60 protein-coding genes and 1 tRNA gene (2 of these 61 cut by a window edge) are annotated in these 55,092 nt (G+C 61.1%); 23 read left to right on the forward strand and 38 right to left on the reverse strand.

Features of this window, described 5'->3' with window-relative positions; translation table 11 throughout:
* Together HH303_RS14920 and HH303_RS14925 are read left to right on the forward strand one after the other, a co-directional pair.
* On the forward strand, positions 1–377 hold the 3' portion of the coding sequence (locus HH303_RS14920) for a heparinase II/III family protein (RefSeq protein ID WP_169626167.1). Its footprint begins 1,297 nt before the window's first position; 377 of the gene's 1,674 nt are visible here — the last part of the coding sequence; the start codon falls outside the window, past its left edge; its stop codon occupies positions 375–377.
* A gap of 37 nt (positions 378–414) precedes the next feature.
* The gene (locus tag HH303_RS14925) at positions 415–942 is read left to right on the forward strand and encodes a GNAT family N-acetyltransferase (RefSeq protein ID WP_169626168.1); all 528 of its coding nucleotides are present in this window, start codon (positions 415–417) and stop codon (positions 940–942) included.
* Between the two features lie 30 nt (positions 943–972).
* Here HH303_RS14925 and HH303_RS14930 read toward each other — a convergent pair whose 3' ends face one another.
* From HH303_RS14930 to HH303_RS14950, 5 genes are all read right to left on the reverse strand, one after another.
* On the reverse strand, positions 973–1,362 hold the full coding sequence (locus HH303_RS14930) for a gamma-butyrobetaine hydroxylase-like domain-containing protein (protein ID WP_169626169.1): 390 nt from the start codon (positions 1,360–1,362) through the stop codon (positions 973–975).
* A 4-nt stretch (positions 1,363–1,366) separates the two neighbouring features.
* Entirely contained in the window at positions 1,367–1,594 is a 228-nt protein-coding gene (locus tag HH303_RS14935; protein ID WP_169626170.1) for a Trm112 family protein, read from the reverse strand.
* Positions 1,595–1,617: 23 nt separating this feature from the next.
* On the reverse strand, positions 1,618–2,277 hold the full coding sequence (locus HH303_RS14940) for an LON peptidase substrate-binding domain-containing protein (RefSeq protein ID WP_169626171.1): 660 nt from the start codon (positions 2,275–2,277) through the stop codon (positions 1,618–1,620).
* Positions 2,278–2,376: 99 nt separating this feature from the next.
* Positions 2,377–3,297 (reverse strand): thioredoxin family protein, encoded by a 921-nt coding sequence (locus HH303_RS14945; RefSeq protein ID WP_169626172.1) that lies wholly within the window; start codon positions 3,295–3,297, stop codon positions 2,377–2,379.
* A gap of 119 nt (positions 3,298–3,416) precedes the next feature.
* Positions 3,417–3,929, reverse strand: coding sequence for a prolyl-tRNA synthetase associated domain-containing protein (locus tag HH303_RS14950; protein ID WP_169626173.1), 513 nt, complete (start codon positions 3,927–3,929; stop codon positions 3,417–3,419).
* A gap of 209 nt (positions 3,930–4,138) precedes the next feature.
* Between HH303_RS14950 and HH303_RS14955 the strand changes: the two genes are divergently transcribed.
* Positions 4,139–4,213, forward strand: a tRNA-Gly gene (locus HH303_RS14955).
* Positions 4,214–4,264: 51 nt separating this feature from the next.
* Here the strand turns inward: HH303_RS14955 and HH303_RS14960 are convergent.
* Both HH303_RS14960 and HH303_RS14965 read right to left on the reverse strand, forming a co-directional pair.
* Positions 4,265–5,425 (reverse strand): sensor histidine kinase, encoded by a 1,161-nt coding sequence (locus HH303_RS14960; protein ID WP_169626174.1) that lies wholly within the window; start codon positions 5,423–5,425, stop codon positions 4,265–4,267.
* Between the two features lie 94 nt (positions 5,426–5,519).
* On the reverse strand, positions 5,520–6,434 hold the full coding sequence (locus HH303_RS14965) for a LysR family transcriptional regulator (RefSeq protein WP_169626175.1): 915 nt from the start codon (positions 6,432–6,434) through the stop codon (positions 5,520–5,522).
* A 121-nt stretch (positions 6,435–6,555) separates the two neighbouring features.
* Here HH303_RS14965 and HH303_RS14970 point away from each other — a divergent pair, with 121 nt between their 5' ends.
* From HH303_RS14970 to HH303_RS14985, 4 genes are all read left to right on the forward strand, one after another.
* Positions 6,556–7,101, forward strand: a complete 546-nt coding sequence (locus tag HH303_RS14970) for a carboxymuconolactone decarboxylase family protein (protein WP_169626176.1) — start codon at positions 6,556–6,558, stop codon at positions 7,099–7,101.
* A gap of 61 nt (positions 7,102–7,162) precedes the next feature.
* Positions 7,163–7,786, forward strand: a complete 624-nt coding sequence (locus HH303_RS14975) for a pyridoxamine 5'-phosphate oxidase family protein (protein ID WP_169626177.1) — start codon at positions 7,163–7,165, stop codon at positions 7,784–7,786.
* 161 nt (positions 7,787–7,947) lie between these two features.
* Positions 7,948–8,478 carry a response regulator gene (locus tag HH303_RS14980; RefSeq protein ID WP_169626178.1) on the forward strand — a complete coding sequence of 177 codons (531 nt, stop codon included), beginning with the start codon at positions 7,948–7,950 and terminating at the stop codon, positions 8,476–8,478.
* 3 nt (positions 8,479–8,481) lie between these two features.
* The gene (locus tag HH303_RS14985; protein WP_169626179.1) at positions 8,482–8,991 is read left to right on the forward strand and encodes an Hpt domain-containing protein; all 510 of its coding nucleotides are present in this window, start codon (positions 8,482–8,484) and stop codon (positions 8,989–8,991) included.
* A gap of 3 nt (positions 8,992–8,994) precedes the next feature.
* Here HH303_RS14985 and HH303_RS14990 read toward each other — a convergent pair whose 3' ends face one another.
* Positions 8,995–9,306, reverse strand: a complete 312-nt coding sequence (locus HH303_RS14990; protein ID WP_169626180.1) for a hypothetical protein — start codon at positions 9,304–9,306, stop codon at positions 8,995–8,997.
* Between the two features lie 209 nt (positions 9,307–9,515).
* On the opposite strand from HH303_RS14990, the gene HH303_RS14995 reads away from it, so the two are divergent.
* Positions 9,516–14,393, forward strand: a complete 4,878-nt coding sequence (locus HH303_RS14995) for an NAD-glutamate dehydrogenase (protein ID WP_169626181.1) — start codon at positions 9,516–9,518, stop codon at positions 14,391–14,393.
* A gap of 13 nt (positions 14,394–14,406) precedes the next feature.
* Complete coding sequence (kynU, locus tag HH303_RS15000) at positions 14,407–15,666, forward strand: kynureninase (RefSeq protein WP_169626182.1); 1,260 nt, start codon at positions 14,407–14,409, stop codon at positions 15,664–15,666.
* Positions 15,667–15,734: 68 nt separating this feature from the next.
* Here the strand turns inward: kynU and HH303_RS15005 are convergent, their stop codons facing one another.
* The 9 genes from HH303_RS15005 to HH303_RS15045 form a co-directional block, all read right to left on the reverse strand.
* Positions 15,735–16,310 (reverse strand): hypothetical protein, encoded by a 576-nt coding sequence (locus tag HH303_RS15005; protein WP_169626183.1) that lies wholly within the window; start codon positions 16,308–16,310, stop codon positions 15,735–15,737.
* A gap of 216 nt (positions 16,311–16,526) precedes the next feature.
* Positions 16,527–18,299, reverse strand: coding sequence for a phosphoenolpyruvate--protein phosphotransferase (gene ptsP, locus HH303_RS15010; RefSeq protein WP_169626184.1), 1,773 nt, complete (start codon positions 18,297–18,299; stop codon positions 16,527–16,529).
* A 6-nt stretch (positions 18,300–18,305) separates the two neighbouring features.
* On the reverse strand, positions 18,306–18,575 hold the full coding sequence (locus HH303_RS15015) for an HPr family phosphocarrier protein (protein ID WP_169626185.1): 270 nt from the start codon (positions 18,573–18,575) through the stop codon (positions 18,306–18,308).
* Between the two features lies 1 nt (position 18,576).
* Positions 18,577–18,972 (reverse strand): PTS sugar transporter subunit IIA, encoded by a 396-nt coding sequence (locus HH303_RS15020; protein ID WP_169626186.1) that lies wholly within the window; start codon positions 18,970–18,972, stop codon positions 18,577–18,579.
* Between the two features lie 45 nt (positions 18,973–19,017).
* A complete protein-coding gene (gene rapZ, locus HH303_RS15025; RefSeq protein ID WP_169626187.1) occupies positions 19,018–19,905 on the reverse strand; it encodes an RNase adapter RapZ in 888 nt (295 codons plus the stop codon).
* Positions 19,902–20,336, reverse strand: a complete 435-nt coding sequence (locus HH303_RS15030) for an HPr kinase/phosphorylase (RefSeq protein WP_169626188.1) — start codon at positions 20,334–20,336, stop codon at positions 19,902–19,904. The genes rapZ and HH303_RS15030 overlap by 4 nt, the downstream gene beginning before the upstream one ends.
* A gap of 82 nt (positions 20,337–20,418) precedes the next feature.
* The gene (locus tag HH303_RS15035) at positions 20,419–21,012 is read right to left on the reverse strand and encodes a DJ-1/PfpI family protein (RefSeq protein WP_169626189.1); all 594 of its coding nucleotides are present in this window, start codon (positions 21,010–21,012) and stop codon (positions 20,419–20,421) included.
* Positions 21,013–21,057: 45 nt separating this feature from the next.
* Positions 21,058–22,032 (reverse strand): GlxA family transcriptional regulator, encoded by a 975-nt coding sequence (locus HH303_RS15040; protein WP_169626190.1) that lies wholly within the window; start codon positions 22,030–22,032, stop codon positions 21,058–21,060.
* Between the two features lie 304 nt (positions 22,033–22,336).
* Positions 22,337–22,969 carry a LysE family translocator gene (locus tag HH303_RS15045; protein WP_169626191.1) on the reverse strand — a complete coding sequence of 211 codons (633 nt, stop codon included), beginning with the start codon at positions 22,967–22,969 and terminating at the stop codon, positions 22,337–22,339.
* A gap of 190 nt (positions 22,970–23,159) precedes the next feature.
* On the opposite strand from HH303_RS15045, the gene HH303_RS20130 reads away from it, so the two are divergent.
* The 3 genes from HH303_RS20130 to HH303_RS15055 are packed head-to-tail and all read left to right on the forward strand — an operon-like array spanning position 23,160 to position 24,103.
* Complete coding sequence (locus tag HH303_RS20130) at positions 23,160–23,339, forward strand: hypothetical protein (protein WP_227421840.1); 180 nt, start codon at positions 23,160–23,162, stop codon at positions 23,337–23,339.
* Positions 23,309–23,761, forward strand: a complete 453-nt coding sequence (locus HH303_RS15050; protein ID WP_319637425.1) for a PadR family transcriptional regulator — start codon at positions 23,309–23,311, stop codon at positions 23,759–23,761. Before HH303_RS20130 ends, HH303_RS15050 begins: the two co-directional genes overlap by 31 nt.
* Before the next feature lie 18 nt (positions 23,762–23,779).
* The gene (locus HH303_RS15055) at positions 23,780–24,103 is read left to right on the forward strand and encodes a DUF2218 domain-containing protein (protein ID WP_169626193.1); all 324 of its coding nucleotides are present in this window, start codon (positions 23,780–23,782) and stop codon (positions 24,101–24,103) included.
* A gap of 3 nt (positions 24,104–24,106) precedes the next feature.
* Here HH303_RS15055 and HH303_RS15060 read toward each other — a convergent pair whose 3' ends face one another.
* The 7 genes from HH303_RS15060 to HH303_RS15090 form a co-directional block, all read right to left on the reverse strand.
* Positions 24,107–25,339 (reverse strand): phenylacetate--CoA ligase family protein, encoded by a 1,233-nt coding sequence (locus tag HH303_RS15060; RefSeq protein ID WP_169626194.1) that lies wholly within the window; start codon positions 25,337–25,339, stop codon positions 24,107–24,109.
* 11 nt (positions 25,340–25,350) lie between these two features.
* Positions 25,351–26,190, reverse strand: a complete 840-nt coding sequence (locus HH303_RS15065) for an ABC transporter ATP-binding protein (protein WP_169626195.1) — start codon at positions 26,188–26,190, stop codon at positions 25,351–25,353.
* 44 nt (positions 26,191–26,234) lie between these two features.
* Positions 26,235–27,605: an ABC transporter substrate-binding protein gene (locus HH303_RS15070; protein ID WP_227421841.1), complete on the reverse strand. Its 1,371-nt coding sequence runs from the start codon at positions 27,603–27,605 to the stop codon at positions 26,235–26,237.
* A 52-nt stretch (positions 27,606–27,657) separates the two neighbouring features.
* Entirely contained in the window at positions 27,658–28,737 is a 1,080-nt protein-coding gene (locus tag HH303_RS15075) for a branched-chain amino acid ABC transporter permease (RefSeq protein WP_169626196.1), read from the reverse strand.
* 14 nt (positions 28,738–28,751) lie between these two features.
* Positions 28,752–29,696, reverse strand: a complete 945-nt coding sequence (locus HH303_RS15080) for a branched-chain amino acid ABC transporter permease (protein ID WP_227421842.1) — start codon at positions 29,694–29,696, stop codon at positions 28,752–28,754.
* A gap of 18 nt (positions 29,697–29,714) precedes the next feature.
* A complete protein-coding gene (locus tag HH303_RS15085) occupies positions 29,715–30,557 on the reverse strand; it encodes an ABC transporter ATP-binding protein (RefSeq protein WP_227421843.1) in 843 nt (280 codons plus the stop codon).
* Between the two features lie 81 nt (positions 30,558–30,638).
* A complete protein-coding gene (locus HH303_RS15090; protein ID WP_169626197.1) occupies positions 30,639–32,654 on the reverse strand; it encodes an AMP-binding protein in 2,016 nt (671 codons plus the stop codon).
* A 298-nt stretch (positions 32,655–32,952) separates the two neighbouring features.
* Here HH303_RS15090 and HH303_RS15095 point away from each other — a divergent pair, with 298 nt between their 5' ends.
* Positions 32,953–33,582, forward strand: coding sequence for a TetR/AcrR family transcriptional regulator (locus HH303_RS15095; protein ID WP_169626198.1), 630 nt, complete (start codon positions 32,953–32,955; stop codon positions 33,580–33,582).
* A gap of 9 nt (positions 33,583–33,591) precedes the next feature.
* On the opposite strand, the gene glcF is transcribed toward HH303_RS15095, so the two are convergent.
* From glcF to HH303_RS15115, 4 genes are read right to left on the reverse strand one after another with little or no spacing between them, the layout of a single operon-like run.
* Positions 33,592–34,887: a glycolate oxidase subunit GlcF gene (gene glcF, locus HH303_RS15100; protein WP_169626199.1), complete on the reverse strand. Its 1,296-nt coding sequence runs from the start codon at positions 34,885–34,887 to the stop codon at positions 33,592–33,594.
* Positions 34,888–34,892: 5 nt separating this feature from the next.
* Positions 34,893–36,110: a glycolate oxidase subunit GlcE gene (gene glcE / locus HH303_RS15105; protein ID WP_169626200.1), complete on the reverse strand. Its 1,218-nt coding sequence runs from the start codon at positions 36,108–36,110 to the stop codon at positions 34,893–34,895.
* 14 nt (positions 36,111–36,124) lie between these two features.
* A complete protein-coding gene (locus tag HH303_RS15110) occupies positions 36,125–37,612 on the reverse strand; it encodes an FAD-linked oxidase C-terminal domain-containing protein (protein ID WP_169626201.1) in 1,488 nt (495 codons plus the stop codon).
* 58 nt (positions 37,613–37,670) lie between these two features.
* Positions 37,671–38,582, reverse strand: coding sequence for a DUF2817 domain-containing protein (locus HH303_RS15115; RefSeq protein WP_169626202.1), 912 nt, complete (start codon positions 38,580–38,582; stop codon positions 37,671–37,673).
* A 116-nt stretch (positions 38,583–38,698) separates the two neighbouring features.
* On the opposite strand from HH303_RS15115, the gene HH303_RS15120 reads away from it, so the two are divergent.
* Entirely contained in the window at positions 38,699–39,286 is a 588-nt protein-coding gene (locus tag HH303_RS15120; RefSeq protein WP_169626203.1) for a tetratricopeptide repeat protein, read from the forward strand.
* 60 nt (positions 39,287–39,346) lie between these two features.
* Here HH303_RS15120 and HH303_RS15125 read toward each other — a convergent pair whose 3' ends face one another.
* The 3 genes from HH303_RS15125 to nth all read right to left on the reverse strand — a co-directional run bounded on the left by HH303_RS15125 (position 39,347) and on the right by nth (position 41,636).
* Complete coding sequence (locus tag HH303_RS15125; protein WP_169626204.1) at positions 39,347–40,444, reverse strand: 3-hydroxyacyl-CoA dehydrogenase family protein; 1,098 nt, start codon at positions 40,442–40,444, stop codon at positions 39,347–39,349.
* Positions 40,445–40,563: 119 nt separating this feature from the next.
* Positions 40,564–40,986, reverse strand: a complete 423-nt coding sequence (locus HH303_RS15130) for a PaaI family thioesterase (protein WP_169626205.1) — start codon at positions 40,984–40,986, stop codon at positions 40,564–40,566.
* Positions 40,987–40,997: 11 nt separating this feature from the next.
* Positions 40,998–41,636: an endonuclease III gene (nth, locus tag HH303_RS15135; protein ID WP_169626206.1), complete on the reverse strand. Its 639-nt coding sequence runs from the start codon at positions 41,634–41,636 to the stop codon at positions 40,998–41,000.
* A 144-nt stretch (positions 41,637–41,780) separates the two neighbouring features.
* Here nth and HH303_RS15140 point away from each other — a divergent pair, with 144 nt between their 5' ends.
* Together HH303_RS15140 and HH303_RS15145 are read left to right on the forward strand one after the other, a co-directional pair.
* The gene (locus tag HH303_RS15140) at positions 41,781–42,269 is read left to right on the forward strand and encodes a DUF2244 domain-containing protein (protein WP_169626207.1); all 489 of its coding nucleotides are present in this window, start codon (positions 41,781–41,783) and stop codon (positions 42,267–42,269) included.
* Positions 42,270–42,400: 131 nt separating this feature from the next.
* The gene (locus HH303_RS15145) at positions 42,401–42,604 is read left to right on the forward strand and encodes a hypothetical protein (RefSeq protein ID WP_169626208.1); all 204 of its coding nucleotides are present in this window, start codon (positions 42,401–42,403) and stop codon (positions 42,602–42,604) included.
* 3 nt (positions 42,605–42,607) lie between these two features.
* On the opposite strand, the gene HH303_RS15150 is transcribed toward HH303_RS15145, so the two are convergent.
* The gene (locus tag HH303_RS15150) at positions 42,608–42,880 is read right to left on the reverse strand and encodes a DUF3572 domain-containing protein (protein WP_169626209.1); all 273 of its coding nucleotides are present in this window, start codon (positions 42,878–42,880) and stop codon (positions 42,608–42,610) included.
* Between the two features lie 109 nt (positions 42,881–42,989).
* Between HH303_RS15150 and HH303_RS15155 the strand changes: the two genes are divergently transcribed.
* The 4 genes from HH303_RS15155 (at position 42,990) to HH303_RS15170 (ending at position 48,277) form a co-directional block, all read left to right on the forward strand.
* Positions 42,990–44,276 carry an AmpG family muropeptide MFS transporter gene (locus HH303_RS15155; protein ID WP_169626210.1) on the forward strand — a complete coding sequence of 429 codons (1,287 nt, stop codon included), beginning with the start codon at positions 42,990–42,992 and terminating at the stop codon, positions 44,274–44,276.
* A gap of 142 nt (positions 44,277–44,418) precedes the next feature.
* A complete protein-coding gene (ppa, locus tag HH303_RS15160) occupies positions 44,419–44,967 on the forward strand; it encodes an inorganic diphosphatase (RefSeq protein ID WP_169626211.1) in 549 nt (182 codons plus the stop codon).
* Positions 44,968–44,977: 10 nt separating this feature from the next.
* On the forward strand, positions 44,978–45,502 hold the full coding sequence (locus HH303_RS15165; RefSeq protein ID WP_169626212.1) for an O-acetyl-ADP-ribose deacetylase: 525 nt from the start codon (positions 44,978–44,980) through the stop codon (positions 45,500–45,502).
* A gap of 54 nt (positions 45,503–45,556) precedes the next feature.
* Entirely contained in the window at positions 45,557–48,277 is a 2,721-nt protein-coding gene (locus HH303_RS15170; protein WP_169626213.1) for a bifunctional acetate--CoA ligase family protein/GNAT family N-acetyltransferase, read from the forward strand.
* On the opposite strand, the gene HH303_RS15175 is transcribed toward HH303_RS15170, so the two are convergent.
* The 4 genes from HH303_RS15175 to HH303_RS15190 all read right to left on the reverse strand — a co-directional run bounded on the left by HH303_RS15175 (position 48,261) and on the right by HH303_RS15190 (position 51,404).
* Positions 48,261–48,671, reverse strand: a complete 411-nt coding sequence (locus HH303_RS15175) for a MarR family transcriptional regulator (RefSeq protein WP_455011042.1) — start codon at positions 48,669–48,671, stop codon at positions 48,261–48,263. The genes HH303_RS15170 and HH303_RS15175 overlap by 17 nt on opposite strands.
* A 197-nt stretch (positions 48,672–48,868) precedes the next feature.
* On the reverse strand, positions 48,869–50,245 hold the full coding sequence (locus HH303_RS15180) for a leucyl aminopeptidase family protein (protein WP_169626214.1): 1,377 nt from the start codon (positions 50,243–50,245) through the stop codon (positions 48,869–48,871).
* Between the two features lie 47 nt (positions 50,246–50,292).
* Positions 50,293–51,108 carry an EipB family protein gene (locus HH303_RS15185; protein ID WP_169626215.1) on the reverse strand — a complete coding sequence of 272 codons (816 nt, stop codon included), beginning with the start codon at positions 51,106–51,108 and terminating at the stop codon, positions 50,293–50,295.
* 2 nt (positions 51,109–51,110) lie between these two features.
* The gene (locus tag HH303_RS15190) at positions 51,111–51,404 is read right to left on the reverse strand and encodes a hypothetical protein (protein WP_169626216.1); all 294 of its coding nucleotides are present in this window, start codon (positions 51,402–51,404) and stop codon (positions 51,111–51,113) included.
* 120 nt (positions 51,405–51,524) lie between these two features.
* Between HH303_RS15190 and HH303_RS15195 the strand changes: the two genes are divergently transcribed.
* Positions 51,525–52,472 carry an AEC family transporter gene (locus HH303_RS15195; RefSeq protein ID WP_169626217.1) on the forward strand — a complete coding sequence of 316 codons (948 nt, stop codon included), beginning with the start codon at positions 51,525–51,527 and terminating at the stop codon, positions 52,470–52,472.
* 3 nt (positions 52,473–52,475) lie between these two features.
* On the forward strand, positions 52,476–53,336 hold the full coding sequence (locus HH303_RS15200; protein ID WP_169626218.1) for an NUDIX hydrolase: 861 nt from the start codon (positions 52,476–52,478) through the stop codon (positions 53,334–53,336).
* A 1-nt stretch (position 53,337) separates the two neighbouring features.
* Here the strand turns inward: HH303_RS15200 and HH303_RS15205 are convergent, their stop codons facing one another.
* Entirely contained in the window at positions 53,338–53,613 is a 276-nt protein-coding gene (locus HH303_RS15205; RefSeq protein ID WP_169626219.1) for a hypothetical protein, read from the reverse strand.
* Between the two features lie 374 nt (positions 53,614–53,987).
* A complete protein-coding gene (gluQRS, locus tag HH303_RS15210; RefSeq protein ID WP_406611414.1) occupies positions 53,988–54,833 on the reverse strand; it encodes a tRNA glutamyl-Q(34) synthetase GluQRS in 846 nt (281 codons plus the stop codon).
* Between the two features lie 50 nt (positions 54,834–54,883).
* Between gluQRS and HH303_RS15215 the strand changes: the two genes are divergently transcribed.
* On the forward strand, positions 54,884–55,092 hold the 5' portion of the coding sequence (locus HH303_RS15215; RefSeq protein WP_169626221.1) for a DNA-3-methyladenine glycosylase family protein. The gene runs 406 nt beyond the window's last position; the window shows 209 of its 615 coding nt (coding positions 1–209); the start codon lies at positions 54,884–54,886; its stop codon lies beyond the right edge, outside the window.

Here is a 55,092-nt window from a genome sequence, read left to right on the forward strand (position 1 = left end):
AAATGTCCCATGACGGCTATAAGAAGCCGTTCGGCCTGACCCATACGCGCCGCGTCTATCTGGCGTCGGAAGGATCGGACCTGCGCGGCGAGGATCGTCTGGAAGGCGGGGAGGGGCATCCCTTCACCCTGCGTTTCCATCTGCATCCGAAGGTTCAGGTGTCGTTGCTGGCAAACCAATCGTCGGCGCTGTTGAAGACGCCGAACGGGTCGGGCTGGCGCTTCCGTGCGGCGGGCGGCAGCATGTCGCTCACCGACAGCGTTTATCTGGGCGGCCCGCAAGATTCCAAACGCACCCAGCAGATCCTGATAACGGGTGTGACCGGCCCCGACGGATCGGCGATCAAATGGGCGTTGCAACGGGAAAGCAAACGCTAGGGCCCTGTTCCCGAATGCGATTGATGGGACTTGCAAAATGGCGCGGCACGCCGTTGAAACCGACCGCCTCCTGCTGCGGCGGTGGCTTGATAAGGATTACGCGCCCTTCGCGGAAATTTGCGCCGATCCCGCGGTGATGCGGTATATCGGCAACGGTTCAACGCGCACCGCGGAACAGGCATCAAAAGCGATCATCAAGTTCGAAACGGAGTGGGCTGAAAAAGGGTACGGCTTGTTCGCCGTTGAGCAAAAACAAACGGGTGAGTTTATCGGATTTACGGGCTTCTCTTGGCCCGGTTTCTTGCCCGAAGTCCTACCTTCCGTCGAAATCGGCTGGCGGTTTTCAAAGCACTGTTGGGGAAACGGATATGCGAGCGAAGCTGCATCGGCCGCCCTGTCCTATGGAACGAGCGCCTTACACCTGACCGATATCGTCAGCATCTATCAGATCGGAAACGCGGCATCGGAACGCATCATGCAAAAGCTCGGCATGGTCTTCGATTGCAAGACCGTTGATCCGACATGCGGGCGTGACGTGGCCGTTTACCGCCTGCCGCAGGGATAACGTGAACCGCTGCGTTCGGCGGAACGGATGTCACGGATCGCGGCTCAATCCCTTGGCGTCCAGATTGTTCAGATAGGCCTCCCAGCGGGCATCCTGGTTCTTCCCCAGTTCGTACAGATACTGCCAACTGAAGATGCCGGTATCGTGCATGTCGTCGAAATGGATGCGAACGGCATAGTTGCCGACAGGCTCCAGTTTCATGATGCCGACATGGCGGCGTCCGGAGACGGTCTGTTTCTGGCTGGGCGCATGACCTTGAACTTCCGCCGACGGGCTTTCGACGCGCAGAAGTTCGGCGGGATAGGAAAAGGTCGTGCCGTCGTCGAAGGCGATCTCCAGACGCTTTTCGTCCTTTTTATGCCGGACTTCGACGGGCCAGACCTTCGTCGAATAGGTGTCGCCGTTTCCCGTGGCGGCCATCGGATCAGTCCGCCTTCAGTTCCCGGGCTTCTTCCGGCAGCATGATCGGAATGCCGTCGCGGATCGGATAGGCCAGACCAGCGGCGTCGCTGATCAGTTCCTGCGCCTCCGCGTCATAACGCAGCGTCGCATGCGTTACCGGGCAGACGAGGAATTCCAGCAGCTTCCGGTCCACGCCGGGACGTTTCGCATCGGTGGAATCTTGTCCGGTCTGCTGCGTATCCTCGGCCATGGCGGGTGTCCTCGCGGTTGGAGTTATTGCTTGGGTTTGTCGCCGCCGTCGCAGCATGTGTCAAGAACAGCCATTTCGATCAGCGCGGTCAGAACCTTCGCGCGGTCAGCCAGGCTAGGCGCTTCCAGCAGGGCCTGCTTCTCTGATGCGGTAAACGGGCAGATCATGGACAGGGAATTGATCAGCCGTTCATTCGGCGTTTCGCGCAACGCCAACCAGCTTGCTTCAATCCCCTGGTTGGCGAAATAAGGCTGAAGGCATTTGAACAGGGCTTCGCGCGGGATGGTCTCGTCTTCCGGCGGATCGATATCGTTCTTGAACGTGGCCCAGTCCGGCGTGACCCGTCGGTAGCCATGCTCCGTCGGCAATTCCTCAACGATCTTGAAACGACCAATGCCTTTCAGGCTGATCAGGAAACGCCCGTCTTCCGTTTCCTCAAAGCACGTGATGCGGCCCGCGCAGCCGGTCTTGTAAACGGCGGGTTCGCAACCCGCCGCCGTTGGGCAGGGCTGGATCATGCCGATCATCCGGTCGGATGCCAGTGCATCCTGGATCATGTTCAGATAGCGCGGTTCGAAGACGTTCAGCGGCAAGATCCCGCGCGGCAGAAGCAGCACACCGGCCAGCGGGAAAATCGGAATCGTCGCCGGCAGATCTTCGAAACGGGGATCGAACTGACTCATATCTAACGTTACACCCTTCGCGCACGGTTTCCCGACGGATCGGCCCGACAGCAACGCCCGGCGGACCGGTTCGAAGGTGTCGGGTGCTGCTGCTCGCTCTTAGCTGAACAACAGCGACGAAAGCCGACGTCGGCCGGACACGACAACCGGGTCGGTCGGGCCCAGTGCTTCGAACACTTTCAGTAATTGTAGGCGCGCGGCGTCGTCATTCCAGCCCCGATCCGTCTGAACGATGGTCAGAAGGTTGTCGACGGCTTCTTCACTGCGACCCGTCGCGGCCTGGGCGTCGGCCAGATCGAAGCGCGCCTGATGGTCTTTCGGATTGGCGGCGAGTTTGGCTTCCAGCGCGGCCAGTTCGGCTTCCGCCTCGCCGGATTTGGACGCCAGTTCCAGGGCGGCGCGGGCGGAGGCCACATCCGGGTCCTGCTGTTTCGCTTCCGGAATTTCCGCCAGCACGGCGGCGGCGGCTTCCAATTCGCCCAGTTTGATATAGGCCTGGACCAACTTGGCCGCGGCCTTCGTATGTTCGTGGTCGTGTTCCAGCACTTGGCCGTAGATCCCGGCGGCGGTCGCGTAATCGCCCGCCTCTACCGCTGCCGCAGCCTGTTCCATCGCGTCTTCGATCGGGTCGCCGCCCTCGCCGCCGCCCATTTGGATCAGGCGGTTGACGAACTCCTTGATCTGGCTTTCCGGCAGGGCGCCCGCGAAACCGTCGACCGGACGGCCGCCGACAAAGCCGAAAACGGCCGGAATGGACTGAACGCGCAACTGACCGGCGATGCCCGGGTTCTCGTCGATATTGATCTTGACCAGCCGGGCCTTGCCGCCCGAATTTCGGATGACCTTTTCAAGCGCCGGGCCCAATTGCTTGCACGGGCCGCACCAGGGGGCCCAGAAATCGACGATGACCGGAACTTCCATACTGGCGTCCATGACATCGGCGCGGAAAGTCGCGTCGGTACCGTCGATGATCGCGGCACTGCCCGCCTGTGCGTCAGCCTGTCCGATGAGGGGTTCCATGATCTTTAGCTCCCTTAAGTCGTCAATGCGCCCGGACCCGACCGGAGCGTCAGTGATCTAGTTCTTTTCCTGCCCGGACTCAAGGTCCGGCCCGGAAAAATAGGCGGCGCAGCGCGCCCTTATGCGTCTGTCAGAGGTTCGGTGAAATCGATCAGCAAGGGATCATATCCCTGATCCTTCAGGAAGGCCATCAGCCCGGCACCGGAAACGGCTGTCGTCCGATCGTTGCGCAGGGGATGGCAATTCACCGTTTCCGCCGTCGGGATGTCCGCGTCCAGAACCATGGTCACTTGCCGGTCCGTATCGTTGATGACGCCGAACGGCGTGACCGCGCCGGGAATGACCCCTAGGACTTCCATCAGCAATTCCGGATTGCCGAAGCTCAAATTCCCCTGCGCGCCCAGCCGTTGTTTCAACGCCTTCAGGTCGACGATGCGGTCTTCCTCCACCGTGCACAGCCACAGGCGCTTTTTCTTGTCGCGCAGAAACAGGTTTTTGATATGCAGTCCGTCCAATTCGCCGCGCAGACGCTGGCTGTCCTCGACGGTATAGAGCGGCGCGTGGTCGACCGTTCGATGGTCGATTCCCAGCGCGTCCAATGTGGCGAAAAGGTCGGCTTCCGTCTTCGGCATAATGGGGTCCCGTGTGCAATCATCTTCGTCGATAGGAGGGGTAGCCTATTCCCAAGTCGCGGAAAACCCGCATCGGCCCAAGAAATTTCAATCCTGCCATTTTTCTTTCGAAAACGGGCTTGCTATGCCGACGAAGTTAAGTATATATCCCCCCGCCTCCGCAGTGAGGCGCGGCCAGCGGCGCCACGGCGCGGTTCGGCCACATGGATGCGGGCGTAGCTCAGGGGTAGAGCACAACCTTGCCAAGGTTGGGGTCGGGCGTTCGAATCGCCTCGCCCGCTCCAGTTTCTCTCAAAACAATCGAAACTGGTGCGGATCCGCCGCTTGAAGCGGTGTTACGACCGTCGAATTCTGCCTTTGGGAAGTCTGATATCGACGGTGGTGCCTTTGCCGCGCGCGCTGTCGATGCTGATCGCGCCGCCATGTAATTCCACCAGACGCTTTGCGATCGGAAGCCCCAAACCGGCGCCGTCCGGGGCATCTCTTTGCGTCGCGGCCAAACGTCCAAAAGGTTCGAAGACGCGCCCGACATCGTCAAGATCGATACCTATTCCCTGATCCTGAACGCGAATGAGAATGCTGTCGTGATCGACTTTCGTGACAATCTGAACGTCGGTCCCGGTTGGGGAATACTTTATGGCGTTGGCGAGAATGTTCAGCACCGCCTGTTTCAGCTTTCTGTAATCGGCACAGATGCTGCACGGAATGCCGGACATTTGCGTCGTCAGACCTATGCTTGCCTTCACGGCGATGGGAAGCATCATATTCACGCAATCGCTGATTAAGTCGGCGACGGCGAATTCCTCATCATAAAGGTCCAACGTTCCGGCCTCGACCTTTGCCAGGTCCAGCAGATCCGAAATCAAGGCGAGTAGATGATTGCCGGAGTCTTGGATGTCGGTGATATATTCCCGGTGCTTCTCGTTTTCGATTGGACCGAAGACGCCTGAAATCAAGGCTTCCGATAGGCCGATGATCGCGTTCAACGGTGTCCGTAGCTCATGGCTCATATTCGCAAGGAAGGCGGATTTCGCGGTGTTGGCCGCATCCGCTGCCGCGCGGGCCTGTTCCAGCTCCGCCGTCTTCTCCTTCAACTCGGTAATATTCGTCGCAAAACCGACAACGGCGCCGCTGGGTGTACGAACCTTGATGATGCGGAACCATCCGCGATTGGGATAGAACCGGTCCGTCGGCTGGCCGGTGGCATCACGCTGCGCCTTCACCCGGTCCGCGATATGCGCCTCCAGATCATCCGCGTCGACGACACTTTTCGCGGATTCTCTAACAAGGTCTTCATAGCGAATGGGGGAATTGCCGCTGCGCTCTCGAACGGTGTCGAAAGCGGCGCCATGGACCCATTTATAAAGCTCGTTACAGGCGATGAGATTGTCGTCGTGGTCATAGACGGCGACGGGGCCGGGGAATTCCTGAATGGATTCCCTTAAAATCAGCGCGTCCGCTGCATTCCGCGCGGCTTGTTTCGAATCTAGAACCATTGACGAATCTCAGTCTTCCGACTTTGTCGGGACCGTCGCTGAATCAGTGACGGCGTATCAAGAGAGACTTTAGTGGGAAATAGTTAAGAAAATCTCAGTTCTTCGAAAATCGGCTTAGGGCCCGGCGCAGGCGCGGGGCCGCATAGTCCAGGAAACTGCGCAGTTTTAAAGGCATCTGCCCGCGAGATGCATGAATCAGATGAATCGGCAAAGGGGCCGGTTCGAAGGTTTCCAGCACAATTTGCAACTGACCGGCATCGACGGCATCCGCGACCTGATAATGCAACAGCCGCGCAATGCCGGTGCCGCGAATGGCCGCGTCGGCGACCGCTTGCGTGGTCGTGACGGATAGACGGGGCGTTTGCTGGGTGACGTCGGGACCGGCCAGGGATTGACCGGGAATCGCGCCATCGAATTGCGGCAGGGGACCGTCGAATACGACGGTCGGATAGCGGGCTAGTTCGTCCGGGATCGTCGGGATGCCATGAATTTTTATCAGGTCGGGACTGGCAACGGTCACCTTGCGCATAGCGCCGATCCGTGTCGCGACCATGCCACTGTCGGGCAAGGCCCCGATCCGAACCGCCATATCGACATGATCGTCGATCAGATGGACGTTTCTGTCGGACAGCAATAGGCGGATGTTGATTTCCGGATAGGCGGCGAGGAAGTCGGTGACGACCGGAAGCACGTGAAGGCGCCCGAACAGGATCGGGGCGCTGAGCGTCAAGTCGCCCTTCGGTGTGGAAAACTCGCCGGCCGCCTCGCGCTCCGCGTCCTCCACCCTTTCCAGAATGCCGCGCGCCGCGGCGACATAGCGCAGACCGGCATCGGTCAGCGAGAGTTTCCGTGTCGTGCGGGTGAGGAGCCGCGCGCCCAATAGGGCTTCCAGGTCCGAAATCTTACGGCTGATGGTCGGGACGGGGATGTTCAAGGCCCTGCCGGCGGCTGAAAAGCTGCCGGTTTCCACCACGCGCAGCAGCAGGGACATGGCTTCCAATCGGTCCATCTATCTTTCCGGAAAATGGAAAAGAATATTACGATATGGATGTATTAATTTAAAAATCAAAAAGAGTAAATCTCTTGGCGAGCGAGCCAATTCCGGTTCGACCGAAAACAGGAGATTGCAAATGACCCGAGTTTCCCTTCCGTCCCGTGACGACGCCCCGGATGCTTCCAAGCCGACTCTGGATGCCGTGCAGAAGCAATTGGGTGCCCTGCCGAACATGTTCCGGGCGCTCGCCAACAGCCCCGCCGCGCTGAACGGGTTCGCCGCCTTCAACGGCGCGCTCGGCAAGGCGCTGGACCTCAAGACGCGCGAACGGATCGCGCTGGCGGTGGCCGAAGTCAACGGCTGCGATTATTGCCTGTCGGCCCATACCTATCTGGGCCTCAACCTGGCGAAAATCGATGCCGCCGAAATCGCACTGAACCGCAAGGGCGGTTCCGGCGATCCGAAAGCCCACGCCGCCGTCAGCTTCGCCGCCAAGATAGCGCGGGAACGCGGCCATGTCGGTGATGCGGATATCGCGGCCGTGCGCAATGCCGGTTATTCCGACGGCCAGATCGTGGAGATTGTCGCGCTGGTGGCGGAAAACACCTTCACGAACTTCCTGAACGAAGTCGTCCAGACCGACATCGACTTCCCGGTCGTTCGCCGTGCGGAAGCGGCTTAATATAGACGAAGCCGGGGCCCGATTGGCCCCGGCTTCGCCCTTTCTGTTAGGGAGACAGTTCATGCCTTACGGTTTTTTGGATATCGCGATCACGCCCGGCGTCCGGGCCGCGCAGTCTGAAATGGGGGCGGATCATCTGTGGAGCACTTTCGGCGGCGATCGCCGTTTCGACCGCTTCACGGAAAATGAGAAAGCCTTCATCGCGGAACAGGACAGCTTTTATATGGCGAGCGTGTCGGAGACCGGTTGGCCCTATGTCCAGCACCGGGGCGGCCAGCCCGGCTTCCTGAAGGTGGTCGACGACCGCACGCTGGCCTTCCCGAATTTTCGGGGCAATCGCCAATATATAAGTCAGGGCAATCTGACGACAAACGGCAGGGTCTGCCTGTTCCTGATGGATTATGCCCGGCGGGCCCGTTTAAAAATTTATGCGACCGGGCAAGCATTGACGCCGGATCAGGATCCGGAATTGACGGCGCGTTTCATCGATCCGGATTACCGGGCGAAGGTCGAACGGATATTCAAACTGCGGCTGGAGGCATTCGACTGGAATTGCAGTCAGCACATCACGCCACGCTATCCGGAACGAGAGGTCGCCACCGCGATCGTCAACCTGCGGCACCGTATTCAACAACTGGAAGCGGAGAATGCGGAACTGCGTGCGAGGCAGGCGGACCAGCATTAGCCGCAGCCCCCTCGGTATCCTGCCCGATAATGCCGCATGCCGTGTGTTTTTTGAGGGGAAGACACGCGGTTGTCGGCATTCTCATTTCCGAATTTGCGGATTATGATGCGGAAATATTTTGCGATTGGGATCGGCCCAGGGGTAGGGAGTCCGCGTCCTTTATGTCTAAACAGTACGATTTCAGTTACCTGCGCGTCCTTGTGGTCGATGACAGCCGCTTCATGACACGGGTTGTTTCGCAAATGCTGGAAGCATTCGGCGTGCGGAACATTGCGACTGCCTATTCCGGCTATGACGCGTTCCATCGGGCGAAGGAGTTCGGCCCGGATATCGTCATTTCCGATTGGGACATGGACGGCGGCGGCGGGCCGGAACTGGTCAGCCTGCTGCGCGACCGCGATGAAAGTCCCTGTCCCTATGTCGGTATCATCATGCTGACCGGCTATGCCGAACGTCGTCGCGTGTTGCAGGCGCGGAATATGGGCATCACGGAATTCCTGGCGAAGCCGGTTTCGGCCAAGGCGTTGCTGGCCCGACTGATCAACATGGTCGAACAGCCCCGCCCGTTTATCCGTGTCCGCGACAATCGGTATTTCGGGCCGGATCGGCGCCGCGTGGTCGGCGACCGGTACAAGGGGCCGGAACGGCGTACCAAGTACAAGCCGAAACCCACCCGTGTGGGGGTATCCTAAACGATGACCGATTCAGAAGACCGGAAAGACGGCCGTCCCTTCCGACGGTCGGACGTGGAAGTCCTGATGCCGCGCCCACTTTCGGAAAAGGTGCCGGTCGTCGGCGGCATCAAGACGAACGACGCCCTGCAACGGGCGGAAGAGGCTCTGGCCCGCATTGCCGATGAATTTGACGGTTTGCTGGCGGAGGAACTGGCGGCGCTGGATGAATTGATGGCGGATTACATGGTCTCCAAATCGTCGGAGACCCTGGATAAGCTGTTCCGCCGTATTCACAACCTGCGTGGCCAGGGGACGACCCTGGGCTATCCGCTGGTGACACGGATCGGATCGTCCTTCTGCGGCTACCTGATCGAACGCAACCCGGATCGCCCGTTACGCCCCGATTTGGTGGAGCAGCACCTCAAGGCGCTGCATATCGTCATGAAGGAAGGCAAGAATGCGGACGCCGATTCCACCGCCCATGCCGTTGCCGAGGCACTGGAACAAGCGGTTCAACGCGAAAAGCTCTGAGGGTCAGGCCAGGACCGAACTCATCAGCAAAAGGGCGATCCCGGCGGCGGAATAAAGAAGACACGCGCCCACGATAAACAGCAGGACGGTCAGAATGCTGCGCCGGACATTCAGCGACGCTTCTTCCTTATGCCGGGATTTCGGACGGCGCTCCCGCCCAAGAACGACCCGGATATAGATGGGGCCGCCGAACCACGGCAACCGATAGCGCGCGTCGAGGCCATGGCCGTTGCCTTGCCAGACACGCCCGCCGTTCCCCCGCGGCGATCCTCCGAACTCTACGGATTCCGATAAGTCCCCTGCGCTTGCCGACATGATAGCCCCCTTGTCATGTAACGACGGTATACCGCGTTACACGGAAACTTAAAATATGCCCGCCAAATTGCCTATGGCGACAGACATTTAGCTGAACTATTGTGACAACAACAACGGCGGCTGAAGCGTGCCCGCAGGTCGATATCATTGATCTTCACGGCGGGGCCGCGTTTTCGGCCAGCCCAGCATAATATCGGGAGAGCCTCGGGATGCCGGATCGTATCGATGCCCGTAAGAGCGAACTGCTCGAACAGGTCCACGCGCTGATTGACGCCAGGATCAAGTCGGAACAGCGGGAAGCGGCGCATGTCTTCGCCTCGCATTACTATCGCAATGCGGCGCCGGAAGACATCTGCGAGCGGGAGGCCGAAGACCTGTATGGTGCGGCGATGTCGATGTGGGGCTTCGGTATGGAGCGCACGCCCGGCAAGCCCAAGATACGCGCGTATAATCCGCGTTTCGAAAACCACGGCTGGCATTCTCCTCATACCGTGATCGAAATCGTCAACGACGACATGCCCTTCATCGTCGACAGCGTGACGATGGAACTGTCGCGGCAGATGTATACCGTGCATGTCCTCGTCCATCCGGTATTCGGCGTGGAACGCGATGCCAAGGGCAAGGCGAAGAACTTCCCGGATTCCGACGCCGATGTTTCCAAGATGCCGAAGGAAAGCTTCATCCATGTCGAAGTGGACGAACAATCCGCGCCGGAGGTTTTGAAGGCGATCGAAGACGGTCTGCACGGTGTTTTGGAGGACGTTCGATCCTGCGTCGAAGACTGGCGACCGATGCGGGAGATCAGCCTTCAGATCAAAAAGGAACTGGACAAGACCCCACCCAAAGGCATCGACAAGAACACTGTCGAGGAAACCAAGGCCTTCTTGCAATGGCTGCATGACGACCATTTTACCTTCATGGGCTATCGCGACGTCGACTATGTCGGAACCGGTAAGAAGGCGAAGCTGGAAATCGTATCCGACAGTGGGTTGGGCATTCTGCGCGACACCGAACGACAGGTGTTCGAAGGCTTGCGGAATCTGGGCGACATGCCGGTCGAAATCCAGGCCCATATGCGCCTCCCCGATCTGGTGCGCATCACCAAGGCGAACAACCGGTCGACCGTGCACCGCCGCGTTCATATGGACACGATCGCGATTAAGAAATTCGACAAGGACGGCAATGTCACGGGCGAACGTCTGTTCATCGGATTGCTGACCTCCGTCGCCTATAACCAGTCGCCGACTGAAATCCCGTTGCTGCGGCACAAGGTCAATGCCTGCGTCGCGGCCTTCGGGTTCGAACCGGGCGGTCATTCGTCCAAGGCACTGATGCATGTCCTGGAAACCTACCCGCGGGATGAGTTGTTCCAGATTTCGCTGGAAACCCTGATCGATATTTCCAGCGGTATCCTTTATCTGCAGGAACGTCAGAAGATTGCGGTCTTCATCCGCAACGACGCGTTCCAACGCTATGTCTCCGCGCTGGTCTATGTGCCGCGCGACCGCTTCTCGTCCTCCCTGCGTCATCAGATCGGCGACCGGATCGCCCGCGAATACAACGGAACGATTGCCGCCCACTATACCTTCATGACCGATGAACCGCTGACTCGCGTGCAGTTCATCGTGAAGACCCAGCCGGGCAAAGTGCCGGAGGTCGACCGCAAGGAACTGGAAACCCGTCTGGCGGAAGAAACGCGAACTTGGGAAGACCGTCTGCGCCAAACGCTGGTGGAAAAGCTGGGCGAGGAACGGGGGATCGGTCTCTATTACCGATATCGGGAAGCCTTCCCGCATGCCTATACGACGGATTTCAATACTCAGACCGCGTGCTTCGATATCGAACAGATCGAAAGGGCGCTTCGCTCCGGCACGCCCGAGGTCAATCTCTATCATCCGATCGAGGCCGGTGCGCATCAACTGCGCTTCAAGATTTACAGTCCCCACCGCTCGCTGATCCTGTCGGCGGTGATGCCCATGCTGGAAAATATGGGCGTCATGGTGATGGAAGAGCTGCTGTACGAAATTCATCCGAAATCGTCGAATACGGGCCCCGGCGCGGTCCGCGCGCAGGTCGAAGCCGCGCAAATAGATTCCGTCTACATGCACGATTTCGCCATGGAAAGCCGCGATGGCGAGGATATCGATTTCCAGGCCGTGCGGCAGGTCTTCCACGACTGCTTCATGCGCATTCTGGCCGGGGAGGTTGAAAACGACGGCTTCAATCGGCTGGTCCTGTCGGCGGGACTGTCCTGGCGCGATGTCGTGATCTGCCGGGCCTATTCGAAATATCTGCGTCAGGCCGCGATTCCCTTCTCGCAGGATTACATGGCCGATACGCTCGCCAAAAATCCGGAAATCGCGCGCTGCCTGACGAAACTGTTCGCGGTCCAGTTGGACCCCGACTACAAGGACGATCGGTCGGCCGGGGCGAAACTTTGCGTCGATAAGATCGAGACCGCGCTGGATGCGGTCAGCAACCTGGATGAAGACCGCATCCTGCGCCGGTTCCTGAACGTCATCCAATGCACCTTGCGGACCAACTTCTATCAGCCCGGCGCCGACGGACAGCCGAAGTCGTACCTGTCCCTAAAGCTGTCCAGCCGGGATATCGTGGAAATTCCGCAGCCCGCGCCATTGCGCGAAATATTCGTCTATTCCGCCCGATTCGAGGCCGTGCATTTGCGTTTCGGCCTTGTTGCGCGCGGCGGGCTGCGCTGGTCCGACCGGCGGGAGGATTTCCGCACGGAGGTTCTGGGCCTCGTGAAGGCGCAGCAGGTGAAGAACGCGGTGATCGTGCCTGTCGGGTCGAAAGGCGGCTTCGTCTTGAAGAAAGCGCCGCCGTCTTCGGACCGCAAGGCCTTCCTGGAAGAAGGTATCGCCTGCTATCAGCTGTTCATTTCCGGCATGTTGGACATCACCGACAATCTGGTATCGGGCGGTGTCGTGCCGCCGGAACGCGTGGTGCGCCGGGACGATGACGATCCCTATTTGGTTGTGGCGGCGGATAAGGGGACGGCGACCTTCTCCGACTTCGCCAACGCGATTTCCATTAAATACGGGTTCTGGCTGGGCGACGCTTTCGCATCGGGCGGTTCGGAAGGATACGACCACAAGAAGATGGGCATCACGGCCCGTGGTGGATGGGAGGCGGTGAAGCGCCATTTCCGCGAGATGGGCCGCGACATCCAGACGGAAGATTTCACCGTCGTCGGTGTCGGCGATATGGGTGGAGATGTGTTCGGCAACGGTATGTTGTTGAGCGAGCACATCCGCCTGCAGGTCGCGTTCAACCATCTGCATATCTTTATCGACCCGACCCCGGACGCCGCCGCGACCTTCAAGGAACGCAAGCGTCTGTTCGAGGCGGTGAAGGGGTGGAATGAATACGATACCTCCCTGATTTCCAAGGGCGGCGGGATTTTCGAACGGTCCGCCAAGTCGATCAAACTGACGCCGGAAATCAAGAAGCTGCTGGGCGTTACGGAAGACAGCTTGCCGCCCAGTCAGGTGATCAAGGCCGCGTTGAAAATGCCGGTCGATCTGTTGTGGTTCGGCGGGATCGGCACCTATGTGAAACATAGCGACGAAAGCCATGCGGATGTCGGCGACCGGGCGAACGAGGCCCTGCGCGTCGATGGGGCGGAACTGAATTGCAAAGTCGTGGGTGAGGGGGCCAATTTGGGCGTCACGCATCGCGCGCGGATCGAATTCGCGCGTAAGGGCGGGCGCATCAATACCGACGCGATCGACAATTCGGCCGGCGTCGATTGTTCCGACCATGAAGTGAATATCAAAATCCTTCTGGGCGATGTCGTGCAACGCGGCGACATGACGGAAAAGCAGCGCAATTCCCTGCTGGAGGAAATGACGGACGAGGTCGGCCGTCTGGTGCTGCGTGACAACTATCAGCAGACACAGTCCCTGTCTGTCGAACTGTCCCAGGCGGAATCGCTGTTGGATCGGCATCAGCGTTTGATCCGGTCGATGGAACGGTCCGGCGATTTGAACCGCCGCCTGGAATTTCTGCCGGACGATGAGGAAATCGCCGAACGCATGCAGAAGAAAGAAGGGCTGTGCCGCCCGGAACTGGCGGTCATCCTGGCCTATGCGAAGAACATTACTTACCGGGATTTGCTGGACTCCCAATTGCCGGACGATCCGATGCTGGAGCCGGACCTGTTCCGGTATTTCCCGGAACCGCTGCAAAAGAAGTTCGCGGCCAATATCCGCAGCCACCGTCTGCGCCGGGAAATCATCGCCACGGCGGTGACCAATTCGATGATCAATCGGACGGGGCCGAATTTCGTCAACGAAATGCATCAGCGTACCGGCATGGATCCGGCGGAAGTCGCCCGTGCCTATACCGTCGTGCGTGACGTGTTCGGTCTGCGCGCCCTGTGGGAAGGCATCGAGGAACTGGACAACAAGGCGGAAGCCAAGATCCAAATCCGGATGCTGCGTGAAACCGAACGGACGATTGAGCGCATGACCGAATGGTTCCTGCGCAATTCCGAACATCCGATCGATATCAAGGGCAGCATCGAAACCTTCCAGCCGGGCGTTGCGACGCTTCAGGATCAGTTGGACGATATCCTGTCCGATTTCGCGAAGGCGGATGTGCAGAAGCGGTTGGAACGGTTCTCCGGCAAGGGCGTTCCGGCGGAACTGGCCTTGCAGGTGGCACAATTGAAGGTGCTGTCGTCGGCCTGCGACGTGGTCCGGTTGGCGGGCCAGGCGGAAGCGCCGGTCGCCGATGTCGGGCGGATCTATTCCGCTGTCGGATCACGCTATGGCCTGGACTGGCTGCGGTCCGCCGCGAACCGAATTCCGTCGGACAATCAATGGCACCGCCTCGCGCTTAGCGCCATCATCGACGACCTTTGGGGGCTTCAGTTCGAAATCGCCGGGCGCGTTCTGGCCCGCGTCGGGACCGGTGCCGATGCGGTTGACGAATGGTGCGCCTTGCGGGCCGAAACCGTGGAGCGGTTGGACGGGCTGCTGGGCGAATTGCGCGCCCTGCCGCAGTTGGACCTCGCCATGCTGGCCGTCATGAACCGCGAATTGCGCAATCTTTTCGCGGCATAACACGGTAGGGCTCATGGATCAGTCGGATATCCTCCGCGCCTTGCGCGCGAAGGCGGAACAGTTGGACCTTGAAGACGGTTTGGCCGAACGGGCCTGCCTTTTCGATTTGCCGCGCGCGATGATTTATCTGGACGGCAACTCGTTGGGGCCGCCGCCGCACGGCGTCGTGGATCGTCTGACCCGCGTCGCCGGGCAGGAATGGGGCGTCGACCTCATCACCTCCTGGAACAAGAACCGGTGGATGGAGTTGAGCAGCCGGGTCGGGGCGAAGATTGCAGCGGTCGTCGGAGCTGAGTCGGCTAGTGTCCGGGCTTGCGACTCCACGTCGATCAATGTGTTCAAGGTTTTGTCGGCGGCCCTGCCGCTGCGACCCGCCCGAAGGGTTGTCGTGTCAGAACGCGGCAATTTCCCGACCGACCTGTACGTGACGCAACAGTTGCTGGCCGGGTTGGGGGATGGATACGAGCTTCGCCTGATTGATGACGCGGCAACCGATCTGGACGCGGCCTTGGACGACACAGTCGCCGCCGTGTTGCTGACCCAGGTGGATTACCGGACGGGTCGGAAACTGGATATGAAATCGGTCAGCGCGCGTATTCACGACGCCGGGGCGCTGGCCATTTGGGATTTGGCGCATAGTGCGGGTGCGTTTTCCGTCGCGCTGGACGCGGATGGTGCCGATTTTGCCGTTGGCTGCGGTTACAAATTCCTAAATGGCGGGCCGGGGGCGCCTGCCTTCCTCTATGTGGCGCGGCGGCACTGGAACGCGATGCCGATGCTGGCGGGGTGGATGGGGCATGCCGCCCCTTTCGCCTTCACCCCGGACTATCGGCCCGCCGAAGGTGTGGATCGCTTTCTCGTTGGTACACCATCCGTCCTGGCACTGTCGGCGCTGGAAACGGCGCTGGATGCCTATGGCGATATCGACATGGCGTCGGTACAGGCGAAGTCGTCCGCCCTGGGCGATTTGTTTATCGAGGCGGTGGAAACGCTGTGTGACGGGCAGGGGGTGACGCTTGCCAGCCCGTGCGATGCATCGGTTCGGGGGGCGCAGGTATCTTTCCGTCACGCGGAAGGATACGCCGTGATGCAGGCCCTGATCGCGCAGGGTGTGGTCGGTGATTTCCGGGCGCCGGACGTCATCCGATTCGGTTTCGCGCCGCTGTATCTGCAATATGCGATGATCGTGGATGCGGCGAAAATTCTATCGGATATTTTGCGAACGAAAGCCTGGGACCGCCCGGAATTCAAGGTCAGGGCTGCGGTTACCTGAAGTGGCGGGACCTGAAATGAAAAGGGCGGCCTAACGGCCGCCCTGATCGGAAACCTGTAACCCCGGATTTATTCCAGGATCGTCACGCCACCCGCGGCGACCGTGGTGCCCTGGGCCACGACATCGCAGCCGGTTTCGGCGGCGGCCAGCGTGATTTCCTGCTTCAGCGACGGCGACACGCGCATGGCATAGGCCAGCGCGATGCGCTTCAGATTCGGTTCCTTGTCGATCAGCAAGGCGCGGAAGGCGCTTTCCGCCCCGCCGCAGAAAGCATTGCGGTCCTGGGCATGCCGGACGGCGGCGTAGTTCGCGAGATCGGTCACGTAGGTGTTGATTTCGCGGGTGGCGGAAGCGCCGTGCAGTTTCTTGAAATAGGCTTTCAACTCGCCGCCGTATTTCTGCAGCTTGCCGCGATACTGAACCGCGAAGGCGTTGTACCGGTCGCGGTCGTTGCAGGACAGGGCGGCAACCATCAAATCCGATTGCAACGTCCGCACGGACAGGGCGAGCGTATGTTCCGGGGCAACCACGCCCAGGCAAGCCTGCGCGACACCGGAAATCGACACCGCCGCTGTCAAAACCATACCGACAGCACCGGCGCGCAAGGCACGCGAAACGCTTTTGGACCCTTTTCCGAAGGACATGCTGAACCGCCTCTTCTGCTGGGGCAGTGGGCGACGCACCGCGACGCGCCGACGATCACCACCCGTCCGTTGAAATGTGGCGGGAGTGTAGCGAAATCGTGCAAAGCCCCGCAAGGGCTTCCTTTCCCTCCCGCCGGATCAAGGAGTTAGCGAGAGTGAGTCCGGGGGCGCGCGAATCGGTTTTGCCGCAAAGATTCGTGGAGCAACTTTTTCGGTTCAGACCAGACCGTTCAGGTCTTCCAAAAGCATCCGGGTACGGACGGCGTCGTGACTTTCCAAAACCATGCGCGCGCGGGCGGCGGCGGAGGTGAATTCGATCTGACGCAGTCGCTGCTTCACCCGCAACAAGGCTGTCGCGGCCATCGACAGATCGCGGACGCCCAGTCCCAGCAAAAGCGCTGTAAGCGCTGGGTCGCCCGCGATTTCGCCGCAAACGGAAACGGGAATACGGGCACGCAGGGCGGCCTGTATGGTGAAATCCATCAGGCGTAGAACGCCTGGATGCAGCGGATTATAAAGATGTGCGACCTGATCGTCGCTGCGGTCGATCGCCAGTGTATATTGGGTCAGATCGTTGGTGCCCAGTGCGAAAAAGTCGCTGACCTGTGCCAAGGCGTCGGCGGCGAGGGCGGCCCCCGGCACCTCTATCATCACGCCCAGGGGCGGCGGCGTTTCCGGTAATTCGACGCCGCGTCGGCGCAGTCGGCGGATCATCCGCGTCATGATGTCGCGAACCTTTCGGACTTCCTGCGCGGTGGTGATCATCGGCAATAGGATACGGACCGGACCCAGAGCCGACGCCCGCAGAATCGCACATAATTGCGTTTCCAGAAGCTTCGGGCGTTTCAGGGACAATCGGATCGCCCGCAGTCCCAAGGCCGGATTCGCGCTGGTCCCGATATCATTGCCCAGCGCGTAGGATAGTTTCTCGCCGCCGACATCGATCGTGCGGATCGTGACCGGCCGTCCCTTCATTGCGCTGACGACGGCGGCCAGGACCTCGTATTGTTCGTCTTCCGACGGCGCGTCGTCGCGGTTCATGAACAGGAATTCGGTGCGGAACAAACCGACCCCGTCGGCGCCGTTACGCATCGCGGTTTCCGCCTCGCCCGGGAGTTCCAGGTTGGCCTCCAACCGGACGGAAACACCGTCGCGCGTCGCCGCCGGTTCGCCGATCAGGGCTTCCAGCCGCCGCCGTTCCCGTTCCTGGGCCGCCAGTTTTTCCCGATACCGGGATTCCGTGGCGGGTTCGGGATTGACGATCAACAGGCCTTCCTGACCGTCCAGGATGACCGGCGTGCCCGCCGGGATATTCATCGCATCGGCGCCGATTCCCAACACCGCCGGAATACCGAGTGAGCGTGCCAAGATGGCCGTGTGACCCTGTGCACCGCCTTGGACGGCGACAAAACCGGGAACACGGTCGGGACGCATCAGGGCCGTATCGGCGGGGGAAATGGCTTCCGCGATCAGGATCGCGCCATGGGCGGCCTCCGCGAAGGCGTTTTTGGGTTCCGCCGTCAGGTTGCGTAACACGCGGTGCGCGACCTCCCGGATATCGTCCGCACGGGCGGCGAGGTAACGGTTGTCCATGGCCTGGAACCCGTCGATCAGCGTATCGCTTTCTCGTTTCATCGCGGCGGCGGCAGTCAGGCCGTCGCTGCGGATCCGGTCGCGCGCGCCGCGCACGAGGCGTGTCTCGCCCAGCATCTGCGCATGGGCTTCCAGGATGTCGGCCAATTCGTCGGCGACCGCGTCCGACATGCGCCGCCGGATGCGTTTCAGGGCGAGAATCTGACGGCGGCTTTTCCGAACCGCCTTTTCCAGGCGTTCGACCTCATCATCGCGCTCCGCCTCTTCAACGAGGGTATCCGGGATGGAAAAGCCGCCCCGGTCGATGCGCGACGCCCGTCCGAACGCGATCCCCGGGGAGACCCCGATCCCGGTCAGGACTTCCTGATCGCGGTTCTGGTCACGTCCGGCTGTCATAATGACCTATTCTTCCTCGTGAAATCCGGCTTCCACCAGATCGGTGATTTCGCTCAGGGCGGCGTCGGCGTCCGGGCCGGAGGCGGAAACGTCGATCGTCGTTCCCTTTGCGGCGGCCAGCATCATCAATCCCATGATCGATGTGCCCGTTACGGTCTGGCCGTCGCGGCTGACCTCCACATGGGCATCGAACTTTTCCGCCGTCTGCACGAATTTCGCGGCGGCGCGCGCATGCAACCCGCGCATGTTGCAAATGGTAAGCGTCCGAACCGACATGTTACCCCAGAAGCTTGCTGGCGATATTGATATATTTCGTGCCTGCTTCCTGGGCCTGGGCCACGGCTTCGTCCAGGGGAAGAGTGCCACGCACCTTCGACAGTTTGATCAGCATGGGCAGGTTCAGCCCGGCGATGACTTCCACCTTCGCCTGATCCATGACGGATATCGCCAGATTGGACGGCGTCCCGCCGAACATATCGGTCAGAAGGACGACCCCGTCGCCGGTATCCACACCCTTGACTGCCTCCAGAATATCGACCCGCCGCCGTTCCATATCGTCATCGGGGCCGATGCAGATCGCGGTGACGCCGTCCTGCTTGCCGACAACATGTTCCATCGCGGACACGAACTCCTTGGCGAGCCCGCCATGGGTAACGAGGACCAATCCGATCATGCGCGTTTCTCTCTCCTGCCTCTCCTGGGACGGCGCGACTTCCCGTCAGGAAGTCGGTTTTGGCATGTCCCGGTGATAACGGTAAACCCGTCTGCCCGATTGCTCCAGCCAATCCGCCAATCTTTCCGCCATATAGACGGATCGATGTTTGCCGCCGGTACAGCCGAAGGCAATGGTGAAGTAGCTTTTCCCCTCCGCCGCCTGCCGGGGCAGGGTACGGTTCAACAGCGCCTGCATGTCTTCCAGAAAGCCGGTGCTGTCCGGGTCCGCGGCGATGGCCGCGCCGACCTGGGCGTCCAGGCCGGTCTTGTCGCGCAGATCCGGGTCGTAATGCGGGTTCGTCAGGAACCGCACGTCCAGGACCATATCCGCCTCTCGCGGCAACCCCTTGCGATAGGAAAAGGACATGACCGTGATCGCGGTCCCGACGACCGGGCCGCCGCTGCCGACCAGCGACGTCAAACGCTGTTTGAAGTCCCAGATGGTCATGCCGCTGGTATCCATCAGGATATCGGCGCGTTCCGATAGGGGCGCGATCGCCCGGCGTTCCAGGCGGATGCCGTCCGCAACGGGACGGTCGTCCGCCAATGGGTGCTTGCGCCGAGTTTCCGTGAACCGACGCAGCAGATCGTCGTCGCTGCAATCCAGGAACAGGGTCGTGACCTTCAGGTCGGTATCGGTCTTCAGCGTTTCGATTTCGTCCAGCAGCGGCCCGACGCCGAAATCGCGGCTGCGGATATCGACGCCGATGGCGACCGGCTTCGCACCGGGGTCGTCACGCAGGGATTGCGCCAGTCGCGGCAGGAAGCTGAGCGGCAAATTATCGACGGCTTCGAAGCCGATATCTTCCAATACCGCCAGCGCCGTCGACCGGCCCGCGCCGGACATGCCGGTGACCAAGACAAGGTCGATATCCTGACGTATCGCCGTCATCCGGTTCGAACTCCCAATCCATATGTGAGGGCGGCGCGCACCTTCGTCGGGGCTGAGGCCTCGAACGGGTTCAACCGCAAACAGGGCAGAGAGACACCGTTCAAAACCCGGCTTTGTGACTCTTCCGGTAGTCTCGGCACCGGACCGCTTGCCGGGTCCAGATCGACGACCAAGGCCACCGGGACATGGTCGCGGTGCGGCAATTGAATAAGGCCGACCCCGCGCACCTCCAGCAGCCCGACGAGCGGCGCGGGCGCGCTGGCCAGAAGAGCGCCGTTCGACTCCTCAATGCTGGTCCGATCGTCCGCGACAAGCTCGGCGCCTGCCTCGATCAAACGCAGCGCCAGATCCGATTTTCCGGATCCGGAAGGGCCAGTCAACAGCACGCCCCTATCATCTATCGCTACGGTGGTCGCATGTATCGATGGCATGCACCTTCCTCCCGTCAAGGAAGGTGCGGTGCAGCATCGATCCTGTCAATCCGATCCGAATGGGCGCCGCTGGAACGGCGGTTCAAATTTCTGCTGTATAGGGAGGTGCCGGATTGTATTCCATTTCATGCTGAACTGTGCGCGCGAAATCGGGATCATACAGTTGCCCGACGATCCACAGCGCCATGTCGATTCCGGCGGAAACGCCGGCGGCGGTGACGAGTTTTCCGTCCCGGACAAAGCGCGGCCCGGATAAAACGTCCGTCTCGCCCCAGCTTCGGATCGGATCAATGGCGGACCAATGCGTCGTCACTCTTTTACCCTTTGCCAAACCGGATTTAATCATCAGCCGTGCCCCGGTGCAGACGCTGGTTGCCCATGTCGCCGCTGCGCCTCGTTCCGCGATCCAGGACAATACTTCTTTGTCGTCAACCAATAGTTTCGACCCGTCTCCGCCAGGAACCAGCAATACGTCGAGAGGCGGACAATTGGCGAAGCTGTAATCGGGGATCACGCGTAGTCCTTTGCGCGCCCGAACAGGTTGCCCGTCTCGAGAGATGCAGATCAACCGGTCGCCGGGCTTTTCTTCGGCGGCCATGCCGAAGACTTCCCAGGGGCCGATAGCGTCCAGTTCCTCAAAATCTTCAAAAAGCAGAATGCCGTAAGTAACGCTCATGAAAGCGGTCTCCTTTCCGATGCGGGGTAACGTACTTCCGGTTGGTCAGGCAGCCGGTCGCCGGGTCGCTTGAAAACGGTCGCGGTAATCGGCCGGGGAGAGGTGCAATATGCGCAAGAAGGCGCGGCGCATATGTTCTGCGTCACCGAAACCTCTTGCGACGGCAATCCGGTCCAGGCTTCCGTCGCCCGCCTCAAGGTCGCGCCGCGCGGCGTCGATTCTGGCGCGTTCCACGAAGCGCGCGGGCGTCATACCGAAACTTTCCGTGAAATGGCGCTGGAAGCTTCGGCGGCTCATCCCGGCACGGTCGGCTAGGTTTTCCACGGTCAACCGGTCATTCAGGTTGTCGAAAATCCAGCGCTGTAGCTCGGTGAATCTTGAGGGTGCCTGTTGTTGCGCCATCAGTTCCGCGGAGAATTGAGATTGACCGCCGGGTCGTTTGAGAAAGAGCACGAGTTCGCGTGCCGTTGCCAATGCTGTGTCGCGGCCGTGATCCGTCTCGATCAGTGCCAGCGCCATGTCCATGCCCGCCGTCACGCCCGCGCTGGTCCAAATTCCCGTGTCTTCCTGAAAGATGGCGTCAGGAACAACGGAAATGTCGGGAAAGTCGCGGGCCAATCGTTCGGCGCTTTCCCAATGCGTGGTGGCGCGCCGTCCGGCTAGAAGTCCGGCTTCGGCTAGAAGGAATGCACCGGTACAGACAGAGCCGATCCGCCGTGTCCGGCCTGCCGCACGGGCCAGCCAGGCCGTGAGGGCGGTATTGCCGCGCTGATTGAACGTACCGCGCCCACCGACGGTCAGAATGGTGTCGAACCGGCCAGGATCGATATCCGCTAGCGCTCGCGCGGGGCCGACGGACAAACCATTCGACGACTGAATCAGCCCCGCCTCGGTCGAGAGCATGACGGTTTCATAGTCGCCGCCGAAGCAGTTCGCGATGCTGAACGTCTCAAGTGGGCCGGTCAGATCAAGTATCTGAAAATCGCTGAAGACGATAAAGGCAATGGTCTTGGTCGGCATGAAGCACCCTCGATCAATCAGACCGCGAGTCTGCCGTGGATGTTGCTTGGCGCAAAGGCCAATAAACCGACGAATTGCGCCAAAAACGAGAGGCCCAAAGAAGCGGCGGCCGCCGGAGGGGGAGCCGGCGGCCGCCTATCGCGGTTGCAACGACCTAGCTTGAGGTCGTCCTGGGGCCGTTGGGGGGGCGCCCCAGTGAGAGGGGAGGTCTCAGCGGTTTAGATATTGGTCTTTGAAATGTGCTTTGTAGGGGTGGAAATAAGGCAATTTCGGGGCAGTTGGTCACGGGCGCGTGACCGCATTTCTAACGCTCCGAAAAGGCCAGATGCGCCCCCAGCCCGATCAGGATCGATCCTCCGGCCCAGCGGATCAGGCGGATCGTCCGTTGCCCTTTCGATACGGCGGATAGTACCGCGCCCGTCAATAAGACCGCCACCACGTCCGCCAGGGAAAAGGCCAGATTGACGATCAGGCCCAGGATCAACATTTGCCCCCAGATCGGTAGGGCGGCCTCCGGACTGGCGAACTGCGGCAGGAAGGCGACAAAGAACAACGCCGTCTTGGGATTGAGGATTTCCACGACCATGCTTTGCAGGAAGGCGCGGCTTTCGGATCGGCGGCGCATTTCCGGCTGGGGCACGGAGGGATCGAAACGGCTGCGCAGGATGCCGAAGCCGATATAGATCAGATACAGCGCCCCGCCGATCTTCAGGACGGAATAGAGAAGCGGTACCAAGCTAAACAGCGCGGCGAGACCCAGGGCCGCGCCCCCGACATGGGCGAAGCCGCCCAGATGGATGCCCAGTGCCGCCATGAAGCCGCCGCGCCGTCCATGGGCCAGCGTTTGAGCCGCCGTGTACAACAAGGCCGGTCCGGGCAAGATGGCGAAGACCAGGGTCGCGGCAAAGAACGGCAATAGGGTTTCCCAACCGGGCATGACATTGGCTCCCAGGACTATCTCGCTAGTCGAATTGCCCGAAAACCGGGCGCTTGCAAGGTCCATTTAGAAGGGAAGGAAGTGCCGGATCGTTGTGACATATAAAAATATATCTTAAACGCTTGAATTTCTCATTTTGTAAGATATATCTTAACACATCTAAAATAGATTGGAGTTATAGAAATGAGACATGGAAGCGGCGACCCCGGACGGGGCCAGGGCCGTGGGCACGGTCGGGGACACGGCCATGGCGATCACGGCGATCATGGTGAACATGGTCATACGGGCCGTCACCGTGGCGGCAAAGGACACCAAGGGGGACGCCACGGACGCCGTCGTGTGGTCGACGGCGGGGAATTGCGCCTGCTGATCCTGAAGCTATTGTCGGATACGCCGCGTCACGGCTACGACCTGATCCGCGAGATTGAAGATCTGACCGGCGGCGCCTACGCGCCCAGTCCGGGAATGGTCTATCCGACTTTGTCGCTGATGCAGGATCTGGGCCTGATCGTGGAAACGGAATCCGAAGGCACCCGAAAGGCCTTTTCCGTTACCGAGGCCGGTGCCGCGGAACTGGAAAAAGACGCCGATACCGCCGATGCGGTTCTGGCCCGACTATCGGAAATCGGCGAGACCCAGGAACGGGTCGGCGGCGGACCTGTCAAACGGGCGATGGAAAATCTACATCAGGTTTTACGCAGCCGCATGATGCAGGACGACGCGACCAAGGACACGGCCTTCGACGCGGCGGCAATCCTGGACGAGGCCGCGCAGCGCATTGAACGTCTTTAAATGAAGGAAGAAAACGATATGGCGATTAGCAGCCGGGCCATGGTGCCGACGCAAAGCGGCAGCCGCTATCTTCAACAATTGTGCAAACACTGGTCCCATAACCTATCCGTCGACTTTACGGCCCAGGAAGGCCGGGTCGTCTTCCCGAAGGAAGGCCGTTCCGGTTCCTGGCCGGAGGATGCGGTCTTGAGCATGACGGCCCATGCCGATCATCTGGAATGCCGGTTGGACGCCAGCGCGGAAGGTCAGCGCGACACGTTGCAAGACGTGGTCGTCAAGCATCTGGACCGCTTCGCCTTCCGGGAAGCGCCGCTGACATTCGATTGGCAGATCATGGACTGACCGTCAGGACGAAAAATCGCGGGTGTCGTCGATGACCTTGCCGTCATTGGGCAGGCTGCCCGGTTCGGCCAGCACGACGGCACCCTTCAGTTTCGTCACGCTTTGCACCGTTTCCGCGATCTTCGCGGCGTCGATATCGCCGGTCGCCTCGCAATGGACGGTCATGACATCCTTCTTCGCGTCGTCGGAGGAGATGACGATGCGGGCCTTCGTGATTTCCGCGAACCGGGCGACGATTTCCGCGACCTGATTGGGGCGCACGAACATGCCTCGGATTTTCGCGGTCTGATCGGCGCGGCCCATCCACCCCTTGATGCGCGGCGCGGTCCGTCCGCAGGGGCTGACGCCCGGCAGGATGGCCGACAGATCGCCGGTCGCGAACCGGATCAGCGGATAATCGCGGTTGGTCAGCAGGGTAACCACGACCTCGCCGACTTCTCCCAGATCCACGGGATCGCCGGTGCCCGGGCGGACGATTTCGACGATCACATCCTCGTCGGTGATCAGGCCTTCCATCGCCTTGCTTTCATAGGCGACGTTGCCCAGATCGGCGGTGCCGTAGGTCTGAAGGCAGGTCATGCCCCGGTCGTGATAGTCCTGACGCATCGACGGGAACAACGGTCCCGCGCCGACCATCAGCGTTTTCAAGCTCGACAGGTCCAGCTTCAGGTCCGCCGCCTTGTCCAGTAGCGCCTTCGGATAGTCCGGCGTCCCGGCATAGGCCGTCGCCTTGTATAGCGACATGGCCTGCACCACGGCTTCCGTATTGCCGATCCCGGCGGGTAGGACCGTCGCGCCGCAGGCGTGGCAGGCTTCCTCGAACATACGGCCCGCGGGGGTCAGGTGATAGGAAAAACAGTTGGCGACGATATCGCCGTTACGAAGCCCGGCCGCCCAGGCCGCGCGGCCGAAGCGCCACCAATCATGGGCGGGGGCGTATCCGTCCGGGTCCAGGATCGGGCCCGGCGACATATAGACCCGCGCCAGATCCTTCACCGGCACGGCCAGCATCCCGCCGAAGGGCGGTTCCTTGCCTTGCATGTCGATCAGGTCGGATTTTCGAACCACCGGCAATTTGGCCAGATCGCTCAAGTCGTCGGCGGTGAAACCGGCCAGCGTTTGATCGAAATAGGGGGCTTGCCGGGCCCGTTCGATCTGGACCTTCAGCAGATCCAATTGACGGGCCGCGCGTTCGTCCGCGCTTTGCGTTTCAAACTCGTCAAAATATTCGGTCATCGAAACCCCACTTACAGCCAGCGTTTGCGGCGCTTGTAGTGTTTGACCTCTCGGAAGTTCTTGCGGCCTTCCTTGGACAGGCCCAGATAGAATTCCTTCACATCCTCGTTGGACAGAAGGGCGTCGGCCTCACCGTCCATTACGACGCGACCGCTTTCAAGGATGTAGCCGTAATCGGCATAGCGTAGGGCGACATTGGTGTTCTGCTCCGCCAGCAGGAAGGTCACGCCCTCGTTCTCGTTCAGTTGCTTGACGATCTGGAATATCTGTTCGACCAACTGCGGGGCGAGGCCCATGGACGGCTCGTCCAGGAGGATCAGCTTCGGTTTCGCCATCATCGCGCGCCCGATGGCGCACATCTGCTGCTCGCCGCCGGAGGTATAGCCCGCCTGACTTTTGCGGCGTTCCTTCAGGCGCGGAAAGTATTCGTAGATTTTTTCAAGATCGGCCTTCACCTCGGACCCGCCGCCGCGCGTATAGGCGCCGGTCAGCAGGTTTTCCTCAATCGTCAAATGTTCGAAGCAATGGCGGCCTTCCATGACCTGCACGCAGCCCCGCTTGACCAGATCGTTGGCGGTCAGGTGATGCACCTTTTCGCCCAGCAGTTCGATACTGCCTTTCGTGACCTCGCCGCGTTCGGCGCGCAACAGGTTGGAAATGGATTTCAGTGTCGTGCTTTTGCCGGCCCCGTTGGCGCCCAGCAGGGCGACGATCCCGCCCTCCGGAACCGACAGGGAGACACCTTTGAGAACCAGGATCACATGGTCGTAGATCACCTCCACGTTGTTGACGCGCAACAGGGCGTCTTTCGGGGCGGTTTCCGCGATTTGATCCAAAGCTACGGCGCTCATCGGCGTCTCCCTATACGGCTTAACGGTTACTCAAACACCCGCTCTTACGAGCAGCTACGGGGCTGCAGCCCCTGTTCCGCGGCATAAGCCTCGGCATCCTGTTCAATCAGCGGACGGGTCAGGTCGGACATGGCCGGGACCCAGTCGGAGATGATTTCATACTCCGACCCGTTCCACTGCTGGATCAGGACCGCCGGGTTCTGACCTTCGTGGTTCTGACAGGTGACCTGCACGGCCGGCGTCAGGCCGGTGGCCCCCAGCTTCGCGATGTCGTCATCGGTCATGTTCAGGTTTTCCAGGGCCCACTGCATTTCCTCGCCGGTGATGACGCGGTTGCCGTATTTCGCCTGGGCGGCCCGGATCGCTTCTACGGCGACGATCGCGTTGGACAGACCGCGGTTATACAGCACGCGGCCCCACTGATCGCCCTTACCGGCGAATTTGCCGGTGTCGTAGATGTACTTCTTCAGGTCCTGATAGAGCGGGTAGTCCGCACCGGCACCGTGGAAGTTGGCGGCCTTGTAGCCGACAGCCCCGTCGCCGGCGGCTTCCACGGCGTCTTCGCCCGCGGCCCACCAGTTGCCGATGAAGTGATCCATCGGGAATTTGATGGAGGCGGCTTCGTTCACGGCGGTGCCGTTCATCGCGCCCCAACCCCACATGATGGCGTAGTCCGGACGCTGACGGCGAATCTTGAGCCAGATCGACTTTTGTTCCGTCATGGACGCCGGCGGCACCGGGTAGCGGTCGAAGGCGAAGCCGAATTTCTGGGCCAGAATGTCCAGCGTCGGCAGCGGTTCCTTACCGTAGGGGTGGTCCAGGTAGATATAGGCGAAGTTCTTGCCTTTCAGCTTGTCCACGCCGCCTTCCTGATCGGCGATGTACTGGACGATGGCGGTGGCCTGGTTCCAATAGGTCGACGGGAAGTTGAAGACATACGGGAAGTAGCGCCCGTCGGCGGCGGAGGTCCGGCCATAGCCCATGGACAGGATCGGAATTTTATCCTGCGTCGCCTTTTCGATCAGGGCGTAGGTGATGCCCGTCGACCACGGCGAATAGAAGGTAGCGCCACTGCCTTCGTTCTTCGTCCGGTCATAGCATTCGACGCCACGGTCGGTGTTATAGCCGGTTTCGCATTCGACGACCTTCAGCTTGACGCCGTTGATGCCGCCGTCGCGCTCGTTGATCAGGTTGAAGTAATCCGCGAAGCCGTCGGCCAGCGAAATGCCGCCCGGCGCATACGGACCCGTGCGGTACACCAGGGACGGGATGACCTGTTCGTCCGCCGACGCGGTCCCGGCGGTGAAGGCGCCGGCCCCGATCGCTGCGCCAAGCGCCATGCCCAGCAGGGCTTTCGGCGTCTTGGACAAGTAACGTCTCACCAACATATTGAGTTCCTCCTTGCTGTCTGTCATTTGCCCGCCCCCTTGTGGTCGGGGGCTTAGGGTTTCATGGTCCTTCCGCGCCTCAATGCGGGAAGGGCCACAATCTCAGTTTCTCCTTCGCGATCTGCCACAGCCGCGCGAGGCCGTGCGGTTCCACGATCAGGAAGAAGATGATCGCGCCGCCGAACACCATGAACTCGATATGGGTCACGATATCGGTGGCGAGTTCCAGGCCGAACCAGGCCGGGACGTTGTTCAGGAAGATCGGCAGCAGGAAGATGAAGGCCGCGCCCAGGAAAGACCCCAGGACCGAGCCCAGCCCGCCGATGATCACCATGAATAGGATTTGGAAGGACCGGTTGATGCTGAACGCGGTCGGTTCCACCGAATTGATGTAGCAGAAGGACCACAGCGCCCCGGCCACACCGCAATAAAAGCTGCTGATCGCGAAGGCGCTGAGCTTGGTCCACAACGGTTGGATCCCGATCAGTTCCGCGGCGATATCCATATCGCGGATCGCCATCCAGGACCGGCCGATGCGGCTGCGTGCCATGTTGCGGGCGACGATCGCGAGGACGATCGTGAAGGCCAGCACGAACAGATATTTGGGTTCGGGCTGCGCTTCCGCGCCGGTTACCTTGTATCCCAAGATCGCCATGGGCGGGGTCGACGGCACGCCGGACAGGCTGTCGTTGACGAACCAGGGCACGGCCTGGAACAGCCAGATCAGGAAGAACTGCGCCGCCAGCGTCGCGACGGCCAGATAGAAGCCCTTGATACGCAGGCTGGGCAGGCCGAAAACGATCCCGATTCCCGCCGCGAACAGACCGCCGATAAGAACCGGCACCCAGACCGGCATGAAGTCGGGCATATTCGTTGCGACCTTGTAGGACATATAGGCCCCGGCGGCCATGAAGCCCCCGGTCCCCAGCGACAACTGTCCGGCGTATCCCGTCAGGATGTTCAGCCCCAAGGCCGCGATGGACAGGATCAGCACCGGGATCAGGATGGATTCCAGCCAGTATTGCGACCCGATCAGGGGCACGACGACGGCGGCGAATACGACGACGGCGATCACGAACCACCGGTCCATCGGGATCGGCAGCATCTGCTGGTCGGCGGCGTAGGAGGTTTTGAACTGGCCGGCTTCGCGGTAAATCATTGTCGTAACCCCTCTTACACGCGCTCGATGATTTTTTCGCCGAACAGGCCCTGCGGTCGGAAGACCAGGAAGGCCAGCGCGAGGATATAGGCGAACCATTCCTCGATCGCGCCGGAGAAGCTGGGATAGAAGCTCTGGATCGCGTCGACGAGGTAGATTTCGGACAGTTTCTCGCCCGCGCCGATGATCAGCCCACCGACGATGGCGCCGGGGATTGAGGTGAACCCGCCCAGGATCAGAACCGGCAGGGCCTTCAACGCCAGAACGGTCAGCGAGAACTGCACGCCCAGCTTCGATCCCCACATGATGCCCGCGACCAGGGCGACAAATCCGGCGACGGACCAGACGATGATCCAGATGTGATTCAGCGGGATACCGATCGACAGGGCGGCTTGGTGATCGTCCGCCACGGCGCGCAGTGCCCGGCCGATGCGGGTGTAGTGGAAGAACAGGGCCAGCGCGATGACAAGGACGCTCGCCACCACGGCGGCGAACATGTCGTTCTGCTGGATCATCGCTTCGCCCAGGAAGAACACGTCGTCGGGGATACCGACGTCCAGCGGTTTGATGCTCGACCCCCACAACATCTCCCCGAAACCTTCCAGGAAGATCGCGATGCCGATCGTCGCCATGAACAGCGAAATATGCGGCTGGTTCACGAGCGGGCGCAGCACGACGCGTTCGATCACGAAGGACAGCAGCACCATGACGCCCATGGCCAGGATGAAGCACAGCCAGACCGGTATGCCCATGTCCAGGAAGCCGACGAAGTTCAGGGCCGCGAACAGCACCATCACCCCCTGGGCGAAGTTGAACACGCTGGACGCCTTGAAAATCAGCACGAAGCCCAGCGCGACCAGGGAATACATGACCCCGGCCATCAGACCGCCGACAAGGACCTCGACAAAGAACCACAGATCGAAAGGATCGACTCCAAGGAGCGTGGCGATGGTTTCCATTCTTCCCTTACCTCCCGATTAGTCGTGCGCAACGCCGAGATAGGCGTCGATCACGGCCTGATTGCCCCGCACCTCTTCCGGCGTGCCGTCCGCCAGAAGCGAGCCGTAATCCAGCACGACAAGACGGTCCGACAGATCCATGACCACGCCCATGTCGTGTTCGATCAGCGCGATCGTGGTGCCGAAATGTTCGTTCACATCGATGATGAAGCGCGACATGTCCTCTTTTTCCTCGAGGTTCATGCCCGCCATCGGTTCGTCCAACAGCAGCAGCGTCGGTTCCGCGGCCAGGGCTCGACCCAGTTCGACCCGCTTTTGCAAGCCATAGGGCAGGCGCCCGACCGGTGTCTTGCGGATTGCCTGAATTTCCAGGAAATCGATGATGTCCTCGACGAATTCGCGGTGTTCGATTTCTTCCGATTTGCCGCGTCCGAAATAGAAGGCCTGTTCGATCAGGCTCGCCTTCTGTTTCAGGATGCGGCCGGTCATGATGTTGTCCAACGTCGACATGCCCTTGAACAGGGCGATGTTCTGAAAGGTGCGGGCAATGCCGTTGGTCGCCGCGTCATGCGGGCGCATCGGGCTGTAGGTCTTGCCGTTATACCAGATCGACCCTTCCTGCGGCTGATAGAACCCGTTGATGCAATTCAGCATCGACGATTTGCCCGCGCCGTTCGGACCGATGATCGACCGGACCTCGCCCTTGCGGATGTCGAAGGATACGCCGTTGATCGCCTTCACCCCGCCGAAACGAAGGGTGATGTTCTCCACGCGCAACAGGACGTCGCCGATCCGGTCCTTCCGTTCCTGCGCGCCCGTGGTCGGGTCTTGGCCGCTGGCCATTTGTGCGGTCGTATTCAAACCGTCGCCTCCCTGAAACTCTTATTATCCGGTGCGTTTCGCGCCGATTGTCGCCGGTGCTTTTGCACCGATTTTTGTTGATTACTCTGCCGCCGCCGCGACCTGTCCCTGAACGGGAACAGTCTGGGTGTCGGTGATGTTCACGGTCGCTTCGAGCATGCCCTTGCGGCCGTCCTCGAAGGTGATCTCGCTGCGGATCGACGCCGTCGTTGCGGCCGGATCGTACAGCGCCGAAATCATCGTTTCGTATTTTTCGGCGATGAAGCTGCGGCGCACCTTGCTGGTCCGCGTCAATTCCCCGTCATCCGCGTCCAGCATTTTGGGCAGCAGCAGGAAGCGGTGAATTTGCGATCCGGCCACCATTTCCTCGCCCGCGAGATCGCGGTTCACCTGTTCGACATGCGATTTGATGGTCTTATAGACTTCGGGATGCGCGGACAGTTCCTGATAAGACGCATAGGAAATGTTGTTGCGTTCCGCCCAGTTGCCGACGGCTTCCAGGTCGATATTGATGAAGCAGGCGCAATAGTCGCGTTCATGTCCGAAGGCGACGACTTCCTTGATCGCCGGGAAGAATTTCAGCTTGTTTTCGATGTATTTCGGCGCGAACAGCGTGCCGTTGTTCAGCTTGCCGACATCCTTCGCCCGGTCGATGATTTTCAGATGCCCGCGGTCGTCGATGAAACCCGCGTCGCCGGTATGGACCCAGCCGTCCGGCGTTTTCGTGTCCTTCGTCGCTTCCGGATTTTTGAAATATTCCATGAAGACGCTGGGGCTGCGGAACAGGACCTCGCCGCTTTCCGCGATTCGGATTTCAACTTCCGGCGCCGGGGTGCCGACCGTGTCGTCATAGATTTCGCCGTTCGGCTGAATCGTGACGAACACGGATGCTTCAGTCGATCCGTAAAGCTGCTTCAGGTTTATCCCGATGGAGCGGTAGAAGGCGAAGATATCCGGCCCGATCGCCTCCCCGGCGGTATAGCCGATGCGCACGCGGCTGAAGCCCAACACGTTCTTCAACGGCCCATAGACCAGTATTTCGCCCAAGGCGTATTTGATCCGGTCCATCAGCGAGACGGGGGCGCCGTCGAGGATACGCACGCCGACCTTGCGGGCGTGATCCATGAAGTATTTGAACATCCCGCGTTTGATCGTGCCGGCGTCCTCCATCCGGATCATCACCGTGGTCAGGATATTTTCGAACATGCGCGGAGGGGCGAAGAAATAGGTCGGCCCCAATTCGCGCAGGTCGGTCAGGACCGTATCGCTGCTTTCCGGGCAGGCGACGCACATGCCGCATACATAGGCCTGACCGTAGGAAAAGATATGGTCGCCGATCCAGGCGATGGGCAGATAGGCAAGGCTTTCGTCCGTCGCTTTCAACCCTTCGAACCGGGCACCGTTATAGGCCGCGCGCATGACGTTGCGGAAGCTGAGCAACACGCCCTTCGGATTGCCGGTCGTGCCGGAGGTATAGGGGATGATCGACGGGTCGTCCGCCGAGCCCTTGTCGATTTCCTGATCGATCTGATGCGGATGGGCGTCGAGGATTTCCGCACCCTTTGCCACCACAGCGTCGTAATGGTGCAGGAACGGTTGCGGGTAATCGCGCACGCCCCGCGATTCGTCATAGACGATCGCTTCCAGATGGGGCAGCCGGTCCTTGATGGACAGCAGTTTGTCGACCTGTTCCTGGTCTTCCACGACCGCGAAGCGGGCTTCGGAATGGCTCAACGGATAGTGGATCTCTTCCGCCACCGAGTCCTGATAGACCGGCACCGGGACCGCGCCCAGGCACTGCGCCATGCAGATCGTCCAATAAAGACGCGGGCAGTTATCGCCGACAATGGCGATCCGGTCGCCGCGTTGGACGCCCAGGGCCTGCATCCCGGCGGCGAATTTGAAGATTTCGTCTTTAACCTGTTTCCAGGACCAGGTCTTCCAGATGCCGAAATTCTTTTCCCGCATGCTGGGGCGATCGCCGATATGCGCGGCGTTGTACCGCAATAATTTCGGGAACGTGTCGTAGGTGTCGATATCCGGCAAATGTGCTGCCGGCGGAATCGCCGCAGCGGTATAGATTTGCGACCCGGTCATAACCAGTCGTGGCCTCCCTAGAACCCTGTCGGCGCCGGGTTTTTGGTCGGTCTTCACCGCCTTTTTCAGGCCGGTGTGCCGTCCGGTCGCCGTTTTCTTATTCATATCCTAGGGGTGAAGCCGTGAATACGGAAGGCAAGAATGCCGCCAGAACCGCTTCCGCCTTTCCCGTTCGGATACCGTTACCATACGCTTGCGTATGGTTTGTAGCCGGGGCAGAATTGTTCGTCAATGGAACAAGTCCTAAAATTAATAGAAAAAAGTGAATGCTGCAAAGCAGCAAGAATACGGGTCGGGGATGGAACGCAAAAAAGCGGCGGAGAACGCCGGAAAGAAGAATGTCGGTGGCCGACGCGGCGCCTCGGCACGGCTGACGCGGGAAGATTGGGTTCGGATGGCCTATAAGATGCTATCCGAAAACGGGGCGCGATCGCTGAATGTCGAGGCGCTGGCCAAGCGTTTGGGCGTGACGAAGGGCAGCTTTTACTGGCATTTCAAGGACCGGGCGGACTTGCTGGAAGGCGTTCTGGGCCGCTGGCATGTGCAACTCGTCATCGAACGGACGGAGGCATCGGGCGGCAGCCCGACCGACCGTCTGCGCTATATGCTCAATATCGTTATGAACGCGCGGCGTCCGGGACGCGGCGGGTCGCTTGAATTGGCGATGCGCAGTTGGGCCAGGCGCGACCCCCGCGTGGCGGAGGTTGTCGAATCCGTCGATATCCGCCGTTTGGAATATACCGCTGGGCTGTTCCGGGAATGCGGATACAGCGAGGCGGAAGCGGAAGCGCGCGCGATGCTGCTGTTCTCCTATATTTTCTCGCAGGGGATCCTGAGTTTCGGAAACGACAGGGTGCTGGACGAATCGCTGCACAGCCAATGTTGCCGCCTGATCGAAGGCGAACTGGAGCGAATGGCCGCGGAATAGGGAAGCGCGTCAGGCGCGCCCGTCCAAAGCCTTCGGAACCGGCCCGCCGGTAACCCAGTCCAGCAATTCCACCGTATGCACGACCGCCATGTCGGTGCCCGATGCGATCTGTTCCAGGCAGCCGATATTGCCCGCCGCGACGATGGCCGCCCCGGTCTTTTCGATATTCGCGAGTTTTCGGGCCTTCAGCGTATCGGCCAGTTCCGGTTGCAGCAGGTTGTAGGTCCCGGCGGACCCGCAGCACAGATGCCCTTCGGCCGGGCTTTTCACCGCGAACCCGGCCTGGGACAGCAGGGTTTTCGGCAGGTCGGTGATCTTCTGCCCGTGCTGCATCGAACAGGCGGAATGATAGGCGACGGTGCTTCCGTCCTGGACGGTGACGGCGGGCAGGCCCTTTTCCGCGACGAATTCGGTGATGTCCTTGGTCAGGGCGGATATCGCCTTGGCCGGTTCCGCCAGATCGCCGTCGGTCCGGAACATGAAGCCGTAATCCTTCACCGTCGTGCCGCAGCCCGATGCGTTGATGATCACGGCATCCAGACCGTCCCCGTCGATTTCGCGGGTCCAGGCGCGGATATTGCGCGCGGCCTGACCGTGGCTGCTCTTCGTGTCGCCCATGTGATGGGTCAGCGCCCCACAGCATCCGGCCCCGGCCGCGACCACGACGTCATAGCCCATGCGGGTCAACAGGCGGATCGTCGCCTCGTTGATGCGCGGCTGCAAAACCTGCTGGGCGCAGCCGGACATCAGCGCGACCCGGCCCTTGCGCGGCCCTTCCGCCGGTATCGTCTGGGGCACGTCCCACAGGGACGGCTTTTCGATCCGGCTGGGCGCCATGCGGAACATCGCGCCCAACCGGCCCGGCAGGTGTTTCAGCACCGGCTTGCCGATCCAGGCACCGACCAGCGACAGGCGGAACAGTTGCGGATTGGGCAGGACCCAGGCCAGAACCTTGCGCAGCGCCCGGTCGAAGACGGGCCGCTTGAACCGGTCGTGAATGCGTTCCCGCGCGATGTCGACCAGATGCATGTAATGCACGCCGGACGGACAGGTCGTCATGCAGCTCAGGCAGGACAGGCAGCGGTCGATATGCGTGACCAGGGATGGGGCGGGATCCTTGTCCCCCTCCAGCATATCCTTGATCTGATAGATACGCCCGCGCGGACTGTCCAATTCGTCGCCCAAGGTCACATAGGTCGGACAGGTCGCCGTACAGAACCCGCAATGCACGCATTTCCGAAGAATATCGTTTGCCGTCGCAAGATCCGGGTCTTCAAGCTGCGCCAGGGAGAAGTGAGTTTGCATGATACCTAAACTCCCTCGCTCATCCGGCCGGGATTGAGGACGCCGTTCGGGTCGAAACTGTCTTTCAGGCGTTTCGTGATGGCCGCCAGCGGGGCGGGTTGCGGGTGGAAGACGGAAATAGTGTTGCGAAGGGTATCGCCGGCGCGGATCAGGGTGGCGTGGCCGCCGACCGTGTTCACCGCGTCGCGGACCGGTTCGTGTGCGCCCTGGCGCGGGGCGTCGACGGCCAGCCAGATCAGGCCGCCCGCCCAGTCCAGATAGGCTTCCACCGCTTTCAGATGGCTCAGCGCGGACAGAATCGTCGGGGCGTCGGTCGGGGCGACGGAGATTTTCCAGACGACTCGGTCGTCGCTGCGGAACGGCTCCACATCGCGGATCGATTTCCAGAAATTCGCGGAATTGTGGCTGTGCAGTTCTTCCGTTTCGCCCAGGGGCGACAGCAGATCGCGCAGTTTGGCGCAGCGATATTCGACGGACGGGCCGAAGCCTTCGATGCGCAGGGCCGTGACCGATCCGCCCGCCTGCCGGATATGGTCGGTGTCGGATCGATCCGCGATGCTTTGCGGAATCCAGGCCGCGCCGGACACTTCGAACGGGCCGTTCAGACCGCTCGCCAAAGCCGCGACGGCCTGGGACGGGTCGAGGCCGAAGACCAGCACGGTGCGCGTCTTTTCCGGTGCCGGCAGGACCTTCACGGTCATCGCCGTCATCGCCGCCAAGGTACCGTAGGACCCGCACAGGACTTTGGACAGGTCATAGCCGGTGACGTTCTTCATCACCCGCCCGCCGGATTTGACCTTCTGCGCCCGTCCGGAAACGGCGTCGAAACCCAGGAAATGGTCGCGGGCCGCGCCGTCCTTGATCCGGCGGGAACCGGACAGGTTACACGCGATCACGCCGCCGATCGTGCCAGAATTCGGTGCACCCAGCAGGCCGGATAGGTCCGGTGGGTCGAAGGCCAGTTGCTGGCGATTTTCGCGCAGCAATGCCTCGATCTCCGCCAGCGGGGTCGCCGGACCGGCGGCAAGGACCAGTTCCTCCGGTTCGTAGAGCGAAACACCAGCAAAGGCGGTGAGGTCCAATCCCGTACGGCCCGACATCGGCCGCCCGAGACGGTGTTTCGTCTTCGCGCCGTGTACGGCCAAAGGTTTGCGTTCCGAATTCGCCCAGGCGATCAGATCGACAAGGTGATCTTCGGTATCGGGCCGATAGGTATCCGTCATGGCGCGCCCTCCTCTTAGAACCGGGGAAGGTCAGGGAAGGGTATTTGCCCCTTGTGGATATGCATGCGGCCCAATTCGGCGCAGCGGTGAAGCTGCGGAAAGACCTTGCCGGGATTCAGCAGGGCATCGGGGTCGAAGACGCATTTCACGCGCTGCTGCTGTTTCAGGTCTTCTTCGGTGAACATTTCCGGCATCAGATCGCGCTTTTCGACGCCGACGCCGTGTTCGCCGGTCAATACGCCGCCGACCTCGACACAGAGTTTCAGGATATCCGCGCCGAAGTTCTCCGCCCTTTCCAATTCGCCCGGATTGTTGGCGTCATACATGATCAGCGGATGTAGATTGCCGTCCCCGGCATGAAAGACATTGGCGACGCGCAGGCCGTATCGGTTGGACATCTCCGTCATACGGGTCAGGACTTCCGGCAGGCGGTTGCGCGGGATCGTGCCGTCCATGCACAGGTAATCCGGTGACAGGCGGCCGACGGCGGGGAAGGCGGCCTTGCGTCCGGCCCAGAACAGCGCGCGTTCCTCGTCGGACGACGATTGACGCATCGACGTCGCGCCGCAGGCCTTGGCGATATCGCCGACCCGGTCGATCAGGTGGTCGACTTCCGCTTCCGGCCCGTCCAGTTCGACGATCAGCAGCGCCTCGCAATCCATGGGATAGTCGGCATGGACGAAATCTTCGGCCGCGATGATGGCCGGTTTGTCCATCATCTCCATGCCGCCGGGGATAATCCCCGCCGCGATGGTCTTGGCCACGCAATCGCCGCCCGCCTCGCTGGACGGAAAACCGATCAACAACGCCCGGGCCGTTTCCGGTTTCGGCAGCAGGCGCACCGTGACTTCGGTCACGACGCCCAGCAACCCTTCCGATCCGACGATCAGGCCCAACAGGTCGTAGGCCTCGGAATCCAGATGCTTGCCGCCCAGACGCACGATTTCGCCGTCGATGGTGACCAGTTCGACGCCCAGGACGTTGTTCGTCGTCAGGCCGTATTTCAAACAGTGCACACCGCCGGAATTTTCCGCGACATTGCCGCCGATGGTACAGGCGATCTGGCTGGACGGGTCCGGCGCATAGTAGAAACCGTCGCCTTCCACCGCCTTGGTGATCGCCAGATTCGTTACACCCGGCTGCACGCGGGCGCATCGGTTGGGATAGTCGACGTCCAACACGCGATTGAATTTCGCCATGGCCAGCAACACGCCGTCGGCGAGCGGTAAGGCACCGCCGGACAGGCTGGTCCCCGCGCCGCGCGGCACGACCTTGATGCCATTGGCGTGGCAGTATTTCAGGACGGCGGCGACCTGTTCCACGGTTTCCGGCAGAACGACGACCAGCGGCATGGTGCGATAGGCGGTCAGCGCATCCGTTTCATAGGCGCGTCGCGCATCCTCATCGACGATGACATTGTCGGCCGGTACGATTCCGCGCAAGGCCTCCGCAATAGCAAGGCGGCGGTCGATCACGCCCGCGTCCGGAATCGGCATCTTCATGGGGAACAGGCCTTTCTTTTTCGGTTAGACCAACTGTTACCGGCGGGGGATGAAAGGGTCAATCCCGCGCCAATCCCTTATAGGCCAACCTTAAGGCGTCGCGTACCGCGCGCCAGGCCGCGCCGCGCCAGACGGGATCGCTGGGGCAGGCGGTCAGGGCGGCCGGGCGGCCGCTGGCCGTTCGTGCGAACTGGCCGCTTAGGGAATAGGTGCCGACTTCCAACATGATCTCCGTGTGACGGGTCGCGCTCAGCAAGCTGCCGAGGCCACCCGCGCAGGGTGTCGTACCGATATCGATATCCGATGTCGGCATGCTGGGCGCGAACCATTGCACGGCGCGGTCGTAGCCCGCGGATCGGTCCGGAGAACAGGGCAGGAAGGCGACTTCCCCCGACGGGCCCAGGCCGCTGCGCGGGTCGATCAGGCAGACGTCGCGCATGTCGGACAGCCAGGTATCCGCTATGGATTTCAGAACCGACCCGGGCCAGGCGGGCGGCGACATGGATGCCAGCGGCCGTTCCGCCAGCCGGTTCCAATCGAAACCCTTATCCTGCTGAAACGCGGAAAAACGGCGTTCGGCCTCGGACAGGATGTCGTCGGACCAGACCGCTTCGCCGTCCTTCGTCGTCTCCAGATAGGGCCAGATGGGGCCGCCCGGATTTGCCGCATGCACCAGGATCAGGGAAATATCGCGCGGCAGGTCGCGAAAGCCGCCTTCCGTCAGGACGCCCAATGCGGCGGCGCAGCCATACAGACCCGCCGGACCCGCCGCGCCGGAACACAGGACCACCGATTTGCGGGCCTCCGGCGATCCCAGCCGCGTCGTATCGCAATGAAGTGTCGTCCCGGACGGGTCGGGCAGATCGGACCGAAAGGACACGACGCGCAGACCGATCCGGTCGCAGGCGGTCAGGAACCGCTCCCGCGCCTGGGTAATCGACTCGCTGAAACAGGCAACAGTGCCGGTCATCGTCTAGGGTCCCCGAAATCTGGCGGGCCACTCTAACGGGGTATCGAAATAGGGCAAGGTTGCCGCGTCATACCCCGCCCGTCATAGTGTACGGACATAGCGAGGGAGAGTGTGTTATGCGGTATCCCCCGGCAATCCGCGGCTTTGCGGCGGCGGCACTTGTATGCCTTGGCGTTCTTGCTGTTATCGGAACGCCCGTTCAGTCCCGCGCGGATCAAAACGATCCCCGTTTGGGCGAATTCTTCGAAATTCTGTTGAATGCTCCGTTGATGAGCCCACAAGCTCAGCTCGCTCAGGCGCAGATATGGACGATCTGGCTGGACGCGCCCAGCGCCAGCGGTCGTGTCTTGATGGAACAGGGCCTTGCGCAGATGCAAAGCGGCGCCATCGATGATGCGGTTGAGACATTTGATGCTTTGATCTCACTGGAACCGAGGTTTGCCGAGGCCTGGAACAAGCGGGCCACGGTGAATTTCATGGCCGGAAACTACGCGGATGCGATGGCGGATATCGAGGAGACGCTTTCCCTTGAACCACGCCATTTCGGGGCGCAATCCGGCAAGGGCCTTGTCCTGGACGCGATGGGGGAGAAGGAAGCCGCGCTGGAAGCCCTCGAGAAAGCGTTGAGAATTAACCCTCATATGCCGCAGATTTTGCTGTTGGTCGAAGACTTGAAAAAAAACCTTCGTGGGCAGCAGCTTTAAAAACGAAAAAAGCCGGACATCCGACGGGATGTCCGGCTTTTGAAGAAATGACGTTGCGTCTTAGCCGCGCAGCGACCCGACTTTTGCAATGCTGGCCGGCATCGCGTGACCGTATTGCTCGGTAACCAGGGACACGATGCGCTTGGTTTCGTCCGCGCCCAGGCTGTCCATCAACTCGCACGGGGCCTTGCCGAAGCGCAGGGCGAGACCGGCACCCATGTCGATATCGGCGGGGGTGGCGACGTCTTCGTCGATTTCCTGCAATACCGGGAAGAAGGTCGCGGCGCGCAGGCGGTCGGCGATCACGGCATCCGCGTCGGCACTGCCGGCGGCATCCTCACCGATTTCGAATTCGTAATCGGTGTCGCCCTTGTCCGCCAGGGTCTTCGCCAGCGTGTAGAACGCGCCGTGCGGACCCAGGTTGCGCTGGGCGTGGAACATGATTTTCGGCTTCACCAGGTTCATGACCAGGAACGGACCGGCGGCGACGCCCAGGCAATCCTGCGCGACGCGGTCGATCTGCGCCGGGGTGCCGACGCCTTCGTCCAGCAGACGCACGGCCTCGTTGCCATAGGGGACGAAGAAACGGTTGATGGCGAAACCGAAGCGGTCCTTGCAGGGGATCGGCTTTTTCGCCGTCGCGCGGCAGAAATCGATGCAGCGTTGATAGATCGCGTCATCGGTCTTCTCACCCTTCACGACCTCGACGATCGGGTTGATCGCCGCCGGGTTGAAGTAGTGCAGACCCAGGAAGCGGGACGGATTGTCGACCGCTTCGGCCAGATCGGACACCTGCAGCGCAGAGGTGTTGGTGGCGACCACCGTTTCCGGCTTCAGATGCGGGTTCAGGCGGGCGAACAGGTCTTCCTTGACCGACTGTTCCTCGAAAATCGCCTCGATGATCAGATCGCAGGCGCTCAGCGCCGCAAGGTCGGTGGACGTGCTGATCCGGGCGGTCGCGGCGGCCGCGTCTTCGGCGGTCATTTTGCCTTTTTCGGCGGCCCGGTCATAGAATTTCTTGGCCGCGCCCTTGCCGCGTTCGACGGCGGCGTCGGTCGTGTCGACGAGAACGACCGCGACCCCTTGTTGGCCCAGGCTGGTGGCGATGCCGGATCCCATGGTGCCCGCGCCGATGATACCCACTTTGCTGAACGTCATTTCAATCCCCTTTCCGCCATGCGGTTTTTGATGTGCGGTTTATTGATATCCGGTTATCCGATTTGCCCGACGTTCTAATGCCGCAATGCAACATTGTCGAGGGATGAGCGGCACAGCCTTCATCCGCCTTTCGGCCACAGGATCATCTGGGTGCAGCGGAACAGCGCGATCGGTCGGTCCGGGCGCGCTTCGGAAAAGACCTCCGCATCCCAGACCTGCGTGGTTCGGCCCTGATGTTTGGCATGGGCGTGGCAGACCAGCGTGCCTTTCAGCGCCGTGCCCAGATGGTTGGATTTCAGTTCCACCGTGGTGAAACCCTGCGCCCCGTCGGGTAGATCGGCATAGGTGCCGAAGCCGCAGCAGGTGTCGGCCAGCCCGACGATGGACGCGGCGTGCAGATAGCCGTTCGGCGCCAGATGCAGCTTTGTCACTTTCATCCGCGCGCGGGCCAAGCCGTCCCCGGCCTTGAGCATTTCGATGCCCAGATGACTGACAAGGCTGTTTTCGGACAGTTTTTTCGCGGCTTCCAGGTCGATGGCCATGGCGGTTTCCTTCAAACGGCGACGGTCTTGGCTTTATAGCGGCACAGGTCGGCGACGATGCAGGACGGACAGTCCGGCTTCCGCGCCTTACAGACATACCGTCCGTGCAGGATCAGCCAATGATGGGCGTGACGCAGGAATTCCTTCGGGATTTTCTTCTCCAGCGTCAATTCGACAGCCAGGGGCGTTTTGCCGGGGGCAAGGCCGGTTCGGTTGCCGACGCGGAACAGATGCGTATCGACGGCGATCGTCGGTTCCCCGAAGGCGATGTTCAGGACGACATTGGCCGTCTTGCGCCCGACACCGGGCAGGGTTTCCAGCGCGGTGCGGTCGCGCGGCACCTCACCGCCGAAATCGCGCACCAGAATCTCCGCCGCCTTGATGACGTTCTTCGCCTTCGAATTATACAGGCCGATGGTCTTGATATGATCCTTCAGACCCGCTTCCCCCAAGGCCAGCATTTCCTGCGGCGTGGATACGATTTGGAACAGCTTTTCCGTCGCCTTGTTGACGCCGATATCCGTCGCCTGCGCCGACAGGGCGACAGCGACCAGCAGGGTATAGGGATTGGTCCAGTTCAATTCCCCCTTCGGTTCGGGGTTCTGGGCCTGAAGGCGTGAAAAGAATTCGACGATATCGGCTTTTTTCATCGTGGGCGGGTTCTCTGATCGGATCGCTATCGGGATCGGTTGGGCTAGCCTATCCAAGCGGTTCGGGCCGCGAAAGGCCTCTTCACGCGTTCTGCGTCTTTTTGGGGGCTTTCCTGCCGTGGCGGCTGCGTTATCTTATCGCCCATGGACGACACGCAGACAGAAACGGTCTATTTCGACGCGACGCTGCGGCCGCATCGCAGCCTGGACCCGCGCGGCTTCCTGCTGGTCATGGTGGCCATTGCCGGGGGCGGGTTTACGATCGGCTTCGCCTTCTTCCTGGCGGGCGCGTGGCCAGTCGCCGGTTTCTGCGGCCTTGAAGTCCTGCTGATCTATATCGGGTTCAAGATGAATTTCCGGGAAGGCCGCCGCTGCGAACATCTGTTCATGACCGATGACGGGCTGAACGTGTCGAAGACTGAACCCAACGGGAAGACCCATATCTACAAGCTGGAGCCGACCTGGTTGAGGGTCCTGATGGAAAACCCGCCGCGTCCGGGTAGCCGGTTGCTGTTGACCAGTCACGGGAAGGCGTTGGAGATCGGCTCCTTCCTGCTGCCTGACGAACGGTTGGAAGTCGCGGAAGCCCTGCGAGACGCCGTCTATCGCTACCGCACGGGTCACCCGGTTTAGCCGGAAATTTTGCGATAAATTATTTTGCATTCGAGTGATCGCCGTCACGGACAGGTGCGCGCGGGTTCCGTATAAAAAACGCGTGGCACTGAGCCGGTGGGGATTGGCTCGTTTCGCCCTGGAGAGAACAAATGATTGTCGTCGATTACGGAAACTATCGTCAGGTGCAGGCCGAATGGGCCGACGGCCTGATCCATGCTGCGGAATGGGCGCGACGGGCCAACCCGAAATGCGTGAGCCCGGATTTCGTGCGCGACTTGGACCTAGCGGCCGGGGACGCACGCGCCCGCCTTTCCAGCGCGACCATGGAATCGGAAGTCTGGGTCGATTTGTAATCCTTACCAGTCGGGATTGGCGCCCGGCAGGGTCGCTCTTGCCCGTGCGACGATGGCCGGATCGATCTCCGCCTCTTCCGCGAAAGCCAGCAAATCAGGCTCATACCCCAGCAGATGATCGAGAACCCCGCCCAGGAAACCCGGATCGCTGATTCGGGTTCTTAAATCGTCGGGGCCCAGCCCGGACAGCGCCATGAACCGGCCCATGCGGTCCTCGTCCTGGGCGATATAGGTCAGCGCCCGTAGCGCCAAGGTTTCGGCCTGATCCCGCTGCATTGCCGCCGTCCTTTCAGAAAACACTGCAGACCGGCCAGCGTTTGCTGGCGCGGTCCCGATGAATCAGGCGATATCACGCGAAACCGGTTTTGGAAAAGGTCCAGACGACATGACGGAATGGGGACGCAGGGCGCTGGCGGGGTTGGCGATCTATAAGGATCGCCGGATCGTGCTGATCGCCCTGATGGGGATCGCCAGCGGCCTACCACTTCTGTTGACGTTGTCCACGCTGACATACTGGCTGCGGACGGTCGGGGTCGACCGGACGACGATCGGCATCCTGGCGCTAGTGGGCCTTCCGTACACGCTAAAGCCCCTTTGGGCGCCGATACTGGACCAACTGCCCGCGCCATATCCCTTCGCGCGGCTGGGCCAGCGGCGTGGATGGGCGATCATTATTCAAATCTTCTTGATGATAGCGATCGCGGCGTTGGGCTTCACGAATCCGGCGGCGGACTTATTCATGACGGGCTTGGCCGTCCTTTTGATTGCCTTTCTGTCCGCCAGCCAGGATGTCGTCATTGACGCCTTTCGGATCGAACTACTGTCGGACGACGAACAAGGGGCGGGTGCCGCGGCGACGCAAGGAGGATACAGAATCGGGCTGCTTTTGGCGGGCGCCGGCGCTCTGGCCCTATCCGATTTCTACGATTGGCAGATCGTGTTTCTGTGCCTTGCGGCTTGTGTTCCAATCGGCATGATCGGCGTCCTGTTAGCGGTGGAACCGTCGAACGACAGCCGCCAACCGGTACAGTCGGTCAAAGCGTTCGTTAAAACGGGTGTAATCGAACCGTTTGTCGAATTCCTGGCGCGCCCGTCGGCAATTTTCATCCTGATCTTCGTACTCTTGTACAAATTCGGCGATGCGATCGGCGGCTTCATGGCGAACCCGTTCTACGTCGATATCGGTTTTACCGGCACCGAGATTGCGTTGGTCAGTAAAACGACGGGCGTGCTCGCGACGATGATCGGCGTGATCGTCGGCGGGGCGCTGGTGCGCGCGATAGGTCTTCTTAAGGCGCTGGTCGTCGGCGGTATTCTGCAGGCGGTCACGAATTTCCTATTTGCCTGGGTCGCGACGGTGGGGCCGGATGTGAGCGCCCTTGCCGTGGCGGTCTGGGGGGACAATTTCACGGGCGGTTTGGGGTCCGCAGCATTCATCGCTTACCTCTCCGCCCTTTGTAACAAAGAATTCACAGCCACCCAATATGCGTTGCTGACAAGTCTGATGGCCATGGGCCGGACGATCATGTCCACCCCCAGCGGATATCTGGTTGATATGGTCGGTTGGGCGGAATTCTTTATTTTGACCGCTTTTCTGGCTGTGCCCGGACTAATCCTCATCGCGATCCTGGCGCGTACCGGCGCGGGACTTTCCTCACGGAAAGCGATATAGTATTCCTGCGACAAGAAAGCTTATGTTGCAGTGCAGCAAAATGAGCTATATATACCTGCCGAGAGACAGCCGAAACGGTGCCGAAAAGACATCGTGACGGGCGCGGTGGGATAGCGCAGTTTCGCATTAACGAGGACGGTACATGCTAGTCGACAAAATTCCGCTGGGCGAAAATCCGCCTTGGGACATCAATGTTATTATCGAGGTTCCGCACGGCGCCGATCCGGTGAAATACGAGCTGGATAAGGAATCGGGCGCGATGTATGTCGACCGCTTTCTGCATACCGCCATGTTCTATCCCGCCAACTACGGGTTCATCCCGCACACGCTGTGCGGCGACGGCGATCCGATCGACGTTCTGGTCGCCGGTCACGTTCCGGTCATTCCGGGCGCGGTCGTGCGCTGCCGTCCGGTCGGCGTGATGATCATGGAAGACGAAGGTGGCCAGGACGAAAAAATCCTGGCGGTGCCGCATGACAAGCTGCACCCGTACTACACGGATGTGTCCAGCTATCGCGACTTGCCGAAAATCCTGATCGAGCAGATTGCCCACTTCTTCACCCACTACAAGGATCTGGAGAAGAACAAATGGGCGAAGATCGCTCGCTGGGGCGAGGCGGGCGAAGCGGCCAAGATGATCGAAGAGTCGATCGTGGCCTATCAGTCGCAGAAAAAGGCGGCGGCTGAGTAAGGAAACGGCGATGTCGTCACGCGGTCTCCGGATGGAGGTGGTTGAGGGCGACATCACGGTCCTGGACATCGATGCCATCGTCAATGCCGCCAATGAGACGCTTCTCGGCGGCGGCGGCGTGGACGGCGCGATACACAGGGCGGCCGGCCCGGAACTGGCGATATACTGCCGGACCTTGGGTGGCTGTCCGACGGGGGAAGCCCGGATCACACCGGGGTTCCGGCTTCCCGCCCGGCACGTCATTCATACCGTGGGACCGGTATGGGGCGGCGGGCAATCCGGTGAGGACGATCTTCTCGCCTCCTGCTACCGAAACAGCCTCGCGCTGGCGGTGGAAAACGAGGTTCGAACGATCGCTTTTCCGGCGATTTCCACCGGTGTGTACGGGTTTCCTGCCGAGAGGGCGGCGACGATCGCCGTGGAGACGGTCACGGAATTCCTGAACACGGACACGGTGATCGCGCGGGTATTGTTCTGTTGTTTCGGAACGGAGAGCGCGCGGTACCATCGAACGAATGTAAACAGGGTTTCATAGGGCGGACACGACTTCGGGGTAGGCGGTTAGAGTACGGAAACGAAGGAGTTCGCTATGTCGGTTAGAGATTTGGACTCGCTGTTCAAGCCGACGTCTATTGCGCTGATTGGCGCGTCCAAGAAGCCCGGTTCGGTCGGCGCGGTCTTGGCTCATAATCTTTTCAGCTGCGGCTTCGACGGGCCGATCATGCCGGTCAATCCGCATGAATCGGCCATCGGCGGGTCTCTGGCCTGGCCTGATATCGCCAGCCTGCCCATCGCGCCGGATCTGGCCGTCGTCGCGACGCCGCCGGACACGGTGCCGGGCGTGGTCGCGGATCTGCGCGATAAGGGCTGCAAGTCGGTCTGCGTGATCACTGCCGGTTTCGGCGAAGGCGACGATGCCGAAGGGCTGGCGCGCCGCGTGAAACTGGAAGAAGCCGCCGGACCGATGCGCATTCTCGGCCCCAACGTCCTGGGCCTGATGGTGCCGGGTGTCGGGTTGAATGCCAGTTTCGCGCATATCTCCCCCCTGCCGGGCGATCTGGCCTTCGTGGCGCAATCGGGCGCAATGTTGACCTCCGTTCTTGATTGGGCGACGGGCAAGGGAATCGGTTTTTCCCATCTGGTCAGCCTGGGCGACAAGGTCGATGTCGACTTCGGCGATATGCTGAACTACCTCGCGGTCGCGCCGGAAGTGCGCGCGATCCTTCTGTATGTCGAAGCCATCGGCGACGCGGCGAAGTTCATGTCCGCGGCGCGGGCGGCGGCACGCACCAAGCCGGTTGTCGCGATCAAGGCGGGGCGTGTCGCGGAAGGCGCGAAGGCCGCATCCTCCCATACCGGTGCGCTGGCCGGGTCCGATACAGTCTATGACGCTGCGTTCCGACGCGCGGGCATGCTGCGCGTGTACGACATGCAGGAGCTGTTCGACGCTGTGCAGACCCTGTCCAGCAGCCTGCGCCGCTTGGGCGTGGAAGGCGACGGACGGCCCGAATCCGTCGGCGACCGTTTGGCGATCCTGTCCAACGGCGGCGGGATCGGCGTTCTGGCGACGGACAGCCTGATCGAACAAGGCGGTCACCTGTCGGATTTGGAGCCGGAAACGCTGGAAAAGCTGAACGGTGTCCTGCCCCCGACCTGGAGCAAGGGCAATCCGATCGACATTATCGGCGATGCGCCGCCCAGCCGCTATGCCGATGCGCTGGAGGTCCTGCTGAAGGACAAGCATTCGGATGCGGTCCTGGTCCTGAACTGCCCGACGGCGATCAGCGATTCCGACGCCATCGCGGCCCGCGTATTGGAAGTCGCCGCCGGGAAGAGCAAACCGATCCTGACCAGTTGGATCGGCGAGGGGGCGGCCGCCAATGCCCGGCGCCGTTTCACCGAAGCGAAGGTTCCGACCTACAACACCGCGGAAGAGGCGGTGCGCGGCTTCATGCATGTCGTGCGCTATCGCAAGAACCAGGCGAACCTGATGCAGGTGCCGGTTTCGCGCGGCGACAATGGCGGGGAGCCGGACCGCGCGACCGTTCGGGCATTGATCGACACGGCGCTCGCGGAAAAGCGTGCGTGGTTGAGCGAGGTCGAGGCGAAACAGGTCCTGGACGCCTATCAAATCCCGATCGCGTCCTCCAAGGTCGCCAAGACCCCGGCGGAAGCGCGTCAGCTTGCCAGCAAATTTTCCATGGGCGATCTGGTCGCCGTAAAGATCCTGTCGCCGGACATCACGCATAAAAGCGATGTCGGCGGGGTCGTGCTGAACCTGTCTTCCCCCGATCAGGTGGAGGAAGCGACGAAACACATGCTGGAACGGTTGCGCCGGGATTTCCCGGATGCGCAGATCGACGGTGTGTCCGTGCAACAGATGATCCGCCGCCCCGGTGCCCACGAACTGATCGTGGGGCTGAGCGAGGATCCGCAATTCGGTCCCGTCGTGCTGTTCGGCAAGGGCGGAAAGGAAGTGGAGGTCGTCGGCGATACGGTGACCGGCCTACCGCCGCTGGACGATGTTCTGGCCCAGTCGCTGATCCGGGAAACCGCGGTCAATAAGCTGCTGCGTGGCTATCGCGACGAGCCGGCCGCGGATTTCGAGGGGATTCGGCATGCCCTGATTCAAGTTGGGCGGCTGGCGATCGACTTTGCCGAAATCAAGGAACTGGATATCAACCCGCTGATCGCGGACAGCCAGGGCGTGGTTGCCCTGGACGCCCGTATCCGCGTGGCGCCGGTATCCGGGAAACTGGCGGAAGACCCATCGTCGCGCTTGTCGATCCGTCCCTATCCCCGCGAACTGGAAGGCACGGTCAGCCTGCTGGACGGCCGGGCCATCGCCGTGCGGCCGATCCGCCCGGAAGATTCGACGGGGTTGCAGGAACTGGTCGCCCGGTCCGCCCAGGAAGACATCCGCTTCCGCTTCCTGCATCCGATGAAGGACTTGCCGGAACGGCTTGCGAACCGCCTGTCGCAAATCGATTACGCGCGTGAAATGGCCATGGTCGCCCTGGACCCGGAAGACGGAAAATCCCTGATCGGGGTTGCGCGCCTGACCGCCGATGCGGACGGGGCGGAGGCGGAATACGCCATCCTGCTGCGCCAGGATCATAAGGGCGAAGGTCTGGGCTATGCCTTGATGACGCGGTTGATCGAATTCGCCCGGATGCGGGGTATCGGCGTCATCTATGGCGATGTGTTGTGCGAAAACGGCCCCATGCTGTCCATGTGCCGCGATCTAGGCTTCACGGCGAAATCGCATGAGGACGATCCGGGGGTGATGCGGGTTAGCCTGCCGCTCTAAGCGGAACCGGGCGAGGCGAGGCCGGGTTAGACGAGGCTGGACGCGCCGAATCGGTCTCGGGCGACTCGGCTTCCGCCGCCTTCAGGATCAGCTCCGCGAATTCCGTCAGGAAGACCGACCCTTTCACGGTACGCTGAATCAGAACGGATCTACGGTCGTCCGGGTCGGGCTTGCGGCGGACGAGCCCCAGTTCGGACAGACGGTCCAGGGCACGGGTAACCGCCGGCTTGGCGACGTTCAACGCTTCGGACAGGCCGCGCACCGTATGCGGTGATTGGCTGAGATAGACCGTGGTCAGCACGGCCATTTGCCGGGCGCTCAGGTCCGGGGAATCCCGCCTTACGCTTTCGACAATGGCGCCGCGCCAGATTTCCAGGGCTTGTGTAGCGTTCACGTTCAGCCTCGTCAGTCAGGTCGAACCGTCCGGTGTTCAATCGGGAAACGGTTCGAATCGGTCATTTCTCGGCGGAAAAACCCGCCCCCCGATTCGGTACTCCGATTCGGTACGATCCTGAAACGATTTTTTTGTGCTGTCAAAGGCCAATCGATACGGGATCGAAACGATCGGTCAGATCGCGGCCTGGAAAAACTTCATTCGTAGCGTTTGCGCAGGGCGTCGAGGACACCGCGCACGGCCTGGGCTTCGCCGCCTTCCGGGCGTCCCGGTTTGCCGGACACGTTCCAGCTCATCAGGTCGATATGCGCCCATTCGGTATCGGGTGTGATGAATTTTTCCAGGAACAACGCCGCCGTGATCGCCCCGGCATACCCGCCGGAGGATACGTTGTTCGTATCCGCGATCTTGCTGTCCAGCATTTTGGCATAGGGCTTGTGCAGCGGCAGACGCCATGTCGGGTCCTGCGCCGAAGATCCGCTTGCCGCCAGATCGGCGGCCAGGGAATCCGAATTGGTGAACAGCGCCGGCAGATCGGTGCCCAGCGCGACGCGCGCCGCGCCGGTCAGCGTGGCAAAATCGATCAGCAGGTCCGGATCTTCCTCGCAGGCGAGGGTCAATGCGTCGGCCAGGACGAGGCGTCCTTCCGCATCGGTGTTGCCGATCTCGACGGTCAGGCCCTTGCGGGAGGACAGGATGTCGAGCGGTCGGAAACTGTCGCCCGACACGCTGTTTTCCACCGCCGGGATCAAGACACGCAAGCGGACCGGCAACGTCAACGCCATGATCATGCGCGCCAGACCCAGAACCTGGGCCGCGCCGCCCATGTCCTTTTTCATCATCAGCATCGCGCTGGACGGCTTCAGATCCAGACCGCCGGAATCGAAGCACACGCCCTTGCCGACCAGGGTCAGCTTCGGATGGGTAGACTTCCCCCAGGCCAAGTCGATCAGCCGCGGCGGGCGCGATGAGGCGCGTCCCACGGCATGTATCATCGGGAAGTTTTCGCGCAGCAGATCGTCGCCGACCACGGTTTCGCAGGCCCCGCCGAAATCCCGCGCCAAGGCGGCGGCGGCGGAGGCAAGTTCGCCCGGTCCCATATCGGACGCCGGCGTATTGATCAGGTCTCGCGTCAGATAGACGCCGGAGGCGATGGCTGTGACCTCCGTCTGGTTGACGGTTTTCGGCCAGACCAGACGACGCGCCGGTTCTTCGCGCTTCCGATAGCGGTCGAAGACATAGGAGCCGAGCGCCCAGCCAAGGCAGGCGCGGGTCAGCGTCTTCGCGTCGGTGACCGCCGGGTCGATGGCATAACTGCCTTCCGGCAGTTTTCCGGGCGCTCCGCCCCAGGACCAGAGATCGTCCGCGTTTTCGATGACCAGTAGGGCATTCTGAACGGACCCGTCCGCGCCGGGCAGAAGGCTGGTGCCGCCCGGTTTGCCCTTGAATCCTGTGGCCGACAGCCAGGCCTTGATCCGGTCGTCCTGGCCGTCCAGCCAACCGGCATAGGCGGCTTCTTCAACCGCGATCAGGGTCGTCGTCGAGTCGTCCGCACGGGCGGCAAAACAATCCATTCCAAAATTCCTCTGTTATTCCGGCTTCGGCGGCGGTCCGCCCTTCGTCAGCAGCCGGGTTCCGGTATCGCCAGAACCTCCACCAATTCCGCTTCGGCGACCATGACGCCGATATCGATGGTCATGCGAACGATCACACCGTTCGGCAATGTGTCAGAGATATAGGTCGTCGTCGGTTCGGAATCCTGCTTTCCAACCTCGAAAAGCGCGGAAACGATGCGTTTCATCTGTCCGGCAAGCAGGCCGTTCGGATCGGAAACATCCGCCCGCGGGGCTTCCGGCTTACCCGCGACCAAATCCGTCGCCCGCCACGCGAAAGGGTCGCTGCCGTCGAACAGGATGTAGGTCAGAAGCCGCTGGTTCTGCCCCCACATAGCGTCCAGGTTCCATTGGATCGTATCGATCGGGAACCGCGTTTCCGGCGGCAGGGCCAAAGCGCCGTTCTTCGGGGCGGTGAAGTTCGCGACGACGCTGCCGTCCGGTCGACGTTCCGCGCGTCCGGCGATGACTTCCGTGCCGTTGGGCGTATCCGCCGTGCTTTCGAAAGCCAACCACGATCCGTCCAGGGCTTCATGGGCCTTATGGTCGACGGTCAGATTGAAGGACGCGTTACCGTCCATATCCGCGACCATGTGCAGTTCCGATTCGGTCGTCCAATCCTGACAGGTCCGCGTGACGTCAAACCGCATCAAACCGGTAAACGATGTGATATCGCCCATCCGGGTTTCCAACAGCGACAGCCGGTACCGGGCCGAATGCGGCACGATCTTCGGGGCGATTTCCTGAGAGAAAGCAGGCGCGACGGTTTCTGGCGCGAACAGGCCCAGGCAGGCAATGGCGAGAATAACGATGCGTCGCGCCATGATCAGTCGCGATAGGGGGCCGGACGCCCGCCTTGCCGGGGTTTATGGCCGCCGCGCTGGGTCCCGCGCCCGCGCGGTTGGAAGCTCAACACATTCTGGGCCTCGCGGCCTTCGATACGGGGGGGCAATTCGGCGGCGCTACGTTCCGCCTGTTCGCGGGCGGCGTCCATGTCACGGGTACGCCCCGCCTGTTCGACGACGGTATCGCCGTTCATCGGAAATGTGGCATTGAAACCGCCGTGGCGGTGACGCACCATTGCGGCGGGTTTCCGCCCAAAAATCCATAGATCCGCCATGCTCAGTCCGGTCCTCTGTCGACCAAAGGATGTCACCCACTTGATCGCATGCTATAGCCCGCTTCGCAAGGCCCGGTCACGCGCTTATGGGGTGGGTTCCGCGCCGGAAGGACGCAGTCGATGGACGTTCTGATCAATATTCTTTTTCCCATCTTCGGTATCGCGATGATCGGGTATTTCGCGGCGCGGATGGGATGGCTGTCCAGCAGCGCGGAATCCGGCATTTCCGGCTTCGTTTTCAACTATGCCGTCCCGTTGATGCTGTTTCGGACGATCGCGCGCACGGACCTGCCGGACAGCATTCCGTGGGATTTGTTTTTATCCTATTACCTGCCCGCCATCGCCGTTTATGCCTTTGGATTGTTCCTGGCGCGTTTCGCGTTCGGGCGGGACTGGATGGGGGCGGTCCTGACAGGCATGGGATGCGCCTTTTCCAACACGGTTTTCCTGGGGCTGCCGGTGATCCTGCTGGCTTATGGGGAAAAGGCCGCGCTACCCTTCTTCCTGATCCTGTCGGTCCACGGTCTGATCTTGTTGAGCGGCACCACGGTTCTGATCGAAATCGTGCGCAGCGGGGAGGGCGGTCTGTCGCGCGTGCCGATTCAGGTCGCGACCGGGTTGATCCGCAATCCAATCCTGATCGGACTGGTCGCCGGAATGGTCACCAATCTGGCGGGCTGGACCTTGCCGCTGCCTTTGGACCGGATCACCGAAACCATGCAGGGCGCGGTTCTGCCCTGTGCCCTGTTCACGCTGGGCGCGTCTTTAAAGCGCTATGGCGTTGCGGGCAGGGTGGTTCAGTCGGTCCTGTTGGTGTCCCTGAAACTCGCGATCTTTCCGGCACTGGTCTATCTATTCGGGACGTATTTGTTCGATCTGGACCCGAACTGGGTGCAGATTGCGGTTCTGACCGCCGCGCAGCCGACTGGGGTTATGGTCTTTATCTTCTCGCAACGCAGCGGCACCGCCCAGGCCCTGTCAACGACGTCGATCTTCCTGTCGACGGTTGGGTCCGTCGTGACGTTATGGGTCATTCTAACTCTGTTCCACCGGGCATCGGGGTTATAGCGGATGGGATATCTTGACCGAATTCGGGCCTGCAATAACGGGGACACACGGCGCTATCTGCCGCTTCATGGATTGGGCCGCCGTTTCGGCTGGGTAAGTCCGGTGCGGGCCGATTTGCTGAAATCCTATCCGCAGGTGTTCCGCGTGGCGGACGATCGGATTGACCTGGATCCGGCGCTCGCAGACTACGACACGGCCAGCGCCGCGCTGGATCCGGTTCTGCGGGACCTGTCCGAACAAGGACATTTGCCGCATTGGCGGGACGAACGGTATGCCGTTGCAGCGGAATTCGGGGAGGATCCGATTTTGTCGGTGGAGCGCACGGCCTGTCCGTTCCTGGGGATTCGAAGCTGGGGCTTCCATTTGAACGGTTTCGTCCGGCGTCCGGATAGCCTGCATCTATGGATCGCCGAACGGTCGCATACCAAGCCGACCTATCCGGGGCAGTTGGACAACACGGTCGCGGGCGGTCACCCCGAAGGTCTGAGCCTTGCGCAGAATGTCGCCAAGGAATGCGCGGAAGAAGCGTCCATTCCCGCCGATATGGCCGCGCGGGCGGTGCCGGTGGGGATGCTGTCCTATTGCCATGAATCCGATGACGGCCTGAAACCGGATCAGATGTTTTGCTACGATTTGGAAATGCCGGAGGATTTCGTGCCGGTTCCGAGCGACGGCGAGGTCGAAAGCTTCACCCTGATGCCGGCGGCGGTCGTCATGGCCATCGTCCGGGACACGGATCGGTTCAAATTCAATTGCGCGCCGGTTTTGATTAACTTCTTCATTCGGCACGGACTGCTCGATCCCGACCGGGAACCGGATTACGGGCGGATTTGTGCTAGTCTGCAAACCCCGCCAACGCCCTAATTCAGGCGGTCGAAACGATCGTTGCGGCATCGCGAGCCAAAGCCGCATCCAATGCCTCGTTCTGAATCGTTAGTGTCCGCATGAGATTCGGATCTCCGGTCGATGCCGGGATATGGATAAGGGTCAGCACGCGTCGATATGCGTGAAAGGAAATACCGGTCAATAACTCTTCGTCCGTTTCGACGGTGTAAGCGCCTGGTGGAAATACTTCGCCAAGATCGCCTAGAGTAAAGGGGGCGTTGAATGTCACTGTGGATTTTATTGTGCGCCCGGTCATCAGATGTCTCCGAAAAGCGGCCGTAATGTGCAGGCCGTATTGGCGAAGCGGGAAGCGACGGAGAGGTTTCCCCCTCCGTCTCGGTCACTACGACTTCTGTACGGCGGCGGCAGCGCCTTTGGGGTTGGACTCTTGGTCCCCCGGTTTGTCGCCGACCGGCGGCGCGGCCTTCGCCGGTTCAGCCGATTTTTTGGGAGTTGAACTGGGCTGGGAGGCGGAGAATTTCTTGAATGACATGAGAACCCCTTTCGGGTTTAGCAGGCAATGATCTGCCGCTAAATGTTATATGGTTCGGATATTTTGTTTTTCAATTATTTGGTGTTTGGATAATAAAATAAATATTCGGAATCTTTTATTTTAATAATTTTTAATAATCATTCTGGGAAGCCCGCCATGGCGCGAACGTCCGCTGGTTCTTTCCCCGCCTCCCGCAGCGCCGCCAAGGTCAGGGCCTTGTCCCGCTTGGCATAGCGTCGTCCGTTCTTGTCGGTCAGCAGTCCGTGGTGCCGGTATTCGGGCTCCGGCAGGCCCAGCAAGGTCTGTAGCACGCGGTGGATATGCGTCGCATGCAGCAGGTCCTCGCCGCGCGTCACCAGGGTCACATGCTGCAAGGCGTCGTCCACGGTGACCGACAGGTGATAACTGGTCGGTACGTCCTTGCGCGCCAGAACGATGTCGCCGCAGGTTTCGGGATGAACGTCGATCCGGCCCCTGTCCAGATCGGTGAAGGTCAGCGGTCCCGCCATACGGGCCGCCTTCGCCATGTTCAGGCGCACGGCATGAGCTTCGCCCGCCGCGACTCGATCTCGGGCTTTTATCGGGTCCAGAACGCGACAGGTGCCGGGATAGAGCGGCCCGTCCGGCCCATGCGGCGCGCGGGGTGCGTCTGCGATTTCCGCCTGGATATCCTTGCGCGTACAAAAACAGGGATAGGTCAGGCCGCCGTCTTCGAGGACATGCAGAAACTTGTCATAGAGAGATAAGCGTTCGGACTGACGCAGCACCGGTTCCGGCCAGGTCAGGCCCAGCCAGGACAGGTCTTCGCGAATGGCGGCGTCGAATTCGGGACGGCACCGGCCTACGTCGATATCCTCGATCCGCAGCAGGAACGCGCCGCCGATTCTTTCCGCCTCCCGCGCCGCGAACAGGGCGGAATGCGCGTGCCCCAGATGCAGCAACCCGCTGGGGCTGGGCGCGAACCGCGTGAATTTGGGAAGCATATCCTGCATGGCTCTGGCGTAGTTTGGCGCGACGGTCTAAGTCAAGTGTCATGGATCGCGATACGTTGAGACGCGGCCTCGATGCCGTTGCCGAACAGGACCCGCAAGTTGCCGCGGGTCTGGCGCTTGTCGGTTATCCCGAACCGAGATTGAGCGACCACGGTTTTGCCACCCTGCTGAACATCATCATCTCGCAGCAGATATCCAAGGAAGCCGCGGCGTCCATTCGCGGTCGGGTGGAAGCCCTGTATCCGTCCGG

Origin of the sequence: Pacificispira spongiicola (genome assembly GCF_012926505.1) — a bacterium.
GTDB classification, from domain to species: domain Bacteria; phylum Pseudomonadota; class Alphaproteobacteria; order UBA8366; family Aestuariispiraceae; genus Pacificispira; species Pacificispira spongiicola.

Coding starts and splice junctions, on each gene's coding strand:
- HH303_RS14925 (WP_169626168.1), top strand. CDS start 415: ATGGCGCGGCACGCCGTTGAAACCGACCGCCTCCTGCTGCGGCGGTGG.
- HH303_RS14930 (WP_169626169.1), bottom strand. CDS start 1,362: ATGGCCGCCACGGGAAACGGCGACACCTATTCGACGAAGGTCTGGCCC.
- HH303_RS14935 (WP_169626170.1), bottom strand. CDS start 1,594: ATGGCCGAGGATACGCAGCAGACCGGACAAGATTCCACCGATGCGAAA.
- HH303_RS14940 (WP_169626171.1), bottom strand. CDS start 2,277: ATGAGTCAGTTCGATCCCCGTTTCGAAGATCTGCCGGCGACGATTCCG.
- HH303_RS14945 (WP_169626172.1), bottom strand. CDS start 3,297: ATGGAACCCCTCATCGGACAGGCTGACGCACAGGCGGGCAGTGCCGCG.
- HH303_RS14950 (WP_169626173.1), bottom strand. CDS start 3,929: ATGCCGAAGACGGAAGCCGACCTTTTCGCCACATTGGACGCGCTGGGA.
- HH303_RS14960 (WP_169626174.1), bottom strand. CDS start 5,425: ATGGTTCTAGATTCGAAACAAGCCGCGCGGAATGCAGCGGACGCGCTG.
- HH303_RS14965 (WP_169626175.1), bottom strand. CDS start 6,434: ATGGACCGATTGGAAGCCATGTCCCTGCTGCTGCGCGTGGTGGAAACC.
- HH303_RS14970 (WP_169626176.1), top strand. CDS start 6,556: ATGACCCGAGTTTCCCTTCCGTCCCGTGACGACGCCCCGGATGCTTCC.
- HH303_RS14975 (WP_169626177.1), top strand. CDS start 7,163: ATGCCTTACGGTTTTTTGGATATCGCGATCACGCCCGGCGTCCGGGCC.
- HH303_RS14980 (WP_169626178.1), top strand. CDS start 7,948: ATGTCTAAACAGTACGATTTCAGTTACCTGCGCGTCCTTGTGGTCGAT.
- HH303_RS14985 (WP_169626179.1), top strand. CDS start 8,482: ATGACCGATTCAGAAGACCGGAAAGACGGCCGTCCCTTCCGACGGTCG.
- HH303_RS14990 (WP_169626180.1), bottom strand. CDS start 9,306: ATGTCGGCAAGCGCAGGGGACTTATCGGAATCCGTAGAGTTCGGAGGA.
- HH303_RS14995 (WP_169626181.1), top strand. CDS start 9,516: ATGCCGGATCGTATCGATGCCCGTAAGAGCGAACTGCTCGAACAGGTC.
- kynU (WP_169626182.1), top strand. CDS start 14,407: ATGGATCAGTCGGATATCCTCCGCGCCTTGCGCGCGAAGGCGGAACAG.
- HH303_RS15005 (WP_169626183.1), bottom strand. CDS start 16,310: ATGTCCTTCGGAAAAGGGTCCAAAAGCGTTTCGCGTGCCTTGCGCGCC.
- ptsP (WP_169626184.1), bottom strand. CDS start 18,299: ATGACAGCCGGACGTGACCAGAACCGCGATCAGGAAGTCCTGACCGGG.
- HH303_RS15015 (WP_169626185.1), bottom strand. CDS start 18,575: ATGTCGGTTCGGACGCTTACCATTTGCAACATGCGCGGGTTGCATGCG.
- HH303_RS15020 (WP_169626186.1), bottom strand. CDS start 18,972: ATGATCGGATTGGTCCTCGTTACCCATGGCGGGCTCGCCAAGGAGTTC.
- rapZ (WP_169626187.1), bottom strand. CDS start 19,905: ATGACGGCGATACGTCAGGATATCGACCTTGTCTTGGTCACCGGCATG.
- HH303_RS15030 (WP_169626188.1), bottom strand. CDS start 20,336: ATGCCATCGATACATGCGACCACCGTAGCGATAGATGATAGGGGCGTG.
- HH303_RS15035 (WP_169626189.1), bottom strand. CDS start 21,012: ATGAGCGTTACTTACGGCATTCTGCTTTTTGAAGATTTTGAGGAACTG.
- HH303_RS15040 (WP_169626190.1), bottom strand. CDS start 22,032: ATGCCGACCAAGACCATTGCCTTTATCGTCTTCAGCGATTTTCAGATA.
- HH303_RS15045 (WP_169626191.1), bottom strand. CDS start 22,969: ATGCCCGGTTGGGAAACCCTATTGCCGTTCTTTGCCGCGACCCTGGTC.
- HH303_RS20130 (WP_227421840.1), top strand. CDS start 23,160: ATGGAAGCGGCGACCCCGGACGGGGCCAGGGCCGTGGGCACGGTCGGG.
- HH303_RS15055 (WP_169626193.1), top strand. CDS start 23,780: ATGGCGATTAGCAGCCGGGCCATGGTGCCGACGCAAAGCGGCAGCCGC.
- HH303_RS15060 (WP_169626194.1), bottom strand. CDS start 25,339: ATGACCGAATATTTTGACGAGTTTGAAACGCAAAGCGCGGACGAACGC.
- HH303_RS15065 (WP_169626195.1), bottom strand. CDS start 26,190: ATGAGCGCCGTAGCTTTGGATCAAATCGCGGAAACCGCCCCGAAAGAC.
- HH303_RS15070 (WP_227421841.1), bottom strand. CDS start 27,605: ATGACAGACAGCAAGGAGGAACTCAATATGTTGGTGAGACGTTACTTG.
- HH303_RS15075 (WP_169626196.1), bottom strand. CDS start 28,737: ATGATTTACCGCGAAGCCGGCCAGTTCAAAACCTCCTACGCCGCCGAC.
- HH303_RS15080 (WP_227421842.1), bottom strand. CDS start 29,696: ATGGAAACCATCGCCACGCTCCTTGGAGTCGATCCTTTCGATCTGTGG.
- HH303_RS15090 (WP_169626197.1), bottom strand. CDS start 32,654: ATGACCGGGTCGCAAATCTATACCGCTGCGGCGATTCCGCCGGCAGCA.
- HH303_RS15095 (WP_169626198.1), top strand. CDS start 32,953: ATGGAACGCAAAAAAGCGGCGGAGAACGCCGGAAAGAAGAATGTCGGT.
- glcF (WP_169626199.1), bottom strand. CDS start 34,887: ATGCAAACTCACTTCTCCCTGGCGCAGCTTGAAGACCCGGATCTTGCG.
- glcE (WP_169626200.1), bottom strand. CDS start 36,110: ATGACGGATACCTATCGGCCCGATACCGAAGATCACCTTGTCGATCTG.
- HH303_RS15110 (WP_169626201.1), bottom strand. CDS start 37,612: ATGAAGATGCCGATTCCGGACGCGGGCGTGATCGACCGCCGCCTTGCT.
- HH303_RS15115 (WP_169626202.1), bottom strand. CDS start 38,582: ATGACCGGCACTGTTGCCTGTTTCAGCGAGTCGATTACCCAGGCGCGG.
- HH303_RS15120 (WP_169626203.1), top strand. CDS start 38,699: ATGCGGTATCCCCCGGCAATCCGCGGCTTTGCGGCGGCGGCACTTGTA.
- HH303_RS15125 (WP_169626204.1), bottom strand. CDS start 40,444: ATGACGTTCAGCAAAGTGGGTATCATCGGCGCGGGCACCATGGGATCC.
- HH303_RS15130 (WP_169626205.1), bottom strand. CDS start 40,986: ATGGCCATCGACCTGGAAGCCGCGAAAAAACTGTCCGAAAACAGCCTT.
- nth (WP_169626206.1), bottom strand. CDS start 41,636: ATGAAAAAAGCCGATATCGTCGAATTCTTTTCACGCCTTCAGGCCCAG.
- HH303_RS15140 (WP_169626207.1), top strand. CDS start 41,781: ATGGACGACACGCAGACAGAAACGGTCTATTTCGACGCGACGCTGCGG.
- HH303_RS15145 (WP_169626208.1), top strand. CDS start 42,401: ATGATTGTCGTCGATTACGGAAACTATCGTCAGGTGCAGGCCGAATGG.
- HH303_RS15150 (WP_169626209.1), bottom strand. CDS start 42,880: ATGCAGCGGGATCAGGCCGAAACCTTGGCGCTACGGGCGCTGACCTAT.
- HH303_RS15155 (WP_169626210.1), top strand. CDS start 42,990: ATGACGGAATGGGGACGCAGGGCGCTGGCGGGGTTGGCGATCTATAAG.
- ppa (WP_169626211.1), top strand. CDS start 44,419: ATGCTAGTCGACAAAATTCCGCTGGGCGAAAATCCGCCTTGGGACATC.
- HH303_RS15165 (WP_169626212.1), top strand. CDS start 44,978: ATGTCGTCACGCGGTCTCCGGATGGAGGTGGTTGAGGGCGACATCACG.
- HH303_RS15170 (WP_169626213.1), top strand. CDS start 45,557: ATGTCGGTTAGAGATTTGGACTCGCTGTTCAAGCCGACGTCTATTGCG.
- HH303_RS15180 (WP_169626214.1), bottom strand. CDS start 50,245: ATGGATTGTTTTGCCGCCCGTGCGGACGACTCGACGACGACCCTGATC.
- HH303_RS15185 (WP_169626215.1), bottom strand. CDS start 51,108: ATGGCGCGACGCATCGTTATTCTCGCCATTGCCTGCCTGGGCCTGTTC.
- HH303_RS15190 (WP_169626216.1), bottom strand. CDS start 51,404: ATGGCGGATCTATGGATTTTTGGGCGGAAACCCGCCGCAATGGTGCGT.
- HH303_RS15195 (WP_169626217.1), top strand. CDS start 51,525: ATGGACGTTCTGATCAATATTCTTTTTCCCATCTTCGGTATCGCGATG.
- HH303_RS15200 (WP_169626218.1), top strand. CDS start 52,476: ATGGGATATCTTGACCGAATTCGGGCCTGCAATAACGGGGACACACGG.
- HH303_RS15205 (WP_169626219.1), bottom strand. CDS start 53,613: ATGACCGGGCGCACAATAAAATCCACAGTGACATTCAACGCCCCCTTT.
- gluQRS (WP_406611414.1), bottom strand. CDS start 54,833: ATGCTTCCCAAATTCACGCGGTTCGCGCCCAGCCCCAGCGGGTTGCTG.